Here is a 57,671-nt window from a genome sequence, read left to right as displayed (position 1 = left end):
AAGAATTAGAATATGATAAAGTAAAACGATATTTCGAAAAAAGAGAAGACAGAGAAGTTTTGGATAGCATTTAATTAAATATTTTTTAATTAGGTTCTTTAAAGGCTGTAGATTTCAATTTTTTACTGATTTGTATCTGATTTTTAAAAATAAGTAAGAGAGCTATAAATTGTGATAGCCTAATACTAGTAATTTAGAAAAAGTAGAATTTTTTGGAAGATTCATTGTCTAAAATTCGTCCTAAAATTCACACAAAACTCTTCAATTTGGGTTTGTGAAAATCGGTTTTTTATGATAGAATATTAAGGAATGTATGTCATTCGATAAACAAATTTAATGAGGTAAAAACATGGAAATCATGACACTTGCGATTGCTGTTTTTGCCGTCATCATTGGTTTAGTCATTGGATATGTCAGCATCTCAGCTAAGATGAAATCATCTCAAGAGGCTGCAGAGTTGATGCTTCTAAATGCTGAACAAGAAGCAACTAATTTACGAGGACAAGCTGAGCGCGAAGCGGATTTATTGCTAAATGAAGCCAAGAGCGAAAGCAAGTCTCTTAAAAAAGAAGCACTATTGGAGGCCAAAGAGGAAGCCAGAAAATACCGTGAAGAAGTGGACGCTGAATTTAAGTCAGAACGTCAGGAGCTCAAGCAAATTGAAAGTCGTTTGACGGAGAGAGCTACGAGCCTTGACCGTAAGGACGACAATTTGACGAACAAAGAAAAAACACTTGAACAAAAAGAACAAAGTATTTCTGATAGAGCAAAAAACCTTGATGCACGTGAAGAGCAATTAGAGGAAGTCGAAAGACAAAAAGAAGCTGAACTTGAACGTATCGGTTCCCTTTCCCAAACTGAGGCTCGAGATATTATCTTGGCTCAGACAGAGGAAAACTTGACTAAGGAAATTGCTAGCCGCATTCGTGAGGCTGAGCAAGAAGTGAAGGAACGTTCAGACAAGATTGCGAAAGATATCTTGGTTCAGGCTATGCAGCGTATCGCTGGTGACTATGTAGCAGAGTCAACAAACTCGACAGTTCACCTACCAGATGATACTATGAAGGGTCGCATTATCGGTCGTGAAGGGCGAAATATTCGTACCTTTGAAAGTTTGACAGGGGTCGATGTGATTATCGACGATACACCGGAAGTGGTGACCTTGTCAGGATTTGATCCAATTCGTCGTGAAATTGCTCGTATGACCATGGAAATGTTGCTCAAGGATGGCCGTATCCACCCAGCTCGTATCGAGGAGTTGGTGGAGAAAAACCGTCAGGAGATTGACAATAAAATCCGTGAATACGGTGAGGCTGCTGCTTATGAGATTGGTGCGCCTAACCTCCATCCAGACTTGATGAAGATCATGGGACGTTTGCAGTTCCGTACTTCATATGGACAAAATGTCTTGCGTCATTCGATTGAGGTTGCTAAGTTATCTGGTATCATTGCCAGTGAACTTGGTGAAAATGCAGCTCTTGCCCGTCGTGCTGGATTCCTTCATGACATAGGGAAAGCTATTGACCGCGAGGTTGAAGGTAGTCACGTTGAGATTGGTACGGAGTTGGCTCGTAAGTACAAGGAACACCCAGTTGTGGTGAATACTATTGCTAGCCACCACGGAGATGTCGAAGCCGAAAGCGTCATTGCAGTGATCGTTGCTGCAGCAGATGCCTTGAGTGCAGCGCGTCCAGGTGCTCGTAGTGAATCTCTTGAAAACTATATCAAGCGTCTCCACGATTTGGAAGAAATCGCCAATGGCTTTGAAGGAGTGCAAAATAGCTTTGCCCTTCAAGCAGGACGTGAAATTCGTATCATGGTTAATCCAGGACAAATCAAAGACGACAAAGTCACAATCTTGGCTCACAAAGTTCGTGAGAAAATTGAAAACAATCTCGATTACCCAGGAAATATCAAGGTAACCGTGATCCGTGAACTTCGTGCAGTAGATTATGCTAAATAAATAAGAAAGAGCAGTTGAAAAATTACTGCTTTTTTGTTACACTAGATAGAAAGACTGTAGAAGGATAACTGACGCGATCATCAGTATCCGAGAGAAATTTTACTTTATTTCACAGACTAACTAAAGGAGACATAATGGCAGACCGAGGCTTGCTAATCGTTTTTTCTGGTCCTTCAGGAGTTGGGAAAGGAACGGTTAGAAGAGAGATTTTTGAGAGTTCTGAGAATCAATTTCAATACTCTGTATCGATGACGACACGCGCGCAACGTCTTGGTGAAGTGGACGGAGTGGACTATTTCTTCCGTACTCGTGAAGAGTTTGAAGAGCTGATCCGTCAAGGTCAGATGTTGGAATATGCAGAATATGTCGGTAATTACTATGGAACTCCTCTGACCTATGTCAATGAAACCCTGGACAAGGGAATCGATGTCTTTCTTGAGATTGAAGTCCAAGGAGCCCTTCAGGTTAAGAAAAAAGTTCCAGATGCTGTCTTTATCTTCCTAACACCACCAGATTTGGATGAATTACAAGATCGTTTGGTAGGTCGTGGAACAGATAGCGCTGAAGTGATTGCCCAACGAATCGAAAAAGCCAAGGAAGAAATTGCCCTCATGCGTGAGTATGATTATGCCATTGTCAACGATCAGGTGCCCCTCGCTGCTGAACGTGTCAAGCGTGTGATCGAAGCAGAACACTTCCGTGTGGACCGTGTCATTGGTCACTACCAGGAGATGTTGCCAAAATCTCCAACTACTCGATAAACTATAGGAAATAGGTACAAGCAAATGATGTTAAAACCCTCTATTGATACCTTGCTAGACAAGGTACCATCAAAATATTCACTCGTAATCTTGGAAGCAAAACGCGCCCACGAACTAGAAGCCGGTGCGCCAGCAACTCAAGAGTTTAAGTCTGAAAAATCAACTCTTCGCGCTTTGGAAGAAATCGAGTCTGGAAATGTAACCATTCACCCAGATCCAGAAGGAAAACGTGAAGCGGTTCGTCTCCGTATCGAAGAAGAAAAACGCCGCAAAGAAGAAGAAGAAAAGAAAATCAAAGAGCAAATCGCTAAAGAAAAAGAAGATGGTGAAAAAATTTAAGGTTGGGGGGACTCAATCTTATTTTTTCTATTGCAAGAATTTACTGACAAGAAGGAGGTGAGAAGATGGCGATCGCAAAGATTATCGTAGATGTTCCCCTGATGCAGACGGACCAGCCCTATAGTTATAAGGTCCCAGAGGAATTTGTAGAGATGCTGGAAGTCGGTATGCGGGTCCATGTTCCTTTTGGCAAAGGCAATCGCTTGATCCAAGGAATTGTGCTTGGCTTGGAGTCCCAGTCGGATGAAGAAGCTGCCAATCAGGACTTGAAGGAGATTGCAGAGGTGCTGGATTTTTCCCCTGTTCTCACTCAAGAGCAACTCTGGCTGGCTGAGGAGTTACGCAAGTCTGTCTTTTCTTACAAAATCTCCATTCTAAAAGCCATGTTGCCTGGATTTTTAAGCTCCAGTTATGATAAGATTCTCTATCCTCTGGAAGGTCTGAGTCAGGCAGACCGAGAGCGTCTGTTTGGTTCAGAAGATTCGCTAGCCTTTTCTTCTCTAGACCTTGCCAAACAGGCAGAAATGATGCGCTTGACCAGAAAAGGGCTGCTCCGCTTAGAATACCAGGCAGTCGATCAAAAGAAGGTCAAGACCCAGTCTTGGTATGAGATTGATGCTACTCGACTAGAGCAGATTGAGATTTCTGCGCGTGCTAAGAAAAAGGCAGAGCTGAGAGACTATCTGCTAGCTCATTCTGAAAGTGCTCCTCTGGCTAGCTTGTTAGAGTCTTATTCGCGGGAGCAAGTCAACTTCTTTGTGGAACAAGGAGCTCTAACCCTAGTCCAAAAGGAAGTGCAACGCTCAGCTGCTTATTTCGAAGGCATTGAGGCCAGTCAGCCTTTGTCTCTGAACCCAGAGCAAAGACAAGCTCGCGATGCCGTTGTCAGTGCTATTGGTAGTCAACAGCCTCCATTCCTCCTTCAAGGGATTACAGGAAGTGGGAAAACGGAGGTTTACTTACAGATCATCCAAGGAGCCTTGGACAAGGGGAAGACAGCTATTTTACTGGTTCCTGAGATTTCTCTGACGCCACAAATGACGGAGCGTTTTATTGCTCGATTTGGTGAGAAAGTGGCTATTCTTCACTCAGGCCTGTCCAATGGTGAAAAGTACGACGAATGGCGCAAGGTTGAGCGTGGCGATGCCCAAGTTGTTGTTGGCGCTCGATCAGCTATCTTTGCTCCTTTGAAAAATCTAGGTGTTATAATTATCGACGAAGAGCATGAAGCTAGCTACAAGCAAGACAGCAATCCCCGTTATCATGCTAGAGAGGTCTCCATTTTACGGGCTCAGTACAATCAAGCAGCCCTAGTCCTTGGTTCGGCAACACCGAGCTTAGAGAGCCGTGCGCGGGCTGGAAAAGGCGTCTATCAACACTTACGTCTGACCCAACGGGCCAATCCTTTAGCCACCATTCCTGAGGTTCAAGTGATTGACTTTCGGGACTATATCGGGCAGAATGAGACGTCAAACTTTACGCCTCCTTTGCTAGAGGCCATCCAAGACCGTTTGGATAAAAAAGAGCAGGTAGTCCTCATGCTCAACCGTCGGGGCTATTCTAGCTTTGTCATGTGTCGGGAGTGTGGGACGGTGGATACTTGTCCCAACTGTGACATTTCTCTCACCCTGCATATGGATACCAAGACTATGAACTGCCATTACTGTGGCTTTTCGAAGGGGATTCCTCAGGTCTGTCCCAACTGTCAGAGTCGCAGTATTCGTTACTACGGGACGGGGACTCAGAAAGCCTACGATGAGCTAGCAGAGCTCTTTCCTCAGGCTCGCATTCTGCGGATGGATGTGGATACGACTCGCAAGAAAGGCAGTCACCAAGCTCTTCTGGACCAGTTTGGCCGAGGGGAAGCAGATATCTTGCTGGGAACTCAGATGATTGCTAAGGGCTTGGATTTTCCAAATGTGACCCTAGTCGGAGTCCTCAATGCGGATACAGCCCTAAACTTGCCTGATTTTCGTTCTTCCGAGAGAACCTTCCAACTCTTAACTCAGGTGGCAGGCCGTGCAGGTCGAGCGGAAAAGGCTGGGCAGGTCTTGATCCAGTCATACAATCCGGAACACTATGCCATTCGTTTTGCAAAAGATCAGGATTACGAAGGCTTTTACACTTATGAAATGAGTATCAGGCGCCAACTTGGCTACCCACCTTATTATTTCACTATTGGGATTACCCTCTCTCACAAGAACGAAGAAGAGGTTGTCAAACGTGCCTATGAAGTTATGGGGATTTTGCGCTCAGGTTTATCGGAAACTAGTAAAATCCTTGGACCAACGCCAAAACCCATCGCCCGTACCCACAACCTTTATCATTACCAGATTTTGATTAAATACCGTTTAGAAGATGAGCTGGGACCAACTCTCAATCGAGTTTTGGCCTTGACTCAAGAACGGGAAAATAGCGAGCTCCGTCTCAGCATTGACCATGAGCCGCAGCAATTTTTATAAGAAGGAGAAAAAATGACAAGACTAATCTTTATGGGAACTCCCGATTTTTCAGCGACAGTTTTGAAGGGGTTGTTATCAGATGACCGTTACGAGATTCTAGCTGTTGTGACCCAGCCAGACCGCGCTGTCGGCCGTAAAAAAGTGATCCAAGAAACCCCAGTCAAGCAGGCTGCTAAAGAAGAAGGCCTTCCTATCTACCAGCCTGAAAAATTATCTGGAAGTCCAGAGATGGAAGACATTATGAAGCTAGGGGCGGATGGGATTGTGACCGCTGCTTTTGGGCAGTTCCTCCCAAGTAAACTCCTTGATAGCATGAACTTTGCGGTCAACGTTCACGCTTCCCTCCTTCCAAAACACCGTGGTGGCGCCCCCATTCATTATGCCTTGATTCAAGGGGATGAGGAAGCTGGTGTGACCATTATGGAGATGGTTAAGGAAATGGATGCAGGGGATATGATTTCTCGTCGCAGTATTCCTATCACTGATGAGGATAATGTTGGAACCTTGTTTGAGAAATTAGCGATTGTTGGTCGTGACTTGCTCTTGGACACCCTTCCTGGTTATATTGCTGGGGAGATCAAACCTGTGCCTCAAGATCCTAGTCAGGTCACTTTCTCGCCAAATATTAAGCCAGAAGAAGAGAAACTCGATTGGACTAAAACCAATCGTCAACTCTTCAACCAAATACGTGGCATGAATCCATGGCCTGTTGCCCACACTTTTCTCAAGGGTGATCGCTTTAAGATTTATGAAGCCCTGCCAGTAGAAGGTCAGGGAGCTCCAGGTGAGATTCTGTCTATTGGCAAGAAGGAATTGATTGTCGCAACGGCTGAAGGTGCTCTGTCTCTTAAGCAAGTGCAGCCAGCTGGGAAGCCTAAGATGGACATTGCTTCCTTCCTCAACGGAGTGGGACGGACATTGACTGTAGGAGAACGATTTGGTGACTAAAGTAGAAACGGCTAGAAGTCTAGCTCTAGCAGTATTAGAGGATGTTTTTATCAACCAAGCATATTCCAATATTGCCTTAAACAAACACCTTAAGGGGAGTCAACTCTCAGCAGCAGATAAGGGCTTGGTGACAGAGATTGTCTACGGAACGGTAGCCCGAAAACTCACCCTGGAATGGTACCTGTCCCACTTTATCGAAGACAGAGATAAGCTAGATAACTGGCTCTATATCCTGCTCCTTCTGAGCGCCTACCAACTTCGGTATCTAGATAAGATTCCTAATCACGCTGTTGTCAATGAAGCGGTAGAGCTAGCCAAAGCCCGTAAAAAAGGCAGTGAAAAATTAGTCAACGCCGTCCTTCGTCGTATCTTACGAGAAGGCTGGCCAGATATTGACAGCATTAAGCGAAAAAATAAGCGTGATTCCATTGTCTATTCTCTCCCAGTTTGGCTAGTATCTAAACTCAAGGAAGAATACGGTGAAGAGCGAGCACAAGCCATCTTTAAAAGTCTCTTGGTGCGCAACAAAGCCAGTATTCGTGTAGCCGATTTGAGCCGAAAAGAGGAAATCAAAGCTTTGTTAGAGGCGACTGATTCCCCTTTGGCTGCCACTGGTCTGGTCAAGGAGCAAGGCCACTTTGCAGGCCATGATTTGTTTGCGGATGGAGCCATTACCATCCAAGACGAATCCAGTCAATTGGTTGCTCCGACTCTTGATCTACAAGGTGATGAACAGGTCTTGGATGCCTGTGCCGCTCCGGGTGGAAAAACAGCCCATATGGCCTCTTACCTCACATCCGGTAAGGTGACGGCTTTGGATCTTTATGATCATAAGTTGGACTTGATCCAAGAAAATGCGGAGCGTTTAGGTGTGGCAGATCGAGTGCAAACACAAAAATTGGATGCCAGAAAAGTGCATGAGTTTTTTGGTCGAGACTCTTTTGATAAGATTTTGGTAGATGCTCCCTGTTCTGGGATTGGACTTTTACGCCGCAAACCAGACATCAAATACAATAAAGAAACAGCAGATTTCACATCCTTACAGGAAATTCAGCTGGAAATATTAGGTAGTGTTTGTCAAACACTACGTAAAGGTGGTATAATAACGTATAGTACCTGTACTATTGTCTCTGAGGAGAACTTTCAAGTTGTTGAAGCATTTTTAGAAAGTCATCCCGAGTTCGAGCAGGTTAAACTAGAACACGAATGTAAAGATATCCTGAAAGATGGTTGCATCCTGATCACTCCAGAATTGTATGGAAGTGATGGATTCTTTATCAGCCAATTTCGCAAGATATCAGAATAGGAAGGAACTGACACAATGGAAATAGCATTATTAACAGATGTTGGTCAGAAACGGACAAATAATCAGGACTATGTCAATCACTTTGTCAACCGAGCAGGACGCACTATGATTATCTTGGCTGACGGGATGGGAGGACACCGTGCAGGAAATATCGCTAGTGAGATGGCGGTCACAGACCTCGGTGTAGATTGGGTAGATACCCAAATCGACTCAGTCAATGAAGTTCGTGAGTGGTTTGCCCACTACCTGGAGATTGAAAATCAAAAAATTCATCAACTAGGTCAGGACGAAGCTTACAGAGGCATGGGAACAACGCTAGAAGCTGTTGCGTTTATTGACAACCAAGCCATCTATGCTCACATTGGAGATTCTCGTATCGGTTTGATTCGTGGAGAAGAATACCACCAGTTGACGAGTGACCATTCTTTGGTTAATGAATTGCTCAAGGCTGGTCAATTGACTCCAGAAGAAGCAGAAACTCACCCTCAAAAGAATATCATTACCCAGTCTATCGGACAAAAAGATGAAATCCAGCCAGATTTTGGGATGATTACACTGGAGTCAGGAGATTATCTCTTGCTCAATAGTGATGGTTTGACCAATATGATTTCGGCAAGCGAAATTTATGATATTGTAACCAGTGATATTTCCCTAGCAGACAAGGCGGCAACCCTCATTCGTTTTGCTAACAATGCAGGAGGTTTAGACAACATTACGGTTGCCCTTGTTTACATGAACGAGGAGGCGGCAGAATGATCCAAATCGGCAAGATTTTTGCCGGGCGGTATCGGATTGTCAAGCAGATTGGTCGAGGAGGCATGGCAGATGTTTACTTGGCCAAGGATTTGATCCTAGATGGGGAAGAGGTGGCAGTTAAGGTCCTGAGGACCAACTACCAGACGGACCCGATTGCTGTGGCACGTTTCCAGCGGGAAGCGAGGGCTATGGCGGATCTGGACCATCCTCATATCGTCCGGATAACAGATATCGGTGAGGAAGATGGCCAACAGTACCTAGCTATGGAATACGTAGCAGGACTTGACCTCAAGCGTTATATCAAAGAACACTATCCTCTTTCAAATGAAGAAGCGGTTCGGATTATGGGACAGATTCTTTTGGCTATGCGTTTAGCTCATGCTAGAGGAATTGTTCACCGAGATTTGAAACCTCAAAATATCCTCTTGACACCAGATGGAACTGCTAAAGTTACTGACTTTGGGATTGCAGTGGCCTTTGCAGAGACGAGTCTGACCCAGACCAACTCGATGCTGGGTTCGGTTCATTATTTGTCACCTGAGCAAGCGCGTGGTTCTAAAGCGACTTTCCAGAGTGATATCTATGCAATGGGGATTATCTTCTATGAGATGCTGACGGGACATATCCCTTATGATGGAGATAGCGCGGTTACGATTGCCCTCCAGCATTTCCAGAAGCCACTTCCGTCCGTCATTGCTGAAAACCCATCTGTCCCTCAGGCTTTGGAAAATGTTGTCATCAAGGCAACTGCTAAGAAATTGTCTGATCGCTATCAGTCTGTTTCAGAAATGTATATGGACTTGTCAACTAGCTTGTCTTATAATCGTCGAAATGAACCGAAACTGATCTTTGATGATGCGAGTAAGGCAGACACGAAGACTTTACCTAAAGTTCCACAAAGTACACTGACCTCGATTCCAAAAGCTCCGGCGCAGGAAGAACGTCCTCAGTCAAAGAAATTAACACCAGAGCAAGCACCTACGCAAAAGCCAACTAAAAAGCGGAAGTTTAAGGCTCGCTATATGATTCTTTTAGCTAGTCTTCTATTAGTTGCAGCCTCTTTGGTCTGGATTTTATCTAGAACACCAGCAACGATTGCTATTCCTGATGTGGCTGGACAAACTGTTGCAGAGGCAAAAGAAGCTCTTAAAAAATCCAAGTTTGAAGCCGGTGAAGAAAAGTCAGAAGCCAGCGACACAGTAGCGGAAGGACGCGTTATTCGAACCGATCCGGAAGCTGGTAGTGGCCGAAAAGAAGGGACCAAGGTCAATTTGATTGTTTCTTCTGGGAAGCAATCCTTCCAATTGAGCAATTACGTCGGACGCAAGTACACGGAAGTTGTAGCCGAACTCAAGGAGAAGAAGGTTCCTGAGAATCTAATCAAGATGGAAGAGGAAGAATCCAGCGAAAGCGAACCTGGAATTATTCTCAGACAAAGTCCTGCGGCAGGTACGACTTATGATCTTTCAAAAGCCAGCACAATTACTTTAACAGTTGCTAAGAGAGTAACAAGTGTTTCTATGCCAAGTTATATTGGTTCAAGTCTCGAATTTACAAAGAATAATTTGACTCAGATTGTCGGTGTAAAAGAGGCCAATATTGAGGTTGTCGAGGTTTCGACTGCTCCTGAAGGAACAGCAGAAGGTACAGTTGTAGATCAAACACCAAAAGCGGGTGAACAGGTTGACCTTGCTAGCACGCGTATCAAACTTTCCATCTACAAACCGAAAACACCACCATCAACTTCATCTTCTAGTTCTGCACAACGTGGGAACCAAGGTTCTTCTACAACTCCAAATCAGGGGAACCAACAAGGAAACACTCCTTCAACTAGTCAATCAAATAGTGAAGGAACCCGTGAAAGTTCTCGAGATTAAACGAATCTTTGTCATGATTTCATGACAAAGATTTTTTTTCATTGATTTTTGTGATAAAATATAGGAAACAGAAAAGGAGGAGAAAATGGACGAATCGAGAGAGTTGAATGCCGTCATTGATGTGATTATGCTAGCTGGAACCATTCTCTTAAAAAGCGGTTCGGAGATTTATCGGGTGGAGGACACCATGATCCGTATCGCTCATTCACAGGGAATAGTGGATTGCAACGTTCTTGCCATGCCAGCAGCTATTTTCTTTTCTATTGAGAATACCAATATTTCTCGTATGAAACGAGTAACTTCTTCCTCCTACAACATCGAAAAAGTCTGCGATGTGAACCAAGTATCACGGGAGCTTGTCGGAGGGCAGATCGATCTCTCTACGGCTTTTGAAAGGCTAAAGGAAATCAGGAATCAAGCTCTTCCTTATACCAAGTTCCAAGTGACTATTGCAGCAACTCTCAGTGCCCCTTTTTTCTCGATTATGTTCGGGGGGAATACCTATGATGCTTTTGGTGCAGCCATTGCGACCTTACTTGGTTTTGCTTTTTCTCTCTATGTAGAGAAGTTTGTCCGCATTCCTTTTGTAACCGCCTTTGCGGGTGCCTTTGTTTTTGGATTGATTGCCCAGTTCTGGGCCCGCTATACAGGATTTCCTTCGACGGCAGACTTGATCATAGCGGGAGCCGTCATGCCTTTTGTTCCAGGGATTGCTCTGACAAATGCAGTTCGGGATATCATGACCAACCATATCAACTCTGGTATGAGCAAGATGTTTGAATCCTTGCTCATTACCCTCGCTTTAGGGGCCGGCACCTCCGTCGCCCTGGTTTTGATGACATAAGATGACTCTAACAAGTATTTTACTCCAAGCAGTGGCGAGTTTACTCGCCATTATCACCTTTCTAATCGTACTAAATGTTCAGCGTTCCATGCTCCTACCTGGTGGTGTTCTGGGAATGGGTGTCTGGCTCCTCTACCTCGTGCTCAAAGAACCAACCAATGTTATTGTTGCGACCTTTATTGCAGCGGTGGTTGGTTCTTGTATCAGCCAAATTTTAAGTATTGTATATAAGACGCCAGCAGTGGTCTTTGTCTTGGCCATTCTTGCCCCCTTGGTGCCCGGTTATCTATCCTATCGAACGACAGCCTTCTTTGTGACAGGCGATTACAGTCATGCCCTTACCAGTGCAACACTAGTAGTTATGTTGGCTCTAGTCATTTCTATCGGGATGGCAAGTGGAACAGTGATTCTGAAACTTTATTACTATATCCGAAAACAGCGAGGCATATCCTCCTAATGCTGTCAAAGCAAAGACTTGATTTGTTGAATCAAGTCTTTTTTCTCTCATTTGTTCCTATTTGTGATAAAATAGAATAGAACGATTTTTTACAATGAATGAAAAAACAGAGGTAAATATGACAATCGGTATTGATAAGATTGGTTTTGCGACCAGTCAATATGTCTTGAAATTACAAGACCTAGCAGAAGCAAGAGGAGTTGATCCGGATAAATATAGTAAGGGTCTCTTATTAAACGAAATTAGCATTGCACCATTGACTGAGGATGTTGTCACCTTAGCTGCCAGTGCAAGCAACTCTATCCTCACAGATAAAGAAAAAGAAGAAATCGACATGGTCATCGTGGCGACCGAGTCAGGAATTGACCAGAGTAAGGCAGCAGCGGTCTTTGTTCACGGTCTATTAGGTATCCAGCCGTTCGCTCGCAGTTTTGAAATCAAAGAAGCTTGTTACGGAGCAACAGCTGCCCTCCATTATGCCAAGTTGCATGTGGAAAATTCTCCAAAGTCCAAGGTCTTGGTCATCGCTAGCGATATTGCCAAGTATGGTGTAACGGCTCCAGGTGAACCAACTCAGGGAGCTGGGAGTGTGGCGATGTTGATTACGCAAAATCCGCGTACCATGGCCTTTAACAATGATAATGTTGCCCAAACGCGTGATATTATGGATTTCTGGCGCCCAAACTATTCAACCACTCCTTATGTAAACGGTTTGTACTCAACTCAGCAATATCTTGACAGTCTTACGACGACTTGGGATGAATACAAGAAACGTTTTGATTGGACTATGAATGATTTTGCGGCCATCTGCTTCCACTTACCTTATCCTAAGTTGGCCCTAAAAGGCTTGCGCAAGATGATGGATAAGACTTTGTCTCAGGAGAAAAAGGATAGTCTGCAAGAAAACTTTGATAAGTCCATTCTCTACAGTCAGATGATTGGGAATATCTACACAGGTTCCCTCTTCCTTGGGCTTCTCTCCCTTTTGGAAAATGCAGAAAATTTGAAGGCTGGAGATAAAATTGTCCTCTACAGTTACGGAAGTGGAGCGGTTTCAGAGTTCTTTAGTGGAGAACTGGTAGAAGGTTATGAAACTTACCTTGATAAGGATCGCTTGAGCAAACTCAAGCAACGTACAGCATTGTCTGTTGAAGACTATGAAAAAGTCTTCTTCGAAGAGGTAGAGTTGGATGAATCTGGTTCAGCCCAGTTTGCAGGTTTTGAAAATCAAGACTATGCCTTGGTTGAAATTCTCGACCACCAACGTCGTTATAGCAAGGTTGAAAAATAATGAAGTTAAGTTGGAATGGATTTTCTAAAAAGTCATACCATGAGCGCCTTGAGTTACTGAAAGATCAGGCGCTCCTTAGTCCTGAAAAGCAAACCAGTCTGGAGCAGGATGAACAAATCAGCTTGGCGGTTGCAGATCAGCTGAGTGAGAATGTAGTGGGAACTTTTTCTCTGCCTTATTCTATCATTCCAGAGCTTTTGGTGAACGGTCAGGACTACACAGTTCCCTATGTGATAGAAGAACCCTCAGTGGTTGCTGCGGCCAGCTATGCAAGTAAAATCATCAAGCGAGCAGGTGGCTTTACTGCTCAAGTACATGAGCGCCAGATGATTGGTCAGGTAGCCCTTTATCAAGTTGCTAATCCAGATCTAGCGCAAGAGAAGATTGCCAGCAAGAAGGCGGAGCTCTTAGAACTTGCCAATCAAGCCTATCCCTCCATCGTCAAACGTGGTGGTGGGGCGCGTGATTTGCATGTAGAGCAGATCAAAGGTGAAACAGACTTTCTCGTCGTCTATCTCCATGTCGATACTCAGGAAGCCATGGGAGCCAATATGCTTAACACCATGCTGGAAGCCTTGAAACCAGTCTTAGAAGAACTCAGTCAGGGACAGAGTCTTATGGGAATTTTGTCCAACTACGCGACCGATTCTCTGGTGACTGCAAGCTGTCGTATCGCCTTTCGCTACTTGAGTCCCCAAAGGGACCAAGGACGAGAAATTGCGGAGAAAATAGCTTTGGCTAGCCAGTTTGCACAGGCTGATCCCTACCGAGCAGCTACTCACAATAAAGGGATTTTTAATGGTATTGATGCCATTTTGATTGCCACTGGTAATGACTGGCGTGCCATCGAAGCTGGGGCCCATGCCTTTGCCAGTCGAGATGGACGCTATCAAGGTCTTAGTCAATGGACACTGGACATGGAAAGAGAAGAATTGGTCGGTGAGATGACCCTACCCATGCCGGTAGCGACCAAGGGTGGCTCAATCGGTCTCAACCCGCGTGTAGCCCTCAGTCATGAACTACTGGGAAATCCTTCTGCCAAAGAATTAGCTCAGATTATCGTATCCATCGGTCTCGCCCAAAACTTTGCGGCCCTCAAAGCCTTGGTAAGTACGGGTATCCAGCAAGGCCACATGAAATTGCAGGCCAAATCCCTAGCTCTCCTAGCAGGTGCTAGTGAGTCCGAAGTTGCTCCTCTCGTTGAGCGCCTCATCGCAGATAAAACCTTTAACTTAGAGACAGCCCAGCGTTATCTCGAAAACTTAAGATCATAAAAAACTCAGACGAATTCGTCTGAGTTTTTTGTACTTAAATACTTTTTCCTGGTAATAGGGTGACTGGTAAGAAGTAACCAGTTGTCGCAACTTCCTTGCCTTCAATCTTCTGCAAGAGGAGATCGACAGTGAGGTGGGCAATCTCTTTCATAGGTTGCTTAATCGTTGTCAGGTGAGGGTAGTAGTTCTCGATAAAATAAGTCCCATCATAGCCGATGACCTTGAGCTCTTCAGGAACAGAAATTCCCAGCTCCTGAGCGATTTTGATCACCAGAATAGCTGTCAAATCATCCGAAGCAAAAATCGCATCTGGTTTCTGATGGGTCAAGATATTCTTGATTTCCATTTCTTTTCTGACGGGAGAAAAGTCACTCGAAACATTGATAATAGGCGCTTTCGGGAGAACAGAGGCAAAGCCAGCATGGCGCAGTCCAGTTGGTGAGTTAGAGTTATCATTTCCTGTAATCATGATGATAGACTGAGCGCCTGTCTTAACCAGAGTTTGGGCTGCGAGGACCCCGCCACCGTAGTTATCAGAGGAGACGACAGGGATGTCTGGCGATAGGTTTCGGTCAAAGGAAATGATCGGTGCCGTCACACGATTGTAGTCTTCAATTCCCAAGTTGTGACTTCCAGAAATGATACCGTCTACCTGATTGGCCTCCAGCATTTCAATGTACTCCCGTTCTTTTTCAGAGTCATGCTCGCTGTTACAGATGATGGTCTTGTACCCATTCTTGAAGAGCTGATGTTCCAACTTGTCAATCAACTCCGCATAAAAGATATGACTGATGTTTGGGAAAATAAGTCCAATCAACTTGGCAGATTTTCCTTGGAGGCTTCGAGCCAGATTGTTAGGCTTGTAGCCTAGCTCTCGCATGGCTTCATTAACCTTTTGAATGGTTTTCTCAGATAGATAACCCTTTTTATTGATGACCCGTGAGACGGTAGTGGGGCTGACGCCTGCAAGTTTTGCGACATCAGTTAGTTTTGCGACCATAATCTAATTCATAGTAAGTTCCAGTTGGGTTTCCAGACTTGATGAGGATCCCATTTTGGTCCGCATGTGGGAAGACACGACCAGAAAATACTTTTTCTCCTTTATTGATGAAAATTTCAAAGACTGACTTGTCGATGAAGATAGTAGCAGTAGTAGCCTGATTATCGATAGGGCAAGAACGAGTCGTCCCAAATTCTTGGGCATACTGTTCTCCAGACTGGCTACGATCCACTGTCACTTGACCATTTGCAAGGTCAAAGTTGATTGAAAGTCCCTTGCCTTCTTTATCAGCAAGTAAGACAATCTCGCTCTGACTATTGGCTTCTATGTTTAGTTCGATTTCGTAGGTGTTATTGGTTTGAGTACGATTCGAGAAGACTTCTTCAGAAGCACGGAGGTCCTTGATAGCTGCGACTGGATATTGGTAGAGTTTGCCGTCTTTGATGGTCAGTTCCTTAACCAGTGAGAGGGCACCTTGATAATCAAATCGATCAGATGGGTAGGCTATATCTGGTAAACCAAGCCAACTTACTGCTAGTGCACGTCCGTCAGGAGCATTGAAGGCTTGAGTTGCATAGGCCTCGAAACCATAGTCTAGATTATGAAGTTGAGACACATCTACCATTTTAGCATTTTCAGGATCAAAGGAAGCCCCAATTTTGTACATATTTGGAAAGATATTATCGTAGTCTAGAACTTTTTTATCCAATCCTTGTGGACAGTAGAGAAGGACAGGTTGCTCGCTTACAAAGACCAGATTTGGGCATTCCATCATGTAGGCAGTGCGATCGTTAGCGAAGTCAAGGTCGCCAACTGCTTGCCAGTTTGTGTAGTCGTTGTCCACAGCCTTGTAGAGACGGACGAAGCCTTTTTTCTCCAAATCCTGTCCACCGACGATAGCATAGTATTGACCTTTGAAGTCAAAAATTTGTGGGTCGCGGAAGTGGTCAGTAGAGTCAGATGGTTGGTCAATCAAGATCTTGTCAATCTTTGTAATCTTGCCATCTTTATCCATCAAAGCACCAATCTGGTATGGGTGACGAATCCAGTTTTCATCACGGACATTTCCTGTATAAAACAAGAACAAGTTATCGCCAAATTGCATGGCAGAACCAGAGTAGGCACCGTGGCTATCTAATGGAGTATCAGGCAAAACTTTGACTCCAGTTTCTGTGAAGTGTACTAGATCATCACTTTCAAGCTGCACCCAAGACTTCAATCCATGGGCTGCACCAAAGGGGAAGTTCTGGTAAAAGAGAATCCATTTGCCATCAAAATAAGAAAAGCCATTTGGATCATTGAGAAGCCCCATTTTAGGCTCGACATGGTAACGAGTATGCCAAGGAGATTGTGCCATCTTTTCCTTGATTTGCTTGACTTCATCATTTGTCCAGTCTTCGTAGCGTCTGTAACGACGCTCAGTTGTCCATTCCATTTTATCTTTCCTCCATAAGTTCTATTCTATTATTAATAGTAAACGTTTTCGACAAAAAAAGCAAGTCTTTTATGTTAAAAAAGAGAAAAATATGTCAAACGATTACCAGAAATTAAGCAAAGGAAATTTGACAAATTTTCACGAAAAAATGAAAGAAAATGTAAATAAAAAGCTTTGAACCCTCTAACATAAGGATATTTTTTTGAGGAAAAAGAAAATATCCCTCAAAAACGAGCAAGAATAATCAGGAGTAAAAGAAGTAAAATAAAAATTTCTGCAAAACGCTTGACATATTTTAGAAACGTGATAAAATAATAGTCGTAGGGCGAATAAAATCGCTTTCAAACAAGAACAAAATTTTTATAAGGAGATTTTTGCAAATGAACAATCAGGATATTGCAAAAAAGGTCATCGAAGCCCTTGGCGGACGTGAGAATGTCAACAGTGTAGCCCACTGTGCGACTCGTCTGCGTGTCATGGTCAAAGATGAAGGGAAAATCAAGAAGGAAGTGATTGAGAACTTGGATAAAGTTCAAGGAGCTTTCTTTAACTCAGGCCAATACCAAATCATATTTGGGACTGGTACAGTAAACAAGATGTATGACGAAGTGGTTGCACTTGGTTTGCCAACATCTTCTAAAGAAGATATGAAAGCAGAAGCTGCTAAACAAGGAAATTGGTTCCAACGTGCTATCCGTACTTTCGGTGACGTCTTTGTACCAATCATCCCAGTTATCGTAGCAACTGGTCTCTTCATGGGTGTGCGTGGTCTCTTGACTGCTCTTGGAATGACACTTCCAGCTGACGTGACAACATATACTCAAATCTTGACAGATACAGCCTTCATCATCTTGCCAGGTTTGGTTGTTTGGTCAACTTTCCGTGTATTCGGTGGTAACCCAGCTGTTGGTATCGTTCTTGGTATGATGCTCGTTTCTGATTCACTTCCAAATGCCTGGGCTGTTGCGTCTGGTGGTGAAGTAACTGCAATGCAGTTCTTCGGATTTATCCCAGTTGTAGGTTTGCAAGGTTCAGTTCTTCCAGCCTTCATCATCGGGGTTGTCGGAGCTAAGTTTGAAAAAGCAGTTCGTAAGGTTGTTCCAGATGTACTTGACCTCTTGGTAACACCGTTTGTAACACTCCTTGTAATGTCAATCCTTGGATTGTTTGTTATCGGACCAGTCTTTCACGTTGTTGAAAACTACATTCTCATTGGAACAAAAGCTATTCTTAACTTGCCATTCGGACTTGGTGGTTTCTTGATTGGTGGAGTTCACCAATTAATCGTCGTATCAGGTGTTCACCACATCTTCAACTTGCTTGAAGTTCAATTGCTTGCTGCTGACCACGCTAACCCATTCAACGCTATCATTACTGCAGCTATGACTGCTCAAGGTGCTGCAACTGTTGCCGTTGGTGTGAAAACTAAAAATCCTAAACTGAAAACTCTTGCTTTCCCAGCTGCTCTTTCTGCCTTCCTAGGTATTACTGAGCCTGCTATCTTCGGGGTTAACTTGCGTTTCCGTAAGCCTTTCTTCCTTTCATTGATTGCTGGTGCAGTCGGTGGTGGACTTGCTTCAATCCTTGGACTTGCTGGTACTGGTAATGGTATCACAGTCATCCCTGGTACAATGTTGTACATTGGTAACGGTCAATTATTCCAATACATCCTTATGGTAGCTGTATCATTCGTTCTTGGTTTTGCACTTACTTACATGTTTGGTTACGAGGACGAAAAAGAAGTTGCTTCTGAAGTAGCGACAGAACGTTTGGTTCAAGAAGAAACAACTGGTAACATTCCAGTAGCTCCTCAAAATGAAACAATCCAAACTCCAATCGTTGGGGACGTAGTTGCCCTTGAGAATGTTGATGACCCAGTCTTTTCAAGTGGTGCAATGGGACAAGGGATTGCAGTGAAACCAAGCCAAGGCGTGGTTTACGCACCAGCTGATGCAGAAGTATCAATCGCCTTTGCTACAGGACATGCTTACGGTTTGAAGACAGCTAATGGAGCTGAAATCTTGATCCACGTTGGGATCGACACGGTGACTATGAACGGTGAAGGCTTTGAACAAAAAGTTGCTCAAGGCGACAAGGTCAAAGCTGGTGATGTTCTCGGAACCTTTGATTCAAACAAAATCGCTGCTGCAGGTCTTGACGACACAACAATGGTTATCGTAACCAACACAGCAGACTACGCTTCTGTGACACCAGTCGCAAGCGGTTCAGTTGTCAAGGGTGACGCTATCATCGAAGTGAAAGCCTAGTCCTCTTCGAAAATCAGATTTAAAAATAAAACGAACAAATATTATGTTTGTTCGTTTTTACTTGGATGGTAAGATTTACAGAGGAAAATCTAAAATATTGAGAAATCTAGCCCTTTAAAATGTGCTATAATAGAGAAAACAAAGATAAGAGGTTTATCATGACAAAATTATATGGAAGCTTAGAAGCGGGCGGTACAAAGTTTGTCTGTGCTGTCGGTGATGAAAACTTTAATGTTGTGGAAAAAACACAATTTCCAACAACAACTCCTATCGAGACTATCGATAAAACCATCGAGTTCTTTTCAAAATTCGATAATCTTGCAGGTCTTGCCATCGGTTCCTTCGGTCCCATCGATATCGACAAAAATTCAAAAACCTATGGCTTTATCACAACGACTCCAAAACCTCACTGGGCAAATGTAGACTTACTTGGTGCCCTTCGTCGTGCCCTCAACGTACCTATGTATTTCACCACAGATGTAAACAGCTCTGCCTATGGTGAAGTAGTGGCTCGTAACAATGCTGGCGGTCGTATCGAAAACTTGGTTTACTACACGATCGGTACAGGTATCGGTGCAGGTGTTATCCAACGTGGTGAGTTTATCGGTGGTGTCGGTCACCCTGAGATGGGTCACTACTATGTAGCTAAACACCCAATGGATGTAGAAAAAGAATTTAATGGCGTTTGTCCTTTCCACAAAGGCTGTTTGGAAGGCTTTGCGGCTGGTCCAAGTCTCGAAGCCCGTACAGGTGTTCGTGGTGAAAATATTGAACTCAACAACTCTGTCTGGGATGTTCAAGCTTACTATATCGCTCAAGCTGCGGTCAATGCTACTGTGACTTTCCGTCCAGACGTCATCGTCTTTGGTGGTGGGGTTATGGCCCAACAACACATGCTGGACCGTGTGCGTGAGAAATTTACAGCTCTTCTCAACGGCTACCTACCAGTACCTGACGTGCGTGACTACATCGTGACTCCAGCAGTCGCAGGCAATGGTTCTGCCACACTTGGAAATTTTGTCCTTGCTAAGAGTGTCGCAAAATAAAACAAACAATCCGCTTGGGAAACCAAACGGATTTTTCTATTCTCAAAACATCTGCCAGAAGAAATCAATAATATAGGTCAAACCATAAGTATAAACCACTAGGGTAAAGGGCTTGGTCAGAATGATGATAATCATATAGCGTTTGAAGGTCATCTTGGTGAGGGCAGCCAGCATACAGAGAAAGTCAGCTGGACTGACAGGCCAGATCATCATAAAGATAAAGAAACGCTCGAAACGATTACCCTTATCTAGCCAACCAATGTACTTGTCATAGGTACGCTTGCTGACGACGGACTGGACAAAGGCAGCTCCGTAGAGGCGTACCAGGTAAAAGATAATGGCACAGCCAATCACGATGCCGATATAGTTGTAGATGGTTCCGATGATGTGGCCGTAAATAAAGACCCCAGCCACTGAGGTCAAAGCTCCCGGAATGATCGGAACGACGGTTTGTAGGATCTGTAAAAAGATAAAGAGTGGTGGCCCCCAAACCCCAGCTTGCTGGATAAAGGCCGATAGGGTTTCCTTTGATTGTAAAACACCCGCCTGATAGGCCCAAATACAGAAAATCAAGGTGCCGACTCCCCCGACGATAGATGAAATATTGATGACTTGCTGTAGAAGGGGAGAAACAGCTTTCATTTGCTTATCCTGTGACATGTAAACTCCTCATAGATAGTATGATTCTACTATACCATATTTTTCTTATAAAGACTAATTTGATTCCTTATCTTGCTTTTTATATAAGTGTGGTACAATTAAAGGAGTAAGTCAAGAGATATAATGGTGAAAGAAATGTTAGATTTAAAATTTAAAGGAAGATGGAGAAAGTACCAAAAGGAAGTCTTAGATCGTTTTCAGAACTATCAAACAGATGGCCATGTTCACCTAGTGGCGGCACCAGGGTCCGGCAAGACCACCATTGGTATCGAGCTGATCGCTCGTTTTGGCAACCCAGCCCTTGTCTTGGTTCCAACTGTCACCATTCGTGAACAATGGGTAGATAGGATCCAAACAGCCTTTTTAGAGAACGAACAGAAGATTTCAGATCTCGTTTCCCAAAACTTAAAGGAGATGAAGGCATTAACGATTGTGACATATCAGGCTTTTCATAGCGCCATGAACCAATTGCAATCACAAGAAGATGGAGAAGCAGAGGATTTTGTGGGGTTTGATTTGCTTGCAAGTCTAAGAGCACAGAAAGTTGCTACTCTTTGCTTGGACGAATGCCACCACCTGCGCAATGAATGGTGGAAAAGTCTGGAAGTCTTTCGCAAGCAGTATGGACAGTTGCAAGTCATCTCCCTGACAGCGACACCACCTTATGACAGCGAACCTGAACTTTGGGAACGCTATATCCGAATGTGTGGGGAAATTGACCAAGAAATCACGGTACCTGAACTAGTCAAGGAAGACACCCTCTGCCCTCATCAGGATTTTGTTTATATCTGTTCACCAACAGCTGAAGAGGCGAAACGTCTCAAACGGTTTGAGGAGACTAAGTGGGACTATATTCACCACCTTATAGTCGATCCTGATTTTCAAACATTTGTAGCAGGTTCAAAGGCCTCAAAGGAGACATTTCATCAGATTTGCTCTTAGAAGATCCCAAGTACTTGTCTGCTATGTTGATTTATATGCATTCTCAGAGGTTAACGATTCCTCCCTCTTTGCAAAATTTACTGGGAACCCAGAAGCTTCCAGCATTGACCTCCTACTGGCTGGAGACACTGTTGCAGAGCATACTCTATCAGACACCAGATTGGTATGAGGATCCAGATGGATATAAGAAAAAGTTAGAGGCTGACTTGAAGGCGCGTGGCTTGGTGGAAAAACGTCAGGTTTATCTAGTTAAGTCCAAGACTTCCGATCAACTTTTAACCCAATCTCTAGGGAAGTTGTCTGCCATCGCCGATATCTTCTGGACAGAGTATGAGAGTCTAGGTCAGGAACTGAGACAGTTAGTACTAGCTGACTATATTCGAAAGGATTTTGCCACCTATCTGGGAGATGATCAGGCGACCATTTCTCAGTTGGGGGTACTCCCTTATTTTGAAAGCATTCGTCGAAAAGCTCAGGAGCAAGAGATCCCTGTGTCTTTGGCTGTCTTGTCAGGTAGTGTCGTTATTTTGCCTACCGATGTGGCAGCAGAGTTGAAGGAACTCTTGCCTCAGGTTCCTCTTAGTTTCTCATCTATTGGTCACTTAGATCCAAAAGATTATGTGCAGGTTGGTTTTCCAAGCTCAGCTAAGGGAATCGTAGCGACAGTGACGGAGCTTTTTCAACGAGGGCGGATTCAAGTCCTAGTCGGAACCAAATCTCTCCTCGGAGAGGGTTGGGATGCTCCTTGTGTTAATTCCCTAATCCTCGGAAGCTTTGTGGGGAGCTTTATGCTAAGTAACCAGATGCGTGGCCGTGCCATTCGTATCTGGCCGGGACATCCAGAAAAGACCAGTAACATTTGGCATCTGGTAGCCGTTCAAGCGCAAGCACTTATCACTCTTCCTGGTGAGGAGCCTAGACCAGAGAGCAATCAGGATCTGGAGACCTTGTCGCGACGGATGGAGCATTTTCTTGGCTTGGCCTATAATCAGGAGAGTATTGAGACCGGTTTGGATCGTTTGGATTTTCCCAAGCCCCCCTTTAGGAAAAAGCAAATCAGCGAGTATAATGAGCGAGTTAAGAGTCTCTCAAAGGATCGAGCAGGCTTGCGCAAAAAATGGCAAGATGCTCTCGTAGTGGCAGATAGATTTGAGATTGTCACTGAAGTCGCTGCTCAACAACAGAAGATTCCAATCATGCTCCAGTTTGATGCCTTAAAATGGGTTCGCATGTCTTTGTTGCTCCTAGCAGTGGATTTATTGCTCTTGTTGTTTAGATTGAGACTGATTAGAGTTTGGTGGCTTACGGCAGCCTGTCTCCTCTTTCTAGCTTTTGCTACATCACGCTATCTCCTCTATAAAAGCCCCTATAGGCGTATGCAATTCCTTGGTGAGCAGATCCGAAAGGCTCTGCTAGATTCGGGGCATCTAACGGACGATCAATCCCGTGTTCAGGTAGAGGAGGACAAGGACAACTATATGGTTTTTGCCTATCTCAAGGGAGGAAGCATGAGGGACAAGGAGCTGTTTGCACAGACTGTGGGAGAGTTCTTTGCTCCAGTGGACAATCAGCGCTATCTCTTGAAGGCAGAGAAAGTCCGACAAGGTCAGTCACCTTACTATGTCGTTCCTAGTCTTTTTGACAAGCGCAAGGAAGATGCACAGAAATTCCTCGACTTTCTGACGCCAACTATTGGACGTTATCACCTGATCTACACACGAACAGAGGCCGGACGGAAAATCCTTCTTGAAGCTCGTATCCAAGCTCTCTCTAACAAAAATGACCGTATCTTGACTAAGAAGAAGGTTAAAAGCCAGTTGGAGTAGGGGAGGTAAAATATACCCCTCTAGAAAATAAAAAAGCAAAGGGAGAAAATATGGCAGATACAATTTTAATTTTAGGTAATGGTTTTGATATTGCAATGGGGCGAAAAACAAAGTATACCAATTTTATTTACTTTGAAAAACAATTATTCTCTAATCCAAATGAGGAGTTACTGGAGTTCCTAAAAGTTAAAAATATAAGGATTGAGAAATATAAGGATAATTTGTATTTGAAATTTATTAATGAGAATAAAGATACCCTTGGGGATAATTGGTCAAATCTTGAAACCATGATTTCTCAACTTGCAGATGCAATAATGTATTTTAAGGAGAAGAGTGATTTGCTATTTCAAATTGCTCCTGCAAATCAATTTTGGGTACTTGAAGATAAATTAGTAAGTGAAAATAATTATAGTTCAAAAGTATTTGTTGCAAGAAGCTTTATTTCCTTTTATAAAGAGGAAGGCTGGGATTCTTTGGAAAGAGAAGTTACACTTGAAAAATTAAATAGTAAATTTATCAGGCAACTTGATCTATTGATTGAATTGTTAGAAATCTATCTGTCATATATAGATTATTTAGATTTTGAAGTTCGAGGGATTGAAGCAAGACCAACAGCTTTAGATGCAGTACCTCATTTATTAAGTTCTTATGTTTTAAACTTTAATTATACCAACACGTCAAGTTATCTATTTAGAACTGTTGAAGAAAGAACTCATTTTATACATGGTCGAATTGATTTAGATAGAACGTTTAATAGGCTCAATACCATGGTCTTTGGAATTGAGGATAAAGAAAATGATGTCAACAGTGATTTGATTCCTTATCAGAAGTATTACCAAAGAGTTGTTAAAGAGACCGGAAATAAATTTGAAGAATTCTTCAGACAAACTATTCAATTTCCTGATAATGATTTTGAGAGTTATATTACTTCTAAAAATATCATTGTTTTTGGTCACTCTGTAGATCCTCTGGATAAAGAGATATTCCAAAAATGTTTTGAATTAGCAGAGAAAGGTGAGTATCTATATCGATTTATTTACACTTACTTTGATGAACCAGCTAAACGTTCAATTATTAAGAATCTCGCAATCATCCTTGGGAAGGAAAAACTGATAGAGTTAACAGGTAAACGGAATATTGTATTCGTAAAGAGTGATGATAAGGACCGTATGAACAAAGAGCTACTACCTTAATAAAGTTAAGAATAGTTTATAGCCCACTCGCTCTAGTCAGGTCGAGTGGTTTTTCTTGAAATATGATAAAATAGAAAAGATAATACATTAATTAAGGAAAGTAAAAATGGCAAGTAAAGAAAATGCAGAACGCAAGGAGCTGCATCGTAAAATTTGGGCGATTGCAGACGATGTTCGTGGAGCTGTAGACGGTTGGGATTTTAAGCAATATATCCTAGGAATTCTGTTCTATCGTTTTATTTCAGAGCACATGGCAGACTATTTTGACCGTGCGGAGCATGAGGCTGGTGATTTAGAATTCCGTTATGTTGACTTAAGTGACCAAGAAGCTGAGCAAGATTTCAAACCAGGGACAGTTGAGGATAAGGGGTTCTTTATCCTTCCAAGTCAATTATTTGAAAATGTCGTCAAGAACGCCTCGCAAAATGAAAATCTAAACGAAGACTTAGCTAATATTTTCCAAGACATTGAGAAGTCAGCGATTGGGTTCAAATCAGAGGACGATATCAAAGGTTTGTTTGATAACTTGGACACACGAAGCAATATCCTTGGTGGAACTGTTCCAGAAAAAAATAAACGCCTTTCTGACATTCTTAATGGTATCAATAGTATTAACTTTGGCAATTTTGAGGAAAATGACATTGATGCCTTTGGTGATGCCTATGAGTTCTTGATTTCAAACTATGCTAGTAATGCAGGAAAAAGTGGGGGTGAATTTTTCACACCACAGACAGTATCTAAACTGTTAGCTCGACTAGTCATGGTCGGAAAAAACAAGATTAACAAGGTCTATGACCCAACATGTGGTTCAGGCTCTCTCCTTCTTCAAATGAAAAAACAATACGAAGACCATATCTTGGAGGATGGTTTCTTTGGTCAGGAAATCAATATGACCAACTATAACTTGGCTCGTATGAATATGTTCCTACACAATATCAACTACAATAACTTTGATATTAAGCGAGGAGATACCCTTTTAAATCCTCAGCATCTGGAAGAAAAGCCTTTTGATGCTATCGTTTCTAACCCTCCGTATTCTGTTAAATGGGTGGGAGATGGAGATCCAACTCTGATAAACGATGACCGTTTTGCTCCAGCAGGGAAACTAGCTCCTAAGTCAAAAGCTGACTTTGCCTTTATCATGCATAGTCTCAACCACTTGTCTAATAAAGGTAGGGCAGCAATTGTTTGTTTCCCAGGCATTTTCTATCGTGGAGGTGCTGAAAAGACCATTCGTCAGTATCTGGTAGATAACAACTTTGTTGAAGCAGTCATTGCCCTTCCAGATAATCTCTTCTTTGGCACTTCTATCGCAACTACGATTTTAGTTCTGGCGAAGAATAAACTTGAAAATAAAACACTCTTTATTGATGCGAGTAAAGAGTTCAAAAAAGAGACCAATAACAATGTTTTAACAGATAGCAATATTGAGCATATTGTTGAATTGTTCGCTAATTATCAAAGTGTAGACTATAAAGCAGCTCTTGTTGATAATGATGTGATTGGTTCAGAGCAGGATTACAATCTATCTGTGTCAACTTATGTCGAACAAGAAGACACACGTGAGAAGATTGATATAGATGTGCTCAATAAAGAAATCGCTGAGACTGTTGCCAAGATTGACCACTTGCGTGTAGAGATAGATAAGATTGTAGAGGAATTGAGCCATGACTAATGATGTGATTCTCTATAGAACTGATGACGGGGAGTCCGCTATTGAACTCCACTTGGATAATGGAACGGTCTGGCTGACCCAACAAGAACTAGCTGAGCTTTTTCAGACTTCCAAGCAAAACATTAGTAAACATATCAAGGCTATCTTTGAAGATGGTGAATTGGATGAAACAGTGGTTGTCAACTATCAGTTGACAACCACTCGTCACGGTGCAATAGCAGGTAAAACTCAGTCAAAAAAAGTCGCCTACTATAATCTCGATATGATTTTGGCAATTGGCTATCGTGTGCGTTCTCTTCGTGGAATCCAGTTCAGACATTATGCTTCGACAGTCTTGAAAGAGTATCTGATCAAGGGCTTCGCTATGGATGATGAGCGCTTGAAAAACTTGGGTGGAGGCTCTTATTTTAAAGAACTCCTTGAAAGAATCCGAGACATTCGCTCGAGTGAAAAAGTCTTTTACCGTCAGGTTTTGGATCTCTTTGCTACATCAAGTGACTACAATGCAAACTCACCAGAGGCAAAGAAATTCTTTGCGACAGTACAAAACAAGATGCATTATGCTATTCACCACAATACTGCGAGCGAACTCATCTACAATCGTGTTGATAGTGAAAAGGAGTTTATGGGCTTGACCACTTTTAAGGGCGACCTCCCTACCCTATCTGAAGCAAAAGTTGCCAAGAACTATCTGACAGAAAAGGAACTCCGTGGACTCAATCAGCTTGTATCAGGATATCTAGACTTTGCTGAAAGACAGGCAGAGCGAGAAGAAGTCATGACTATGGCGGACTGGGCGACACATGTAGATCGTATCCTTCAGGCTACTGGAGAAGACTTACTGGATAACAGTGGTTCGATCTCTCGTGAACAGATGAAGCAGAAGGTAGATAAGGAATATAAGAGCTACCAAGCCAAAACCCTTAGTCAAGTTGAAAAAGATTACCTCAAAGAAATTAAAAGCATTGAAAATCTAGCCAAGGAAGGAGGTAAGTGATGAACATCCTAGAAGAAATCCAAAACTGTCCCGTTGAGTGGAAAGAGTTGGGGGAAGTGTGTGAAGTAAAGGCAGGAAAAAATATAAATAAGACTTTTATTCAAAATAATTTAGGGAATTTCCCGGTAATTAATAGTGGAAAAGAACCGTTAGGTTATATCAATATTTTTAACACACAAAATGATCCTATTGGAATAACTTCACGAGGAGCAGGTGTTGGTTATGTTTCTTGGAATGAAGGTAAGTATTTTAGAGGAAATTTGAATTATTCTGCGACAGCTAAAGATGAGGAAGTATTACTACCTAGATTTTTATATTTTTATTTAAAGAATAGTTCCAAAGAAATTGAAAACTTATGCACGTTTGATGGCATACCAGCCTTAAATAAATCATCTTTAGAGGGATTATTAATCCCTATCCCTCCTAGAAAAATCCAAGAAAAAATAGTGCAAACACTTGACAAAATGACTGATTATGTTACAGAATTGACCTCAGAATTGACCTCAGAATTGACCTCACGTAAAAAGCAATATTCTTATTATCGAGATAAGCTTTTATCATTTGAGGATGAGTTCTATCAGGTTGAGTGGAAGACTCTAGAAGAAGTAGCAAAAGATTTTGGTCGAGGGAAATCGAAACATAGGCCTAGAAATGATGCAAGATTATATGGTGGCGATATACCGTTCATACAGACGGGAGATATAAGAGAGGCTGGTAAATGGATTGAAAACTATTCTCAAACTTATAGTGCTTTTGGATTGCAACAAAGTAAGCAGTGGGAAAAGGGAACATTGTGTATCACAATTGCTGCTAATATAGCGGAAACTGGATTATTAGGATTTGATGCTTGTTTCCCTGATAGTATTATAGGGTTTGTTGCAAATCCAAAATTTGCCATTACAGAATATGTTTACTATTACTTAAATTCAATAAAAGATTATCTTGCAAATAAGAGTTATGGTAGTGCACAGGATAATCTTAATTTATCTACATTTTCATCATTGAAAATTCCAGTCCCTTCTCTCGAAATCCAATCTCGTATTGTTCAAGTTCTAGACAACTTTGACAAGGTTTGTAATGACCTAAACATCGGATTGCCTAAGGAGATTGAACTGCGTCAAAAACAATATGAATATTGGAGAAAAATGATGTTCAATTTTAATAAAAAAGGTGACAGTATACTATGACAGAATTCGAAACATTGGAAAGCCTTGCGGATAATCTTATTTCAAAAAAATCAAAGAGTTCCCTTCTATATGCTTTTAATGGAAGTGGAAAAACTAGACTATCTATGGCTGTTAAGGAAAAATTGGATGGCGATGAACTTGGTCAACTTCAGAATAAGGGGATAGACGAAAAGAAAATTTTTTATTTTAATGCATTTACAGAAGATTTATTTTCTTGGGATAATGATTTGCAAGACGATTGGGATAGAAAATTAAATATAAATCTGGAATCAACATTTTTGAAGTATATTCTTGAAGATCAGGGAAAGGAAAATGAGATAATTGATTTATTTCAAGATTACCTTGGAATTTTCCCTGAAGGTAATGATTTAAGAAGTAAACAGCAAATTATTTCACCAAATTTCCAAGACAACTTTAGGACAGTTAAATTTTCAAAAACCTATACTGCCAAAAATGAACATGGTGAAGATGAAAGAATTACAGAGAATAATATAAAAATTTCTAAAGGAGAAGAAAATAGTTTTATCTGGAGTATTTTCTATACTTTTCTGAATGAAGTTATTCAAAGTAAGAATGCTCAGGACTCTTTCCCAAATTTAAAGTATATTTTTATAGATGATCCTGTTTCCTCTTTAGATGACAGAAAAATAATTGAAATGGCTGTTGATTTAGCTAGTTTAATAAAGGAAAGTAAGTTTGAAAAAACGACTGAAACCGTTCATGAATCTAGTGGTTTAAAATTTATTATCACAACTCATCATCCACTATTTTTTAACGTGTTATTTAATGAATTAAAAGGTGATTCATGTAGTAGATTTGTACTTGAACACAAGTTGGATTTGACTACTGGTGATGAAACCTATCATTTGAAAGAGACCTCTGATTCTCCGTTTGCTTACCACTTGAAGGTTATAGATATAATAGATGAAGCTATTAAAGTGAATCAATTAGAAAAATATCACTATAATTTATTAAGATCACTTTTTGAAAAAACTTCTACTTTTTTAGGATATAAATCGTGGGAAGAAATTATACCTGAAAGTGAAAGAGATAAGGTTCATAGAAGATACTTAAATTTATTTAGTCATGATAAACAATCGGTTGAAGAGTTTCCCGATATTACAGAAGATGATAAAGAACAATTTAAAGTGATCTACAAGAAGTTTATTGAGAAATACTATTTCAATAAAGATATTAGTCATTTGCACTAGAATATACAAAGAATACCGAGGAAGCATGATATGGTTGATTATTCAAAAATACATGAAGTAATTGCGGAAACAAATGAAGGGATTCTCTTGGCTGAGTATCAACCAGAGTATCGCACAGATAGAGAATATCAGTCTGAGGCAGACTTGGAAAATCAGCTGATATCTGATCTGGTTAATAGCCTAAACTATGAGCGACTAGATATTCATACGCCTGCCGAACTCTTAGCCAATGCCAAGGTGCAAATAGAAAAACTTAATAAGGTGACTTTTTCGGATGTTGAGTGGAATCGCTTTGTAATGGAGTATTTAGACTGTCCCAATGAAGGGTTAGTTGAAAAAACACGAAAAATCCAAGAAAATCATATCTATGATTTTGTCTTTGATGATGGGCAAATTAAAAATATTTTCATCCTTGATAAGAAAAACATTCATAACAACAGCATGCAGGTCATCAACCAGGTGACCCAAGTGGGCAGTCATACCAACCGTTATGATGTGACTATTTTAGTGAATGGTCTGCCGTTAGTTCAGATTGAATTGAAGAGACGAGGGGTTAGTCTTAAAGAAGCTTTTGAACAAATTCATAGATATAGTAAGGAAAGTTTCAATAGTGAAAATTCTTTATACAAATATATTCAGATTTTTGTGATTTCCAATGGCACTTATACACGCTACTTTGCAAATACGACAGCTCAAAATAAAAATCATTATGAGTTCACCTGTGAGTGGGCGGACCGCAAAAATAAAACAATTCATGACCTCGAGGACTTTACTGTCACTTTCTTAAGTAAGCGAGTCCTCTTAGAAGTTTTGACCAAGTATTGTGTTTTTGATGCTGATAATACCTTGCTCATCATGCGCCCATATCAGATAGCAGCAACTGAGAGTATCTTGCGCAAGATTCATTCTTCCAATGAAATGAAGAACTTTGGCTCTATCAATGCTTGTGGCTATATCTGGCATACGACAGGGTCGGGGAAAACCTTGACCAGCTTTAAGACTGCACGCTTGGCAACAGAGTTGGACTACATTGACAAAGTGATATTCGTCGTTGATAGAAAAGACCTTGACTATCAGACCATGAAGGAGTATCAAAAATTCCAGCCAAATTCAGTCAATGGTAGCAACAATACCAAAGAACTCCAACGAAGTATCGAAGAAAATGATGATCGAATCGTTGTCACAACCATTCAAAAGTTAAACAAGTTTATAACAGCAAATCCAAATCATGAAGTCTATGCTAAAAAATGTGTCTTGATTTTTGATGAGTGTCATCGTTCGCAGTTTGGGAAGGCGCAGAAGCGGATTAAGAAGGCCTTTAAACAGTATGCTTTGTATGGATTTACAGGAACACCGATTTTCCCAGAAAATAGCTTAACGGGTGAAACGACCCAGGAAGTTTTTGGAGAACAACTTCATAATTACGTTATCACAGATGCTATTCGAGATAAAAAAGTATTGAAGTTCAAGGTTGACTATAACTATATCAAGCCTGAAATCAATAAATATAGAGAAGCAGAAAAAGCAGTTGGTCAAGAGCTTGATGAGAAGAAACTCAAAAAGATGGAGAAGGAACTCCTTTTGCATCCAGAACGGATAGCAACCATCACAGAGTACCTGTTGAGAGTTTATAATGACAAAACGCATCGAAATCAACATTATACTCATAAGCAAAAACAACTGTTTGGATTTAATGCCATGCTGGCTGTACAAAGTATTGAAGCAGCAAAATTATACTATGAAGAAATCCAGCGACAACAAGCAGCTTTACCAGAAGCTAAACGCTTAAAAGTTGCAACCATTTTTAGCTTTGCACCTAACGAAGAACAGTCAGCTTATGGGGAAATTCAAGACGAAGAGCTAGACCCTCAAGATACAGCTATGTCTCTATCTTCTAAAGAGTTTCTGGCTAAGGCAATCTACGACTATAATCAAATGTTCAAGACGAACTTTTCGACAGATGGTAAAGAGTTTCAAAATTACTATCGTGACCTTTCTAAACGAGTTAAGTCCAAGGAAGTGGATTTACTGATTGTAGTGGGTATGTTCTTGACAGGATTTGATGCTCCGACCATGAATACTCTCTTTGTCGATAAAAACCTTCGTTATCATGGATTGATTCAGGCATTCTCGAGAACCAATCGAATTTTTAATAGGGTTAAACCTTTTGGAAATATTGTTTGTTTTCGTGATTTAGAAAAGGCTACGCAAGAAGCTATTAAGACTTTTGGAGACACAAATAAGCTTGAAATCATCTTAGAAAAAAGCTTTAGTGAATACATGGATGGTTTTGTCGATCAGGTAACGGGTATCGAGGTCAAAGGATATACTGCGGTTTGTCAGGAAATTCTGGAAAAATTCCCAAATCCGCAAGAGATTGAAACAGAGCACGATAAAAAAGAGTTTGTTAAGTTATTTGGTGAGTTATTGAAACTTGATAATGTTCTTCGAAATTATGACGAATTCCAAGAAATCGACAAACCTATTTCTGAAGGTTATCTTCAAGATTTAAGAAGTGCCTATGTGGAAATTCGAGATGAATTTTTGAATCTTAAAAACTATGAAAAGACTAAGGATTTGGATGTTGACCTTTCAGATGTCGAATTTGAAATTGAGTTACTAAAAACTGATGAGATTAACCTAGACTATATCTTGGCATTGATTGTTGAAAAATCGAAGAATTCTGAGTCTAAAGAAGTAATGAAAGCAGAAGTTAGTCGCGTGATTCGTTCTAGTATTGATATCCGTGCCAAAGAAGAGTTGGTTATTGGATTTATCAATGACACCGATTTGCAAAAATTGAAAGACCATGATGGGATTATCCATGCTTTCTACGAATATGGCAAGGAGCGCAAGAAAATCGCGATTCAAGACCTAGCTGAGGCTGAGAAACTTGTAGATGACTATCAATTGTTTATCGACAAATCAATTCAACGAGGTTATGCTGAAAATAGTGGGACTGATTTGGATTCGATTATTCCACCAACTTCTCGTAGACAGGGAGCGCGTGAACGGAAAAAGCAAGAAGTTTTACGTAAGATTCAGTTGTTAGTAGAGACTTATTCAGGTATTTAAGGGGTTGTCGAACACGATTTATTAGAAAAATCAGGAGCTACAAAAAATATTGATTCGCTTATAATTCACTCATTTTTTAAATACAACTTTGTTTCCATATTTCCTGGAAACGGATAGAAAACAAGGAGAAAGATGGAACAAACTAATCAAAAATCCCAGTGCCAACAACTCTGGGCTAGAAATAAATACCTCGTTTTGAGCCATTCTAGCAATATTTACAATGAGATTCGTCAATATTTGAAGAATGAACAGGTGGAGCTGAGTCTGGTTCAAGAGATGATTGACCGTGCCTGTCAAATCCCAGAACACAAGGGTCAGGTTTGCAATGCCTTCCAGCATGTTTGGGGCTATTTCAAAAAGAAAGCGACAGATGCCGAGCGTAAGGACTATATGCTCTTACTGGATCGCTACCGCTTTGGTCAGGCTTCTAAGGAAGACTTGATTGCTAAGACTCGATACTTGCTTGAACGCTATCCCAATACCTACTTGCAACATTCGACTTTACTGAAAGGAGACTCCCATGAGACTTTGGCATGAGGCTTTGATTTCACAACTTCCCCGTCCTCAACTTTTGGGTCAACATCGAGAGTGCTGCGCCCTGCGTGGCAATGGCTGGGGGAGAAAGCATGCGACGGTTAACTATGTCTTTACCCACTCGCCCTATCATCTCTATGCCTATCATCGCTTGATCATGAAGGAGATGGCTGACCGTGGCTACAATGTCAGTCCAGAGTGGCTGGATAAGGACTACCGTGGCAAAATTTGCCCTCCCTATGAAGACTTGCCTGAGGAGAAGTTGGACAATCCCGTCTACAGTGAGCATGATGCAGGATACTATGAGGAGTGCCTGGCTAATCTCCGAGAGAAGGGGATCAACCTATAGTCTTTTCTAATATCAAGCCATAGTCACTTATGAGAATTATCAATAGCTTGTTTGAGCATTTTAACTAAAAGACAACACAAAACAAGCCATACAAAGGATTTGAGGCACTGGTCTCAAGTCTTTTTCTTTTGTTCAAAATAATGATATAGTTTCAAACTATATCAAATCCTAATTATTTACAATTATACAGGCGCTTTCTTTTCTGTTAAGATAGTTTCAACAACAAATTTTGGAGGACACATCATGTCAACTACGATCATCGGTTTCCCTCGTTTGGGCGAATTCCGCGAATTAAAATTTACAACTGAAAAATATTTTAGAAAAGAAATCTCAGAAGAAGAACTCCTTGCAGCAGCAAAAGAATTGCGCGCGAAACACTGGAACATCGTCAAAGAAAAAGGCATCACTGAAATCCCATCAAACGACTTTTCTCACTATGACAACTTCCTAGATGCAGCTTTCCTCTTCAACGTGGTGCCAGCTTCTGTTCAAAACTTGGACTTATCTGACCTTGAGCGCTACTTTGCTTTGGCGCGTGGTTACCAAGGTGAAAAAGGGGATGTTCGTGCCCTTCCAATGAAGAAATGGTTCAACACCAACTACCACTACATCGTTCCTAAGTTTGAAAAAGACACTCAAGTCAAACTTGCAGGTCACAAGATTTTTGATGAGTTCCAAGAAGCTAAAGAACTTGGATTGAACACTCGTCCTGTCCTTGTAGGTCCATTCACTTTCCTTCAATTATCAGACTTTGAAGAAGGCGTGAAAGCTGAAGACTTCGTAGACGGCTTAGTGGCTGCTTACCAAGAAGTTTTTGCTAAATTGGCGGAGCTTGGTGCGACTCGCATCCAACTCGATGAAGCGGCTCTTGTCAAAGATTTGACAGCTGAAGAAAAAGCTCTCTTCTTGAACCTCTACAACAAACTCTTGGCTGACAAGAAAGGTCTTGAAGTCTTGCTTCAAACTTACTTCGGTGACGTTCGTGACGTCTACACTGACCTTGTGAACTTGCCAGTAGATGCCATTGGTCTTGACTTCGTTGAAGGTAAGAAAACGCTTGAACTCGTTAAAGGTGGTTTCCCAGCTGACAAGACTCTCTATGCAGGTATTGTCAATGGTAAAAACATTTGGCGCAACAACTACGAAAAGAGCTTGGCTGTTCTTGAGCAAATCCCAGCTGAAAACATTGTCTTGACAAGTTCATGCTCACTTCTTCATGTGCCATTTACAACTGCCAATGAAGAATTTGAACCAGCAATCTTGAACCACTTTGCCTTTGCGGTTGAAAAATTGGAAGAACTTCGTGACTTGGATGCTATCCGCAATGGTCAAGGTGCAGAAGCTCTTGCAGCTAACAAAGAACTCTTTGCGACTGAGCGTGTGGGTGAAAATGCAGAACTTCGTGCGCGCATCGCTGGATTGACTGACGCAGACTACACTCGTTTGCCAGCCTTTGCAGAACGTGAAGCTATCCAAGAAGAAGCCTTTAAACTTCCAGCTCTTCCAACAACAACCATCGGTTCATTCCCTCAAACTAAGGAAGTCCGTGCCAAACGTTTGGCTTACCGTAAGGGTGAATTGTCACAAGAAGAATACGATGCCTTTCTTGCTGAAACTATCGATGAATGGATCAAATGGCAAGAAGAAGTTGGATTTGACGTGCTGGTACACGGTGAGTTCGAGCGTAACGACATGGTTGAATACTTCGGACAAAACTTGTCCGGTTACCTCTTCTCTAAGAATGGTTGGGTACAATCTTACGGTATGCGTGGGGTGAAACCACCAATCATCTGGGGTGACGTCACTCGTCTTAACCCAATCACTGTGAAATGGTCTAGCTACGCACAAAGCCGTACTGACAAACCTGTTAAGGGTATGTTGACAGGACCTGTTACCATCCTTAACTGGTCATTCCCACGTGAAGACATCTCTATCAAGGACTCAACTCTTCAAATCGCCCTTGCTATCAAGGATGAAGTTCTTGACCTTGAAGCTGCTGGCGTGAAGATTATCCAAATTGACGAGGCTGCTCTTCGTGAGAAATTGCCACTCCGTCGTAGCGACTGGTACGAAGACTACCTTGACTGGGCTATTCCAGCCTTCCGCTTGGTACACTCTACAGTAGCGCCAGACACTCAAATCCACACTCACATGTGTTACTCAGAATTTACAGATATCATCCCAGCCATCGACAACATGGATGCGGATGTTATTTCCTTTGAAGCAAGCCGTTCAAACCTTGAAATCTTGGACGAACTCAAAGCGAAAAACTTCCAAACAGAAGTGGGACCTGGGGTTTACGATATCCACTCACCTCGTGTGCCAAATGAAGGCGAAATTGACCACACAATCGATGCTATCCTTGCCAAAGTACCAAGCAAGAAAGTTTGGATCAACCCTGACTGTGGTTTGAAAACACGCGGTATTCCAGAAACAAAAGAAAGCTTGATCCGCCTTGTCGAAGCAGCAAAAGCTGCGCGTGAGAAATTGTAAGATAAGATTTCTCTCTTGACACTGACTGTTCAAGGAACTGTTGGCCTAGCTGCTCAGCAATCATGAAATCAAAAAGAAAAGGATAATGACTATGTCACGCCAAACGCCGTCACTTTCATTTGAAGTGTTCCCTCCAAACCCAGCTGTGGGTAATGATAAAATTATTTCAGCCTTGCAGGATATGCGGGAGCTGACACCGCACTTTATCAGTGTGACTGCCAGCAATAATAAATTTAATATCAAGGAAACAACGGTTCGTTTGGCTGACTTTATCCAGAATGATTTGGCGATTCCAACCATTGCCCACTTGCCAGCTATCTATCTGACCAAGGACAAAGTTGCTGAAACCATTGCAGACTTGGATAAGGTTGGGGTACAGAAAATCTTGGCCTTACGTGGGGATATTATCTCTGATGTGGAGCCACAAAAGGATTTTCGCTACGCAACGGACTTGATCGAGTTCATCAAGGAACAGGCTCCTCACTTTGAGATTGTTGGAGCTTGCTACCCAGAGGGACACCCTGACTCGCCAAACCAGATCTCGGATATCCAAAACCTCAAGAAGAAAGTAGACGCAGGCTGTTCAAGTCTCGTAACGCAGCTTTTCTTTGACAATGAGCGTTTCTATGATTTCCAAGACAAGTGTACCTTGGCAGGGATTGATGTTCCTATTCATGCGGGGATCATGCCCATTCTGAACCGTAACCAAGCGCTTCGTCTCTTGAAGACTTGTGAGAATATCCACCTTCCACGTAAATTTAAAGCTATCTTAGACAAGTATGAGCATGACCCTGAGTCGCTCAGAGCAGCAGGACTTGCCTATGCAGTGGACCAAATCGTGGACTTGGTCACTCAGGATGTTGCAGGTGTGCATCTCTACACCATGAACAATGCTGAAACAGCAAAATACATCCACCAAGCAACCCATGCCTTGTTTAATCATCAGTCTTTAGGATAATAAAAAGCAAACCATTCTTCTCAGGTGAGGGGAATGGTTCCTTTTTAATAGAAAAGCCCGCACTTTTTAAGAAAAATATGATAAAATAGACTCTGTACGTACTTGATACAAAGATGAGGGTATTTAAGTTATAGAAGTTTTTTATTAAAACCTGATAATAGGTGTCTATAAAAAATACGAACGAAGTGAGTATTAAAAGATATTTTACGCTATAGTGGTATCTTAGATGATAACAATGTTATTATCTAAGACGAGATTTTTGAAACATTTGGCTCAAAAATTAGGGATGAAATTCCCTGGATTTCTAAAATCATCCACTGGATAATTTTACCTCCAGTTCACACTATTTCAGGGAACTATCAAAAAGATACTTAATTGAATTTTGGTCTCATTTCTTAGGAAAAAAGATAAGCTTCCTAGCACTCATCGAGTGCGGCGTCACCTTCCTATTTTTCTACAGAAATGTTCGGCAAGCCTAACCGTCCAAAATATCTTGATTAATTGAACACGCCTACAACTCTGTGGAAAAAGATAAATCTACCTAGGAGCAGTCGCTCCGTCGTTCGATTTCCTATTTTCCTTTGAGTTGCTTAACGGCTTAGTATCTTGATCTTTGTAGGCAAGGCGTATAATTTCATCAATCCAAAGGGGATTAAAATGACAAAACAAGTGTTTCAAACGACTTTTGCGGGTCGTGAGTTGATTGTAGAGACTGGTCAGGTTGCTAAGCAAGCAAATGGTGCAGTTGTCGTGCGTTACGGTGAGTCAACTGTCTTGACTGCTGCCGTTATGTCTAAGAAGATGGCAACTGGGGATTTCTTCCCACTTCAAGTCAACTACGAAGAAAAAATGTATGCGGCTGGGAAGTTTCCTGGTGGCTTTATGAAACGTGAAGGACGTCCTTCAACAGATGCGACTTTGACAGCGCGTTTGATTGACCGTCCAATCCGTCCAATGTTTGCGGAAGGTTTCCGTAACGAAGTGCAAGTGATCAACACCGTCCTTTCTTATGATGAAAATGCCTCTGCTCCAATGGCGGCAATGTTTGGATCATCCTTGGCACTTTCTATCTCAGATATTCCGTTTGACGGACCAATCGCTGGGGTACAAGTAGGTTATGTTGATGGCCAAATCATTATCAACCCTACTCAAGAACAGGCAGAGCAATCGCTTCTTGAATTGACAGTAGCTGGTACCAAACACGCTATTAACATGGTTGAGTCTGGTGCCAAAGAATTGTCAGAAGAAATCATGTTGGAAGCTCTTCTCAAAGGGCATGAAGCAGTCAAAGAATTGATTGCCTTCCAAGAAGAAATCGTTGCGGCAGTCGGTAAGGAAAAAGCAGAAGTGGAATTGCTTCATGTAGATGCTGACTTGCAAGCTGAAATCATCGCAGCCTACAACAGCGACCTCCAAAAAGCGGTTCAAGTAGAAGAAAAATTGGCTCGTGAAGCTGCAACTCAAGCAGTTAAAGACCAAGTTACTGCTGTTTACGAAGAAAAATATGTAGACCACGAAGAATTTGACCGTATCATGCGTGATGTGGCTGAAATCTTGGAACAAATGGAACACGCTGAAGTGCGCCGTTTGATTACAGAAGATAAGGTACGTCCTGACGGTCGTAAGGTTGATGAAATCCGTCCTTTGGATGCGGTTGTTGACTTTCTTCCTCGTGTGCACGGTTCCGGTCTCTTCACTCGTGGGCAAACTCAAGCCCTTTCAGTCTTGACCTTGGCTCCAATGGGGGAAACTCAAATCATCGATGGTTTGGATCCAGAGTACAAGAAACGCTTTATGCACCACTATAACTTCCCTCAATACTCTGTAGGGGAAACAGGTCGTTACGGTGCGCCTGGTCGTCGTGAAATTGGTCACGGTGCTCTCGGTGAGCGTGCTCTTGCTCAAGTCTTGCCAAGCTTGGAAGAATTCCCATACGCTATCCGTCTGGTAGCAGAAGTCTTGGAGTCAAATGGTTCTTCTTCTCAAGCCTCTATCTGTGCGGGAACTCTTGCCCTTATGGCTGGTGGTGTGCCAATCAAGGCGCCAGTAGCAGGGATTGCCATGGGTCTCATCTCAGATGGAAATAACTACACAGTCTTGACCGATATCCAAGGTTTGGAAGATCACTTTGGAGACATGGACTTTAAGGTAGCAGGTACTCGTGAGGGGATTACAGCCCTTCAAATGGATATCAAGATTCAAGGAATCACTGCAGAAATCTTGACAGAGGCTCTTGCCCAAGCCAAGAAAGCGCGTTTTGAAATCCTTGATGTGATTGAAACAACCATTCCAGAAGTTCGTCCAGAATTGGCTCCAACCGCACCGAAAATTGATACTATCAAGATTGATGTGGACAAGATCAAGATTGTCATCGGTAAGGGTGGAGAAACCATCGATAAGATCATCGCTGAAACAGGCGTTAAGATTGACATCGACGAAGAAGGAAACGTATCGATCTACTCTAGTGACCAAGCTGCTATTAACCGTGCCAAGGAAATCATTGCTGGCTTGGTTCGTGAGGCTAAAGTAGATGAAGTTTACCATGCCAAGGTTGTTCGTATCGAGAAATTCGGTGCCTTTGTTAACCTCTTTGACAAGACAGACGCCCTCGTTCACATTTCGGAAATGGCTTGGACGCGTACCAATAATGTCGAAGACTTGGTGGCTATTGGAGACGAAGTCGATGTCAAAGTTATCAAGATTGATGAAAAAGGACGTGTTGATGCTTCTATGAAGGCTCTTCTTCCACGTCCACCAAAACCTGAGCATGATGAAAAAGGCGAAAAGTCCGAGCGACCTCACCGTCCACGTCATCACAAGGACCACAAACCTAAGAAAGAATTTACAGAAACACCAAAAGATTCAGAATAAGAAAAGGAGAAATGTATGGGATGGTGGCGCGAAACCATTGATATTGTAAAAGAAAATGATCCAGCGGCACGCAACAGTTTGGAAGTTTTGCTGACTTATCCAGGTGTCAAGGCCTTAGCTGCCCACCGTCTCTCGCATTTTCTATGGAAGCATGGCTTCAAACTCCTAGCTCGGATGCACAGTCAGTTTTGGCGCTTTTGGACCCAGATTGAGATTCATCCGGGTGCCCAGATTGACTCAGGTGTTTTTATCGACCACGGTTCAGGTCTGGTGATTGGAGAGACAGCGATTGTTGAAAAAGGCGTTCTTCTTTATCACGGAGTAACACTTGGTGGGACAGGGAAGGATGTTGGCAAACGCCATCCGACTGTGCGTAAAGGAGCTCTCATATCAGCCCATGCCCAAGTCATCGGACCGGTAGAAATCGGTGAAAATGCCAAAGTCGGTGCTGCTGCAGTAGTCGTGGCAGACGTACCTAGTGATGTGACGGTTGTCGGTATTCCGGCTAAGATCGTCCGAGTTCATGGACAGAAGGATGAGCCGGTCATTCACGAAGTCGAAGAAAAACGAGAGTACTACGTCAATAAACTCGAGCAGGCTAAAGAAGCCAGTCACAGATCGTCGGGGTTGTAGAGAACAGTTATATATAAGTAAGGGAAGTGGTCGGAATGGATATTTTTTTTATTATTTTAGTTTTCTTTTCATTTATCTGTTTTTACTTTTACTCTAAACAAAAAGAAATGAAAATGGACATGGAGGCAGATTATAGCGATATTATAGGTCAAAAAGAAGAAATTGATGGGAAATTGTGCTTATTGTTTGAGTACACAAAGTATCAACCACGAAAGTACGATTATATTCTTGATAATTTTTTTCCTGGTCAAAGTGTTTTTGCAATTGATCCGAGAACAAATGAAGCAGATCCAAAACTGGAGTATGTTATATTAGATAGAATAGACCTAGAATATAAGAAAGATAGCAAAGAATTATTCGCCCCTTTTTATATCGTTTTTACGATTAAACCTAGAGAGGAATATAATAACTACTCAACCAGTATAGTCCATAATGCTCCCGTTCAAAATAACTATGCTGGTAATAACTATCAAGATAACAGATATAGCAATTACTATAATGAAATTATTTCAGTGTTGAATGAATACAAAACAGAATTGATTCGACATGGTATTAATGATAGCGAAATTGATAGTATCATTACTTCTCCGCAAGATAAACAAAAATTGGAATATTTCGTAGAAAAGTATGAACCAATTTTAAGAACTATTGAAGTTGCAAGTGCGGCTGCTACTCTTTTTGATTTATTGCTGAAATTTTTATAGATAGTAGGATATAGGAGTATTTTATGATTAAAATCTATGACACCATGTCTCGTGATTTGCGAGAATTTGTCCCAATCGAGGACGGTAAGGTTAAGATGTATGTCTGTGGGCCAACCGTCTACAACTATATCCACGTTGGGAATGCCCGTTCGACGGTGGCTTTTGATACCATTCGTCGTTATTTCGAATACCGTGGCTACGAAGTTGCCTATATTTCCAACTTTACAGATGTAGACGATAAGATTATCAACCGTGCCAAGGAAGAAGGTATCACGCCTCTGGAGGTTGCGGACAAGTACATCGCTGCCTTTCGTGAGGATGTGACGGCCTTGGGTGTGAAACCTGCGACTCGCCATCCGCGTGTAGTGGAGTTTATGGCGGACATCATTCGTTTTGTGGAAGACTTGATTGAAAAAGGTTATGCTTACGAGAGCCAAGGGGATGTCTATTTCCGTGTGGAAAAATCCCACAATTACGCCAAATTGGCTAACAAAACCTTGGAAGATTTGGAGCTGGGTGCTTCAGGTCGTACCGATGAAGAAACAGCTCGCAAGGAAAATCCTGTAGACTTTGCCCTTTGGAAAGCTGCAAAACCAGGCGAGATTTCTTGGGACAGTCCTTGGGGACCTGGTCGTCCGGGTTGGCATATCGAATGTTCAGTCATGTCGACAGAGATTTTGGGAGATACCATTGATATCCACGGTGGTGGAGCTGATTTGGAGTTTCCTCACCATACCAATGAAATTGCCCAGTCAGAAGCAAAAACAGGCAAGACTTTTGCTAACTACTGGATGCATAATGGCTTTGTTAACATTGATAATGTCAAGATGTCTAAGTCCTTGGGCAACTTTATCACCGTCCATGATGCCCTCAAAACCATTGATGGTCAAGTGCTTCGATTCTTCTTTGCGACTCAGCATTACCGTAAACCAATCAACTTTACTGAAAAGGCAGTGCGGGATGCAGAGACCAATCTCAAATATCTGAAGAACACTTACGAGCAACCATTTTCTGGGACTGTAGATACTCAAGAGTTGCAGGCTTTTAAAGATAAGTTTGTTGCCACTATGGATGAGGATTTCAACTCTGCCAACGGTATCACAGTTGTCTTTGAGATGGCCAAATGGATCAATTCTGGCAACTATGATGCAAGTGTTAAGGAAGCTCTTGCGGCTATGTTGGAAGTCTTTGGAATTGTCTTTATCGAGGAAGTTTTGGATGCAGATATCGAGGCCTTGATCCAAAAACGCCAAGAAGCGCGTGCCAATCGTGACTTTGCGACAGCGGACCAAATCCGTGACCAATTGGCGGCTCAAGGAATTAAGCTCCTTGACACCAAGGATGGAGTGAGGTGGACACGTGATTGATGTCAATCTCATTAATGGGATTGCGCTGGCTTTTGAGGGGGATGCGGTTTATTCCATGTATATTCGTCGCCATCTTATCCTCAAAGGGATGACCAAACCCAACAAGCTCCACCAAGAGGCGACTAAGTATGTGTCAGCCAAGGCTCAGGCTCGCTTGATTTCCCTCATGTTGGAGGAGCAAATCCTGACGGAAAAAGAAGAAGAAATCTACAAACGTGGTCGCAATACCAATAGTCACACAAAGGCTAAAAATGCAGATGTGGTGACTTACCGCATGTCTACAGGTTTTGAAGCAGTGATGGGCTATCTCCATCTGACTGAAAATGTGGAGCGTCTAGAGACCTTAATTTCTTGGTGCATCCAAAAAGTGGAGGGCTAGAATATGATTGCAAAGGAATTACAGGACTGGTTTCCTGAAGCTCAGATTTCAGATCAGCCGATTGAGAGACCAGGCTATCTTACTCTTCCTTTAGCCTCTCAGCAGTGGATTTTACTGGAGGAAGCTGGGCTCAGCGAGCGTGAAAAGCAGTTGGTTGCCCTTTTGACCCAGCAGGAGCAGGCTCGTTCGCTCAATCCTTGGTATCCCTATCTGATTGAGGGGAAGGGGCAGGCACCGCAAGCTTTCAAAAAGATTCAATTGGTTTATTGCCATCTATCTTATTACCAACAGGAAAATCTAGCCTCTTGGTTGGATATGATGCGGACTCTTTTTCCCAACTGCCAGACAGTGCTACAGGTCGGTGCTCAGGATTATGTATTCGTGCTTCAACAAGATAAGTACAGCTCTGTCCGCTCAATCTTATCTGATACGATTGAAGCGGTTGAGTATGACTTTGGCCTTCGTCTGTCTATCATGTTGGGGCAGGTTTGGTCTCAGACTGGGTATCAGGCTCTGTCAGATTTAATCCAAGCAGAGCGGGACTTGTTTAAGACATGGTGGCGTCAGGGTCACCAAGGTGTACACACCTTTTCACAACTCTATCTTTGGAGTATGGGAGAAAGATTAGTGGACCTGAAGGTAATCAAAGAATGCCTGCACCAGATGATCTTGGATCAGGACCAGATTCAGGAAATCATTCTCTCTCTTTGGGAAAACAGTGCTGTCCTAACTAAAACAGCCCAGCAACTCTATCTGCATCGCAATTCTCTCCAATACAAGATTGATAAATGGGAAGAATTGACAGGGCTACAGTTGAAGGAGTTGACGGATCTCACCCTGTGTTATCAGTTGATTTTAGCAGATATTCTCTAAAGTTTTGTGCAAGTTGCACAGAACTTTTTTATTTTTTTGGTCACCTTGCCATAGAAAAATAAAGCGTTTTCATCTATAATAAAACTATCAAAAGACAAAAGGAGTTTACCTCGATGGTAGAATTAAATCTTAAAAACATTTACAAAAAATATCCAAACAGCGAACACTACTCAGTTGAAGACTTCAACTTGGACATCAAAGACAAAGAATTTATCGTTTTCGTAGGTCCTTCAGGATGTGGTAAATCTACAACTCTTCGTATGATTGCGGGTCTTGAAGACATTACAGAAGGTACTGCATCTATCGATGGCGTGGTTGTCAATGACGTGGCTCCAAAAGACCGTGACATCGCCATGGTATTCCAAAACTACGCTCTTTACCCACACATGACTGTTTATGACAACATGGCTTTCGGTTTGAAATTGCGTAAATACAGCAAAGAAGACATCGACAAACGTGTGCAAGAAGCTGCAGCAATTCTTGGTTTGAAAGAATTTTTGGATCGTAAACCAGCTGACCTTTCAGGTGGTCAACGTCAACGTGTTGCCATGGGTCGTGCGATTGTCCGTGATGCAAAAGTGTTCTTGATGGACGAACCTTTGTCAAACTTGGATGCCAAACTTCGTGTATCTATGCGTGCTGAAATTGCGAAAATCCACCGCCGTATCGGGGCTACAACTATCTACGTAACCCACGACCAAACAGAAGCGATGACTCTTGCAGACCGTATCGTTATCATGTCAGCAACTAAGAACCCTGCTGGTACAGGTACTATCGGACGTGTAGAACAAATCGGTACTCCTCAAGAAGTTTACAAAAACCCAGTTAATAAATTCGTAGCAGGATTTATCGGAAGCCCAGCTATGAACTTCATCAATGTGAAATTAGAAGGCAATGAAATTGTTTCTGACGGTTTCCGCTTGAAAGTTCCAGAAGGTGCTTTGAAAGTTCTTCGTGAAAAAGGCTACGAAGGAAAAGAATTGATCTTCGGTATTCGTCCAGAAGACGTGAATGCAGAACCTGCTTTCCTTGAAACATTCCCAGAATCAGTTGTCAAAGCTACTATCTCAGTATCAGAATTGCTTGGTTCAGAATCTCACCTTTACTGCCAAGTTGGTAAAGACGAATTTGTTGCAAAAGTGGATGCTCGTGACTACTTGCAAACAGGTGCAACAGTTGAACTTGGATTTGACTTGAACAAAGCACACTTCTTCGACGTAGAAACTGAAAAAACAGTCTACTAAGCAAATGAAATGTCAAAATACTGCTAGAGAAATCTGGCAGTGTTTTTTTAATGATTGGTATTGGCATAAAAACAGGCTTTTCTAGTTTTCATATCCTTAAAAAAGTGATAAAATGGTAGGAAGAATTGGAGAGTATAGATGCCGAAAGAAGTGAATTTGACGGGCGATCAGGTAGTCGCTTTAACGAGAGAATATTTATCAAAGGAAGACGTTGCTTTTGTACAAAAAGCATTGATTTACGCAGTTGATTGTCATAGTGGGCAGTTTCGGAAATCAGGTGAGCCCTATATTATCCATCCCATTCAGGTAGCAGGAATTTTGGCTAAGCTCAAGCTGGATGCCGTAACCGTTGCCTGTGGTTTTTTGCATGACGTGGTTGAAGACACAGATGCGACACTGGATGATTTGGAGAGAGAGTTCGGTCACGATGTTCGGATTATCGTTGATGGAGTGACCAAGCTTGGTAAGGTTGAGTACAAATCACTCGAGGAACAATTGGCTGAAAATCACCGCAAGATGCTTATGGCCATGTCTGAGGATATCCGTGTTATCTTGGTTAAATTATCGGACCGTTTGCACAATATGCGGACTCTCAAACACCTGCGAAAGGACAAGCAAGAACGTATCTCCAGAGAAACTATGGAAATTTACGCACCACTTGCTCATCGTCTGGGGATTTCCAGTGTCAAGTGGGAGTTGGAAGATCTATCTTTCCGTTACCTCAATCCAACTGAGTTTTACAAGATTACCCACATGATGAAGGAAAAACGCAGAGAACGTGAGGCTTTGGTTGATGAAGTCGTAACCAAGTTGGAAGAGTACGCTACCGAACGCAATCTCAAAGGGAAAATCTATGGTCGTCCTAAGCATATCTATTCGATCTACCGCAAGATGCAGGATAAGAAGAAACGCTTTGAGGAAATTTATGACCTGATTGCCATTCGCTGTATCTTAGATACCCAGAGTGATGTCTATGCTATGCTGGGTTATGTGCATGAACTTTGGAAACCTATGCCAGGCCGCTTCAAAGACTATATCGCCAATCGTAAGGCCAATGGTTACCAGTCTATCCATACAACCGTTTATGGGCCAAAAGGGCCGATTGAATTCCAGATTCGGACCAAGGAAATGCACGAAGTGGCTGAGTACGGGGTTGCAGCTCACTGGGCTTATAAGAAAGGCATTAAAGGGCAGGTCAACAGCAAGGAATCTGCTATTGGGATGAACTGGATCAAGGAGATGATGGAGCTCCAAGACCAGGCTGATGATGCCAAGGAATTTGTGGACTCTGTTAAGGAAAACTATCTGGCGGAGGAGATTTACGTCTTTACTCCTGATGGTGCGGTTCGCTCCCTACCAAAAGATTCAGGACCGATTGACTTTGCCTATGAAATCCATACCAAAGTCGGTGAAAAAGCAACTGGTGCCAAGGTCAATGGCCGTATGGTTCCGCTGACAACTAAGCTCAAGACAGGGGATCAGGTTGAAATTGTTACCAACCCGAATTCCTTTGGTCCGAGTCGTGACTGGCTCAATATGGTCAAGACCAGCAAGGCGCGCAACAAGATTCGTCAGTTCTTTAAAAATCAAGACAAGGAATTATCTGTTAACAAGGGCCGTGAGATGCTGATGGCCCAGTTCCAAGAAAACGGCTATGTAGCCAATAAATTCATGGACAAGCGTCATATGGACGAGGTTCTTCAAAAGACCAGCTACAAGACAGAAGAGGCTCTCTATGCAGCTATTGGTTTTGGAGAAATTGGTGCTATTACGATCTTTAACCGTTTGACCGAAAAGGAACGTCGTGAGGAAGAACGCGCCAAGGCAAAGGCGGAAGCAGAAGAGCTTGTCAAAGGTGGCGAAGTTAAGGTCGAAAACAAAGAAACCCTCAAGGTCAAGCATGAGGGTGGTGTGGTCATTGAAGGTGCTTCAGGTCTCTTAGTGCGGATTGCTAAGTGTTGCAATCCAGTTCCGGGTGACGACATTGTCGGCTACATTACCAAGGGACGAGGTGTAGCTATTCACCGTGTGGATTGTATGAATCTACGTGCCCAAGAAAACTACGAGCAACGTCTCCTTGATGTGGAATGGGAAGATCAATTCTCAAGCAAGGAATACACTGCCCACATCGATATCTATGGTCTCAACCGTACAGGGCTTTTGAACGATGTTTTACAAGTTCTCTCCAACACAACTAAGAATATCTCGACCGTTAATGCTCAACCAACCAAGGATATGAAATTTGCCAATATCCATGTCTCCTTTGGTATTTCCAACCTCTCTACACTGACTACAGTCGTGGATAAGATTAAGAGTGTGCCTGAGGTCTACTCTGTCAAACGGACCAACGGCTAATTCTCCCCTCAGTTACTAGAAAGGCTATTATGAAAATCATTATCCAACGGGTTAAAAAAGCCCAAGTGAGTATCGAAGGTCAGGTTCAGGGGAAAATCAATCAGGGGCTCTTACTGTTGGTCGGTGTAGGTCCAGAGGACCAAGAGGAAGATCTGGATTATGCTGTCCGAAAGCTTGTCAATATGCGGATCTTTTCAGACGCAGAAGGCAAGATGAATCTATCTGTCAAGGATATTGAAGGGGAAATCCTTTCGATTTCTCAGTTTACCCTCTTTGCAGATACTAAGAAGGGCAATCGTCCAGCCTTTACAGGTGCAGCCAAGCCTGATATGGCATCAGACTTTTATGACGCTTTCAATCAAAAACTAGCACAAGAAGTGCCCGTTCAGACAGGTATCTTTGGAGCGGATATGCAGGTGGAGCTGGTCAATGACGGACCAGTCACCATTATCCTTGATACTAAAAATAGATAAGAAAACCAAGCCCAGCTGGCTTGGTTTTTGTTTAGAAACAATCACATAAAGAAATGTGTTTGTCGTAAAAGTCTGGATAGTTTTCTCTTAGGTAGTTAGCCGTCAGATAATAAAAAGTAGAATGGCAAGAAGTGACGATTGGCATAAGAGAGGAAAATCGCTGAGAACTAGTGAAGGCTAAAAGGACAAATAATAGAAAGTCAATGGTGAAAACTCCTAAATAGTAGAAGCGAATCTTTTTATTGATTTGAGGATAAATCTCAGGGAAATGATGTTTGAGTCGGAAGACCAAGCGAAATAGCAGTAGTCCTTGAGCAAGGATGAAAATAAAACCAGACAGCAGGAGCCAGCCTACAGAGAGATCGGTTTTGGAGATAAAAATTGCTAATAGTAGCAAATCGTAGAGTGCAATGGCTGCAAAATGGATTCTAAAGAGCTTTTTCATAGGAAAACCTCCCTCTTTTATCTAGCTTCATTCTACACTAAACGAATGAGAGTTACAACTAATACTCAATGAAAATCAAAAAGCAAACTAGGAAGCTAGCCACAGGTTGCTCAAAGCACTGCTTTGAGGTTGTAGATAAGACTGACGAAGTCAGTTACATATATCTTCGGCAAGGCGAAGCTGACGTGGTTTGAAGAGATTTTCGAAGAGTATAAAATGATAATAAATAGTAGAAGGAAGATTCTATTAAGTCGTCTTTCTTTCTTTATTTGAGTCTCCTTCTGTTATCTATCTTCTTTGTCATTCCAGACAAATAAAGCTCCGATTGCATTGAGGATATAAAAGATGTATTTACCGATATTAGCGAAGTTGCCTTGAATGCCAGCCTTTGTCAGCTGCACAAAATTGTAAATCAACCAAAATCCCCACTGAGTTGTCAGTTTCAATGCGTTTAAAGCATTGGCAATGAGGGACAGTGCAAAGGCAATAGTTGTCACGTAGGCAAGGAGATTCATCTTTCCTCCATAGCCGATATAGTTGGTCACAAAGGCAAAGAGGAAGGCGATGATTGAAATGATGATGGCTGCCAATTTTACCTGTTTTTGGCTCATTTGGTTGGGTCTACCTTCTTGCGAAGCTTCCCATTTCTTAATAGCAAAGGTATAGATGAGAAAGGTAACAGGATAGGTGATAATGGCCGCCTTATTTCCAAGGATATAATCAATGGTACCAGACAAAATCGTATTGATAATGCCAAAGTAATTTCCCCATTTGCTTAATTTTCCCGTGAAACGAGTGGACAACATGGAAATCCCAACGTTGGTTACGGAAATCAATCCAAAGGGAACAAGTGCAGTCCATGGTCCCCAGTCTACAAATTTGTCGAGACGTGAGTTGAGGTAACCAGATGCAATCGCAATCCCAACGACCAAAGCAACCCCGAAAAGGTCAAACCATTTAGATGTCGCAAAAATTTTTAGTGATTTTTTCATATGTTAAACTATCTTTCTTTTTTTAACAAATATTCTACAACTAAATGAAAGCAAAATCAAATGATAGAAATAAAACCCTGAAAATAAAATTTTCAGGGGTGGTTGGGGTACTTGAGAAATTAGTTGATTTTTTCGACATAGAGTTGTTTGGCGATATCCATACTAACTTGGAGGTCTTCGTCTTTGTTGACCAGTGTAAAGGTATTGGAAAAATTATCAAACTGCTTGACTTGGACTTGGTCACCGATATGAATTTCATGCTTTTCTAAGTATTTGAGCAGATCAAAGCTATCGTGAACCCGAGTCAGGAGATAGGTACCGGCTTCTTTGGTATCTGCTAGAGGTAGGTTGTTGATTTCGACCAGGAGCTCTCCCTTAGCTGGGATGGTTCCTCCGTGGGGGCAGGTTTTAGGGAAGCCCAGTAGTTTATCCAGTCTCTCTACGAAGAGGTCAGATACAGTGTGCTCTAGGACCTCAGCTTCCTCATGGATCTGGTCACTGGTATAGTCGAGATGGTGAACTAGAAAGACCTCAATCAACCGGTGTTTGCGATAGAGTTCGGAGACTAGTTTGAGCCCAATATCTGTCAATAGATAGCCATTCTCCCTATCCTTGAGGATGAGATTTTCACTTTTCATGCGTTTGATCATCTCTGTTACGGCAGGTGGAGAGACTTGCATACGGGTAGCAATTTCCTTATTGGTGATTTTCTGCATCTCCGTACCGATTTCATAAATACATTTTAGATAGTCTTCTTTATTTGGCGTCATTCGTTTCCTCTTGTCTTTTCTCTCCATCTAGTATATCAAAAAAAGCTAGATTTCTCTAGCCTTCTGCCCTAATGGCTTTGATTTTAGTCCAGTTCTTTCACTGCAGCAATAGCAGCTTCAAAATCTGGTTCCGTGTTGATGTTGTCAACGTATTCTACGTAACGGATGACATTGTCAGTATCGAGAACAAAGACGGCACGTGCAAGGAGATGCCACTCGTTAATCAAAAGGGCATAATCGCGCCCGAAAGAATGGTCAAAGTAGTCTGATAGCATGATGGCATTGTCAAGACCTTCAGCCCCACACCAGCGTCCTTGGGCAAATGGTAGGTCCATAGAAACGGTAAGAACGACGGTGTTGTCAAGGTTGGCAAGTTCTTGGTTGAATCGACGTGTTTGCGTTGAGCAGACACCAGTATCGATAGAAGGGACAACACTCAAGACTTTTTTCTTTCCATCAAAGTCAGCTAGCGTTTTTTTAGAGAGATCGGTTGTTGTAAGAGAAAAGTCAAGTGCCTTGTCTCCGACTTGCAGTTGTTTACCTGTAAAAGTTACAGGATTTCCGAGAAAAGTGGTCATGAAACTACTCCATTCTTTTTTCTTTTATTTTACCGAGAATTGTCAGATTTTTCCAATGATTTGACCGGAAATTAAGTGATAAAAAAACGCCCATTCACGTGAGAACGACGTTTTTTAGTGGATTACTTAGACAAACCTTCAGCAATCTTGTCAAGGTTGTATTTCATCATGCTGTAGTAGCTGTCGCCTTCTTTGCCTTCTTCAGCGATTGAGTCAGTAAAGATTTGTGCGTAGATTGGGATGTTTGTGTCTTGTGAAACAGTCTTCATTGGACGGTCATCGACACTTGATTCAACAAAGAGTGATGGAACTTTTGTTTGGCGAAGTTTTTCAACCAAGGTTTTGATTTGTTCAGGAGTACCTTCTTCTTCCGTGTTGATTTCCCAGATGTAGGCACTTGGAACACCGTAGGCTTTAGAGAAGTATTTGAAGCATCCTTCGCTGGTTACGATGAGTTTCTTTTCAGCAGGGATATTGTTAAATTTCTCTTTGGCTTCCTTGTCCAGTTTGTCTAGTTTTTCAGTATAGTCTTTGAGATTTTTTTCGTAGAATTCCTTGTTGCTAGGGTCCTTGGCAATGAGCTGTTTAGCAATATTTTTAGCATAAATCATCCCATTTTCAAGGTTGAGCCAAGCGTGTGGGTCTTCTTTGCCTTTCTCGTTTTGGCCTTCAAGGTAGATGATGTCTACACCGTCGCTAACTGCAAAGTAGTCTTTGTTTTCAGTTTTCTTGGCATTTTCGACCAATTTGGTAAACCAAGCATTGCCACCTGTTTCAAGGTTGATACCGTTATAGAAAATCAAGTCAGCTTGAGAAGTTTTCTTAACGTCTTCAGGAAGTGGTTCGTATTCGTGTGGGTCTTGACCAACAGGAACGATACTGTGAAGATCAATCTTGTCACCAGCGATATTTTTGGTAATATCAGCGATAATTGAGTTTGTAGCAACAACTTTTAGTTTTTGACCAGAAGTAGCATCTTTTTTTCCGCTAGCACATGCTACAAGTGCAATAACGGAAAGAAAGAGTACAAGCAATGTACCTAATTTTTTCATTAGATTCCTCCAGAAAGGGTCTCCCCTTATTTATTGATTTTTTTATGTTTCAGTTTCAAATATCGTTGTTTTGGAGCGATAAAGAAGCTAATGAGAAAGAAACTGGCAGATGTGAGCACGATGCTCGATCCTGCTGCGAGATTGAAGCTATAGCCGATAAAGAGTCCCACAACAGAAGCTAGAGCTCCTAGACTTGATGAAAGGAAAATCATGCTCTTTAGGCTATTAGCGTAAAGATAAGCCGTCGCAGCTGGGGTGATTAGCATAGCCACGATAAGAATGGTTCCAACACTTTGCATGGCGGTGACGGACACAAGGGTCAAGAGCACCATGAGCAGATAGTGGTAGAAATTGACAGGCATTCCCATGGCTTTAGCCAGGAGCTCGTCAAAGGATGTAATCAATAGTTGTTTAAAGAAAATCCCGATAATCAAGAGAATGATTGCCCCCACACCAATGGTAATCCACATATCCATGTCTTGGACAGCGAGGATATTCCCGAAAAGGATATGGAAGAGGTCTGTCGAACTCTTGGCAACACTAATCAAGATGACACCTAGGGCTAAGAAAGATGAAAAGGTAATACCAATGGCAGTGTCACTCTTGATGATAGAGTTTCCCTTGATATAGGTAATGATGATGGAGGCCATCAAGCCAAAGATAATGGCTCCAATAAAGAAATCAATTCCCAGGATAAAGGAAAGGGCTACGCCGGGCAAAACTGCGTGAGAGATAGCATCTCCCATGAGAGACATCCCACGTAGGATGATAAAACATCCCACAGCTCCAGCAACCACTCCGATGACTATAGCTGTTATCAAGGCGTTTTGTAGGAAATGGAAATGTTGCAATCCATCGATAAATTCTGCTATCATAGGTCACCTCCATTGAAAAAGAGTTTGCTACCGTAGGCCTTCTTAAGATTGGCTTCGGTAAAGGTTTCTTTAGTTGGGCCAAGGTCTATTAATTCTCGATTGAGAAGCAAAACTTGGTCGAAATAATGGGGGACTTTGCTGAGGTCATGATGGACGATGAGAACTGTTTTACCAGCTTTTTTAAGGTCTCTCAGCGTATTCATGATAATCTCTTCACTAACCGAGTCAATCCCGACAAATGGCTCATCTAGAAAGATGTAGTCAGCTTCCTGCACTAAGCAACGGGCAATCAACACACGTTGAAATTGTCCTCCTGAGAGCTGGCTGATTTGGCGATTAGCATAGTCTGAGAGTCCAACGATTTCAAGTGCATCTGCCACTTTTTTCCAGTGACTAGCCTTTAAGGTGTGAAAGAGTGGGATGGATGGATAGAGTCCCAGAGAGACGCATTCCTTGACCTTGATAGGGAAATTGTAGTCGATATGGATCTTTTGCTCGACATAGGCAACTCGATGTAAAGATTTCTTGAATTCTTTGTCATCGAGAAAGGCCTGACCTTCATGTGGGATAATTCCCAACATACTTTTTAATAAAGTTGATTTTCCAGCACCGTTTGGACCAATAATTCCGGTAATAGTTGGTCCTTGGAGCACTAGTGAAATATCCTTTAGTGCCAACGTTTCTTTGTAGGAGACACTGAGGTTTTCGATACGTATCATACAGTTGTATTCCTCCTGTCTTTTAATATACCTTAAAAAAAAAATTAAGTCAAGTTAATTTTTGAAAAATTTAAAATAATAACTGAAAAATGAAGTGAAAAGAGAAACCATTTTTAATTGCATTTCCAAGTGTTTTTTGCTAAGCTAAGAATAAGTGAAAAAATGAAAGCGAGAACAAGATGACACGTTATCAAGACGATTTTTATGATGCAATCAATGGCGAATGGGAAAAAACAGCTGTTATTCCAGCTGACAAATCTCGAACAGGTGGTTTTATTGACCTTGATGAGGAAATTGAAGAGTTGATGCTGGCGAATACGGACAAGTGGTTGGCAGGTGAAAAAGTCCCAGAGGATGCCATCCTCGCAAACTTTGTTAAGTACCATCGTATGGTACGTGATTTTGACAAGAGAGAAGCAGATGGGATTAATCCTGTTTTGCCAATGCTCAAGGAATACCAAGATTTGGAGAGCTTTGCAGATTTCACCAGCAAACTGACAGAGTTTGAACTAGCAGGGAAGCCAAACTTCCTTCCATTTGGAGTATCACCAGACTTTATGGATGCCAGAACCAATGTTCTCTGGGCCAGTGCTCCAGGAACTATCTTGCCAGATACAACCTACTACGCTGAAGACCATCCTCAGCGTGAGGAGTTGTTAGGTTTGTGGAAGGAAAGTACTACGAATCTTCTCAAAGCCTATGATTTTTCAGATGAGGAAATCGCAGATTTACTAGAGAAACGATTGGAATTGGACCGTCGCACTGCGGCTGTAGTGCTTTCTAACGAAGAAAGTTCAGAATATGCCAAACTCTACCATCCATACGCTTATGAAGATTTCAAGAAATTTGCCCCTGCACTTCCATTGGATGATTTCTTCCAAACAGTTCTTGGACAAACTCCAGATAAGGTTATCGTAGACGAGGAACGTTTCTGGCAAGCAGCAGATCAATTTTATAGTGAAGAAGCGTGGCCTTTACTCAAAGCAACCTTGATTTTGGGTGTGGTCAATCTCTCAACCAGCTACCTCACAGACGAGATTCGTGTCTTATCAGGTGCTTACGGACGTGCCCTTTCAGGTGTGCCAGAAGCACAGGACAAGGTCAAGGCAGCTTATCACTTAGCCCAAGGTCCTTTCAAGCAGGCTCTTGGTCTCTGGTATGCGCATGAAAAATTCTCCCCAGAAGCTAAGGCTGACGTAGAGAAAAAAGTAGCGACTATGATTGACGTTTATAAGGAACGCTTGGCTAAGAACGACTGGCTCACGCCTGAAACGCGAGACAAGGCCATTGTCAAACTCAATGTCATCAAGCCTTATATCGGTTATCCAGAGGAATTGCCAGAACGCTACAAGGACAAAGTAGTGGATGAAACTGCTAGTCTCTTTGAGAATGCCCTAGCCTTTGCGCGTGTGGAAATCAAGCACAGCTGGAGCAAGTGGAACCAACCGGTTGACTACAAGGAGTGGGGGATGCCAGCTCATATGGTCAATGCCTACTACAATCCTCAGAAGAACTTGATTGTCTTCCCAGCGGCTATTTTACAGGCTCCATTCTATGACTTGCATCAATCGTCTTCTGCCAACTACGGTGGGATTGGTGCTGTTATTGCTCACGAGATTTCTCATGCCTTTGACACAAATGGTGCGTCCTTTGATGAAAATGGTAGCCTCAAGGATTGGTGGACAGAGAGTGACTATACTGCTTTCAAAGAAAAAACACAAAAAGTTATCGACCAGTTTGATGGGCAAGAATCTTACGGTGCAAGAATCAACGGAAAACTAACTGTATCAGAAAATGTTGCCGACCTAGGAGGAATTGCTGCAGCCCTTGAAGCTGCTAAGAGAGAACCAGACTTCTCTGCTGAAGAATTCTTCCACAACTTTGCTCGTATCTGGCGCATGAAAGGTCGTCCTGAGTTGATGAAACTCATGGCCAGTGTCGACGTGCACGCGCCTGCCAAACTCCGTGTCAATGTGCAAGTGCCAAACTTCGATGACTTCTTTACAACTTACGATGTCAAAGAAGGCGATGGTATGTGGCGTTCACCAGAGGATCGTGTGATTATTTGGTAAGATAAAAACCAAGGAAATTATCCTTGGTTTTTTGCTTGCTAGAAAAAGGGATTAAAAGTCTTTTCGTGAGCGATAGTCGTAGCTGGACCATGCCCAGGGTAGACATCGTAGTTAGGAAGGGTGAAGAGTTGAGTTTGGATACTATGGAGGAGTTGTTCCGTGCTACCTGTAGGAAGATCGGTCCGTCCGATGGTTTCTCGGAAAAGAGCATCACCCGTCAAGACTAGATGGGCCTCAGGAAAAACGAGGGAAACACCTCCGATAGAGTGCCCTGGGGTTGGTAGAACTGTAAAACGAAATTCCTCAAGCTGGTATTCCTCGTGAAAGACAAAGGTGTGTTCTGCTGGTTTTGCGACCACATCTGCCATATCATCGTGACGAGGGAGACCAGAGAGATTATCTACAGGTGTATAAAGCCAAGAAGCTTCACTCTCTGCTACATAAACAGGGGGATTTCCAAAAGTATCTCTGACCAAGTCCAGACTCATAATGTGGTCGTAGTGGGTGTGGGTCAGGAGAATCGCACAAACTGGTTTGTTGATTTTCTCAATAGTCTTGCGAATAGCTTCCCAATGGCTACCTGGGTCAACCACAATTAAGTGTTGATCCCCTTCTAGATAATAAGTATTTTCATAGGCAACGGGATTCACGGTTTTATGGATTTTCATACTGGCTCCAATCTCAAAGAATGTACTAAACTAAGTATAGCATAGAAGAGGATACTTAGGGTATCAGAAAGTCTTTTTCGTGTCTTGACGATTTTTCCAAGCCTGGTATCGGGTGTCAATCAAGAGTTGGGTTAAGCGCCCCATGGTTTCTCTTTCTTCGGGAGTGAGGGATTGAGCTTGGACAAAGAGTTGATGAATGTGTTCAATGACCTTGAAGGAAGAAAGATCGTTGATAGAGGAGATGCCTGCATCGAGAATGATTCCGAAAAAGAGGTCGAAATAGAGTTGTAGTTCCTCGTCAGGGACTGTTTCAACCCATTCCTTGAAGGTTGTATCGACTTGCTGACTATCACTATTGGTCTCGTCCAGTTGGACAAAGTGTTTGTCTTCAACCTGCCAACTAAAGGTATCGTGCTGGGCGATGCCACCCAAGGCAGTACTTCGAACAACGATTTTTTTATCCGGAATTTCCAGCATCATCCCGATGATAGAACCTTGTGGGATAAATACTTTTGTTCTGTCTATCATGTTTTGATAGCCTAGTGTTTCGGTTAGTTCCTTGTGAAGCCCAGGTGCATCAAAAGTATAGACAGCGATAATGTTTTTCTGCAAGTTTGGATCAAGTTGACTGGCAGCATAGACAGCTAGATTGCCCCCTTTTGAGTGTCCTGCTAGGATAACCTTTTGGTTAGGATGTTGGGCAAAAAAGTCCTCTAAATACTGGAGGGCATGTTTTTGAGCTGGGATTTCCTTCATATAGGTCATATGGAAATCTTCTTTCCAACCAATGATGCTGTCATCCGTTCCACGAAAAACAAGCAAATAGGTATCGAGACTGATACGATAAGTCATGGCTGCAAACTGTTTCTGCAATTCAGGATCAATATCGTTGATAAATTCTGAGAGCTTGCAATTTTTAAATCGTTTGTGTTGAGCGAGTTGATCCAATAACTGGAGACGGTTTTTATTGGTCAGCATCGTCGTGTCTCTAGGAATTTGAGGTGCAAGATCTATGAGGCGCTTTGGTTCTTGGGTGACTGCATCATCAAAAGCAAGGTAGGTTAATTCAGTCAAGGCAAGAACATCTAACTCGTTCACGGAGAGGTCATAAAAGGAATCGTATGCTACATCATTGAGGTAGTCAAAAATATTGGCCATAAAAGCTCCTTTCTCTATATTTATCCTATCACATTTATCTAGAATTAGCTAGTAGGCTTACTAGATTTTGCTATACTGCTAGCGAGATGGTTTAAATACAGGTTTGCGTTTTATCCATAGGGAAAATCTGTTATAATAAGAACAAAGGAGGAGCGCATGCACAAGATTTTACTAGTAGAAGACGACCAAGTTATTCGGCAACAAGTTGGTAAACTACTCTCTGAGTGGGGGTTTGAGGTCGTTTTGGTAGAAGATTTTATGGAAGTATTGAGCCTTTTTGTTCAGTCAGAACCTCATTTGGTCCTCATGGATATTGG

The 57,671-nt window shown here is 42.2% G+C and carries 48 protein-coding genes and 2 pseudogenes (2 of these 50 cut by a window edge); 37 read left to right on the top strand and 13 right to left on the bottom strand.

The window, feature by feature from the left end; translation table 11 throughout:
* The 13 genes from DB729_RS01485 to DB729_RS01425 all read left to right on the top strand — a co-directional run.
* On the top strand, nt 1-74 hold the 3' end of the coding sequence (locus tag DB729_RS01485) for a P-loop NTPase fold protein (protein WP_244201069.1). 1,264 nt of this gene lie to the left of the window's left edge; 74 of the gene's 1,338 nt are visible here — the last part of the coding sequence; its start codon lies off the left edge, out of view; it ends in the stop codon at nt 72-74.
* A gap of 275 nt (nt 75-349) precedes the next feature.
* Entirely contained in the window at nt 350-1,963 is a 1,614-nt protein-coding gene (locus DB729_RS01480) for a ribonuclease Y (protein ID WP_000404958.1), read from the top strand.
* Between the two features lie 134 nt (nt 1,964-2,097).
* Nucleotides 2,098-2,724 (top strand): guanylate kinase, encoded by a 627-nt coding sequence (gene gmk, locus DB729_RS01475; protein ID WP_061588406.1) that lies wholly within the window; start codon nt 2,098-2,100, stop codon nt 2,722-2,724.
* 24 nt (nt 2,725-2,748) lie between these two features.
* Nucleotides 2,749-3,063, top strand: a complete 315-nt coding sequence (gene rpoZ, locus DB729_RS01470; protein WP_002874282.1) for a DNA-directed RNA polymerase subunit omega — start codon at nt 2,749-2,751, stop codon at nt 3,061-3,063.
* Between the two features lie 65 nt (nt 3,064-3,128).
* A complete protein-coding gene (locus tag DB729_RS01465; protein ID WP_109289688.1) occupies nt 3,129-5,525 on the top strand; it encodes a primosomal protein N' in 2,397 nt (798 codons plus the stop codon).
* Nucleotides 5,526-5,537: 12 nt separating this feature from the next.
* Entirely contained in the window at nt 5,538-6,473 is a 936-nt protein-coding gene (gene fmt, locus DB729_RS01460) for a methionyl-tRNA formyltransferase (RefSeq protein WP_109289689.1), read from the top strand.
* The gene (gene rsmB / locus DB729_RS01455; RefSeq protein ID WP_165442213.1) at nt 6,466-7,779 is read left to right on the top strand and encodes a 16S rRNA (cytosine(967)-C(5))-methyltransferase RsmB; all 1,314 of its coding nucleotides are present in this window, start codon (nt 6,466-6,468) and stop codon (nt 7,777-7,779) included. Before fmt ends, rsmB begins: the two co-directional genes overlap by 8 nt.
* A 15-nt stretch (nt 7,780-7,794) precedes the next feature.
* A complete protein-coding gene (locus tag DB729_RS01450; RefSeq protein WP_000401532.1) occupies nt 7,795-8,535 on the top strand; it encodes a Stp1/IreP family PP2C-type Ser/Thr phosphatase in 741 nt (246 codons plus the stop codon).
* Nucleotides 8,532-10,412, top strand: coding sequence for a Stk1 family PASTA domain-containing Ser/Thr kinase (gene pknB, locus DB729_RS01445; RefSeq protein WP_033606005.1), 1,881 nt, complete (start codon nt 8,532-8,534; stop codon nt 10,410-10,412). Before DB729_RS01450 ends, pknB begins: the two co-directional genes overlap by 4 nt.
* Nucleotides 10,413-10,497: 85 nt before the next feature.
* A complete protein-coding gene (locus DB729_RS01440) occupies nt 10,498-11,256 on the top strand; it encodes a threonine/serine exporter family protein (RefSeq protein ID WP_000344546.1) in 759 nt (252 codons plus the stop codon).
* Between the two features lies 1 nt (nt 11,257).
* Nucleotides 11,258-11,713 carry a threonine/serine exporter family protein gene (locus DB729_RS01435; protein ID WP_000176910.1) on the top strand — a complete coding sequence of 152 codons (456 nt, stop codon included), beginning with the start codon at nt 11,258-11,260 and terminating at the stop codon, nt 11,711-11,713.
* A gap of 118 nt (nt 11,714-11,831) precedes the next feature.
* Nucleotides 11,832-13,004, top strand: coding sequence for a hydroxymethylglutaryl-CoA synthase (locus DB729_RS01430; RefSeq protein WP_165442236.1), 1,173 nt, complete (start codon nt 11,832-11,834; stop codon nt 13,002-13,004).
* Nucleotides 13,004-14,278: a hydroxymethylglutaryl-CoA reductase, degradative gene (locus tag DB729_RS01425; RefSeq protein ID WP_109289692.1), complete on the top strand. Its 1,275-nt coding sequence runs from the start codon at nt 13,004-13,006 to the stop codon at nt 14,276-14,278. The genes DB729_RS01430 and DB729_RS01425 overlap by 1 nt, the downstream gene beginning before the upstream one ends.
* A 34-nt stretch (nt 14,279-14,312) precedes the next feature.
* Here the strand turns inward: DB729_RS01425 and DB729_RS01420 are convergent, their stop codons facing one another.
* Nucleotides 14,313-15,278, bottom strand: a complete 966-nt coding sequence (locus DB729_RS01420) for a LacI family DNA-binding transcriptional regulator (protein ID WP_109289693.1) — start codon at nt 15,276-15,278, stop codon at nt 14,313-14,315.
* Nucleotides 15,259-16,713, bottom strand: a complete 1,455-nt coding sequence (locus DB729_RS01415; RefSeq protein ID WP_109289694.1) for a sucrose-6-phosphate hydrolase — start codon at nt 16,711-16,713, stop codon at nt 15,259-15,261. The genes DB729_RS01420 and DB729_RS01415 overlap by 20 nt, the downstream gene beginning before the upstream one ends.
* 380 nt (nt 16,714-17,093) lie before the next feature.
* Between DB729_RS01415 and DB729_RS01410 the strand changes: the two genes are divergently transcribed.
* Nucleotides 17,094-18,980, top strand: a complete 1,887-nt coding sequence (locus DB729_RS01410; RefSeq protein WP_109289695.1) for a sucrose-specific PTS transporter subunit IIBC — start codon at nt 17,094-17,096, stop codon at nt 18,978-18,980.
* Nucleotides 18,981-19,138: 158 nt separating this feature from the next.
* Complete coding sequence (scrK, locus tag DB729_RS01405; RefSeq protein WP_109289696.1) at nt 19,139-20,026, top strand: fructokinase ScrK; 888 nt, start codon at nt 19,139-19,141, stop codon at nt 20,024-20,026.
* A 42-nt stretch (nt 20,027-20,068) separates the two neighbouring features.
* On the opposite strand, the gene DB729_RS01400 is transcribed toward scrK, so the two are convergent.
* Nucleotides 20,069-20,686, bottom strand: coding sequence for a TVP38/TMEM64 family protein (locus tag DB729_RS01400; protein WP_000076176.1), 618 nt, complete (start codon nt 20,684-20,686; stop codon nt 20,069-20,071).
* A gap of 135 nt (nt 20,687-20,821) precedes the next feature.
* Between DB729_RS01400 and DB729_RS01395 the strand changes: the two are divergent.
* The 11 genes and pseudogenes from DB729_RS01395 to metF all read left to right on the top strand — a co-directional run bounded on the left by DB729_RS01395 (nt 20,822) and on the right by metF (nt 37,126).
* Nucleotides 20,822-23,454: pseudogene (locus DB729_RS01395) on the top strand (DEAD/DEAH box helicase family protein).
* A gap of 50 nt (nt 23,455-23,504) precedes the next feature.
* On the top strand, nt 23,505-24,647 hold the full coding sequence (locus tag DB729_RS01390) for an AbiH family protein (RefSeq protein WP_109289697.1): 1,143 nt from the start codon (nt 23,505-23,507) through the stop codon (nt 24,645-24,647).
* Nucleotides 24,648-24,753: 106 nt separating this feature from the next.
* On the top strand, nt 24,754-26,322 hold the full coding sequence (locus DB729_RS01385; protein ID WP_033583435.1) for a type I restriction-modification system subunit M: 1,569 nt from the start codon (nt 24,754-24,756) through the stop codon (nt 26,320-26,322).
* Nucleotides 26,315-27,319 (top strand): virulence RhuM family protein, encoded by a 1,005-nt coding sequence (locus DB729_RS01380; RefSeq protein ID WP_109289698.1) that lies wholly within the window; start codon nt 26,315-26,317, stop codon nt 27,317-27,319. Before DB729_RS01385 ends, DB729_RS01380 begins: the two co-directional genes overlap by 8 nt.
* Nucleotides 27,319-28,506 (top strand): restriction endonuclease subunit S, encoded by a 1,188-nt coding sequence (locus tag DB729_RS01375; protein ID WP_109289699.1) that lies wholly within the window; start codon nt 27,319-27,321, stop codon nt 28,504-28,506. Before DB729_RS01380 ends, DB729_RS01375 begins: the two co-directional genes overlap by 1 nt.
* A complete protein-coding gene (locus DB729_RS01370; RefSeq protein ID WP_109289700.1) occupies nt 28,503-29,717 on the top strand; it encodes an anticodon nuclease in 1,215 nt (404 codons plus the stop codon). Before DB729_RS01375 ends, DB729_RS01370 begins: the two co-directional genes overlap by 4 nt.
* 30 nt (nt 29,718-29,747) lie before the next feature.
* On the top strand, nt 29,748-32,792 hold the full coding sequence (locus DB729_RS01365; RefSeq protein WP_109289701.1) for a type I restriction endonuclease subunit R: 3,045 nt from the start codon (nt 29,748-29,750) through the stop codon (nt 32,790-32,792).
* 132 nt (nt 32,793-32,924) lie between these two features.
* Nucleotides 32,925-33,329, top strand: coding sequence for a YbgA family protein (locus DB729_RS01360; RefSeq protein WP_109289702.1), 405 nt, complete (start codon nt 32,925-32,927; stop codon nt 33,327-33,329).
* Nucleotides 33,313-33,675 (top strand): TIGR02328 family protein, encoded by a 363-nt coding sequence (locus DB729_RS01355; protein ID WP_109289703.1) that lies wholly within the window; start codon nt 33,313-33,315, stop codon nt 33,673-33,675. The genes DB729_RS01360 and DB729_RS01355 overlap by 17 nt, the downstream gene beginning before the upstream one ends.
* Nucleotides 33,676-33,918: 243 nt before the next feature.
* Complete coding sequence (gene metE, locus DB729_RS01350; protein WP_007520511.1) at nt 33,919-36,168, top strand: 5-methyltetrahydropteroyltriglutamate--homocysteine S-methyltransferase; 2,250 nt, start codon at nt 33,919-33,921, stop codon at nt 36,166-36,168.
* Between the two features lie 91 nt (nt 36,169-36,259).
* Complete coding sequence (gene metF, locus DB729_RS01345) at nt 36,260-37,126, top strand: methylenetetrahydrofolate reductase [NAD(P)H] (protein ID WP_109289831.1); 867 nt, start codon at nt 36,260-36,262, stop codon at nt 37,124-37,126.
* Nucleotides 37,127-37,626: 500 nt separating this feature from the next.
* Here the strand turns inward: metF and DB729_RS09555 are convergent.
* Nucleotides 37,627-37,716: pseudogene (locus DB729_RS09555) on the bottom strand (5-methyltetrahydropteroyltriglutamate--homocysteine methyltransferase); the annotation flags it as partial.
* Between the two features lie 67 nt (nt 37,717-37,783).
* Between DB729_RS09555 and pnp the strand changes: the two are divergent.
* The 9 genes from pnp to dtd all read left to right on the top strand — a co-directional run bounded on the left by pnp (nt 37,784) and on the right by dtd (nt 48,025).
* Entirely contained in the window at nt 37,784-39,997 is a 2,214-nt protein-coding gene (gene pnp, locus DB729_RS01335) for a polyribonucleotide nucleotidyltransferase (protein ID WP_109289704.1), read from the top strand.
* A gap of 15 nt (nt 39,998-40,012) precedes the next feature.
* Nucleotides 40,013-40,630 carry a serine O-acetyltransferase gene (cysE, locus tag DB729_RS01330; RefSeq protein ID WP_061597939.1) on the top strand — a complete coding sequence of 206 codons (618 nt, stop codon included), beginning with the start codon at nt 40,013-40,015 and terminating at the stop codon, nt 40,628-40,630.
* 35 nt (nt 40,631-40,665) lie between these two features.
* Nucleotides 40,666-41,334 carry a hypothetical protein gene (locus DB729_RS01325; protein ID WP_009729870.1) on the top strand — a complete coding sequence of 223 codons (669 nt, stop codon included), beginning with the start codon at nt 40,666-40,668 and terminating at the stop codon, nt 41,332-41,334.
* A 23-nt stretch (nt 41,335-41,357) separates the two neighbouring features.
* Nucleotides 41,358-42,701, top strand: coding sequence for a cysteine--tRNA ligase (gene cysS / locus DB729_RS01320; protein WP_109289705.1), 1,344 nt, complete (start codon nt 41,358-41,360; stop codon nt 42,699-42,701).
* Complete coding sequence (locus tag DB729_RS01315) at nt 42,694-43,080, top strand: Mini-ribonuclease 3 (RefSeq protein WP_109289706.1); 387 nt, start codon at nt 42,694-42,696, stop codon at nt 43,078-43,080. The genes cysS and DB729_RS01315 overlap by 8 nt, the downstream gene beginning before the upstream one ends.
* Before the next feature lie 3 nt (nt 43,081-43,083).
* Nucleotides 43,084-43,953 carry a helix-turn-helix domain-containing protein gene (locus DB729_RS01310; RefSeq protein ID WP_109289707.1) on the top strand — a complete coding sequence of 290 codons (870 nt, stop codon included), beginning with the start codon at nt 43,084-43,086 and terminating at the stop codon, nt 43,951-43,953.
* A gap of 113 nt (nt 43,954-44,066) precedes the next feature.
* Nucleotides 44,067-45,197: an ABC transporter ATP-binding protein gene (locus DB729_RS01305; protein WP_000229937.1), complete on the top strand. Its 1,131-nt coding sequence runs from the start codon at nt 44,067-44,069 to the stop codon at nt 45,195-45,197.
* Between the two features lie 138 nt (nt 45,198-45,335).
* Complete coding sequence (locus tag DB729_RS01300; RefSeq protein WP_109289708.1) at nt 45,336-47,552, top strand: RelA/SpoT family protein; 2,217 nt, start codon at nt 45,336-45,338, stop codon at nt 47,550-47,552.
* A gap of 29 nt (nt 47,553-47,581) precedes the next feature.
* Nucleotides 47,582-48,025: a D-aminoacyl-tRNA deacylase gene (dtd, locus tag DB729_RS01295; protein WP_000691419.1), complete on the top strand. Its 444-nt coding sequence runs from the start codon at nt 47,582-47,584 to the stop codon at nt 48,023-48,025.
* A gap of 31 nt (nt 48,026-48,056) precedes the next feature.
* Here the strand turns inward: dtd and DB729_RS01290 are convergent, their stop codons facing one another.
* The 7 genes from DB729_RS01290 to DB729_RS01255 all read right to left on the bottom strand — a co-directional run bounded on the left by DB729_RS01290 (nt 48,057) and on the right by DB729_RS01255 (nt 53,456).
* Nucleotides 48,057-48,470 (bottom strand): hypothetical protein, encoded by a 414-nt coding sequence (locus DB729_RS01290; RefSeq protein WP_109289709.1) that lies wholly within the window; start codon nt 48,468-48,470, stop codon nt 48,057-48,059.
* A gap of 284 nt (nt 48,471-48,754) precedes the next feature.
* The gene (locus DB729_RS01285; protein ID WP_208637867.1) at nt 48,755-49,462 is read right to left on the bottom strand and encodes a nicotinamide mononucleotide transporter; all 708 of its coding nucleotides are present in this window, start codon (nt 49,460-49,462) and stop codon (nt 48,755-48,757) included.
* Nucleotides 49,463-49,581: 119 nt separating this feature from the next.
* Complete coding sequence (locus tag DB729_RS01275; RefSeq protein WP_109289710.1) at nt 49,582-50,232, bottom strand: metal-dependent transcriptional regulator; 651 nt, start codon at nt 50,230-50,232, stop codon at nt 49,582-49,584.
* 83 nt (nt 50,233-50,315) lie between these two features.
* A complete protein-coding gene (tpx, locus tag DB729_RS01270; protein ID WP_000206541.1) occupies nt 50,316-50,810 on the bottom strand; it encodes a thiol peroxidase in 495 nt (164 codons plus the stop codon).
* A gap of 122 nt (nt 50,811-50,932) precedes the next feature.
* The gene (locus tag DB729_RS01265; RefSeq protein WP_000733081.1) at nt 50,933-51,862 is read right to left on the bottom strand and encodes a metal ABC transporter substrate-binding protein; all 930 of its coding nucleotides are present in this window, start codon (nt 51,860-51,862) and stop codon (nt 50,933-50,935) included.
* A 26-nt stretch (nt 51,863-51,888) separates the two neighbouring features.
* The gene (locus tag DB729_RS01260; protein WP_084937391.1) at nt 51,889-52,737 is read right to left on the bottom strand and encodes a metal ABC transporter permease; all 849 of its coding nucleotides are present in this window, start codon (nt 52,735-52,737) and stop codon (nt 51,889-51,891) included.
* The gene (locus tag DB729_RS01255) at nt 52,734-53,456 is read right to left on the bottom strand and encodes a metal ABC transporter ATP-binding protein (protein ID WP_109289711.1); all 723 of its coding nucleotides are present in this window, start codon (nt 53,454-53,456) and stop codon (nt 52,734-52,736) included. Before DB729_RS01255 ends, DB729_RS01260 begins: the two co-directional genes overlap by 4 nt.
* 179 nt (nt 53,457-53,635) lie before the next feature.
* Here DB729_RS01255 and DB729_RS01250 point away from each other — a divergent pair, with 179 nt between their 5' ends.
* Entirely contained in the window at nt 53,636-55,528 is a 1,893-nt protein-coding gene (locus tag DB729_RS01250) for a M13 family metallopeptidase (RefSeq protein WP_109289712.1), read from the top strand.
* 38 nt (nt 55,529-55,566) lie between these two features.
* Here the strand turns inward: DB729_RS01250 and DB729_RS01245 are convergent, their stop codons facing one another.
* Nucleotides 55,567-56,196 (bottom strand): MBL fold metallo-hydrolase, encoded by a 630-nt coding sequence (locus DB729_RS01245; protein ID WP_109289713.1) that lies wholly within the window; start codon nt 56,194-56,196, stop codon nt 55,567-55,569.
* 63 nt (nt 56,197-56,259) lie between these two features.
* Nucleotides 56,260-57,354 (bottom strand): DUF2974 domain-containing protein, encoded by a 1,095-nt coding sequence (locus DB729_RS01240; protein ID WP_109289714.1) that lies wholly within the window; start codon nt 57,352-57,354, stop codon nt 56,260-56,262.
* A gap of 156 nt (nt 57,355-57,510) precedes the next feature.
* Here DB729_RS01240 and DB729_RS01235 point away from each other — a divergent pair, with 156 nt between their 5' ends.
* A protein-coding gene (locus DB729_RS01235; protein WP_000548985.1) for a response regulator transcription factor crosses the window boundary here: on the top strand, nt 57,511-57,671 show its 5' portion. The gene runs 517 nt beyond the window's last position; only the first 161 of its 678 coding nucleotides appear in the window; the start codon lies at nt 57,511-57,513; the stop codon falls past the right edge of the window.

Origin of the sequence: Streptococcus halitosis (genome assembly GCF_003143695.2) — a bacterium.
Taxonomy (GTDB): Bacteria; Bacillota; Bacilli; order Lactobacillales; family Streptococcaceae; genus Streptococcus; species Streptococcus halitosis.
This window is presented reverse-complemented; position numbering and strand designations above follow the sequence as displayed.

Coding starts and splice junctions, on each gene's coding strand:
- DB729_RS01480 (WP_000404958.1), top strand. CDS start 350: ATGGAAATCATGACACTTGCGATTGCTGTTTTTGCCGTCATCATTGGT.
- gmk (WP_061588406.1), top strand. CDS start 2,098: ATGGCAGACCGAGGCTTGCTAATCGTTTTTTCTGGTCCTTCAGGAGTT.
- rpoZ (WP_002874282.1), top strand. CDS start 2,749: ATGATGTTAAAACCCTCTATTGATACCTTGCTAGACAAGGTACCATCA.
- DB729_RS01465 (WP_109289688.1), top strand. CDS start 3,129: ATGGCGATCGCAAAGATTATCGTAGATGTTCCCCTGATGCAGACGGAC.
- fmt (WP_109289689.1), top strand. CDS start 5,538: ATGACAAGACTAATCTTTATGGGAACTCCCGATTTTTCAGCGACAGTT.
- DB729_RS01450 (WP_000401532.1), top strand. CDS start 7,795: ATGGAAATAGCATTATTAACAGATGTTGGTCAGAAACGGACAAATAAT.
- pknB (WP_033606005.1), top strand. CDS start 8,532: ATGATCCAAATCGGCAAGATTTTTGCCGGGCGGTATCGGATTGTCAAG.
- DB729_RS01440 (WP_000344546.1), top strand. CDS start 10,498: ATGGACGAATCGAGAGAGTTGAATGCCGTCATTGATGTGATTATGCTA.
- DB729_RS01435 (WP_000176910.1), top strand. CDS start 11,258: ATGACTCTAACAAGTATTTTACTCCAAGCAGTGGCGAGTTTACTCGCC.
- DB729_RS01430 (WP_165442236.1), top strand. CDS start 11,832: ATGACAATCGGTATTGATAAGATTGGTTTTGCGACCAGTCAATATGTC.
- DB729_RS01425 (WP_109289692.1), top strand. CDS start 13,004: ATGAAGTTAAGTTGGAATGGATTTTCTAAAAAGTCATACCATGAGCGC.
- DB729_RS01420 (WP_109289693.1), bottom strand. CDS start 15,278: ATGGTCGCAAAACTAACTGATGTCGCAAAACTTGCAGGCGTCAGCCCC.
- DB729_RS01415 (WP_109289694.1), bottom strand. CDS start 16,713: ATGGAATGGACAACTGAGCGTCGTTACAGACGCTACGAAGACTGGACA.
- DB729_RS01410 (WP_109289695.1), top strand. CDS start 17,094: ATGAACAATCAGGATATTGCAAAAAAGGTCATCGAAGCCCTTGGCGGA.
- scrK (WP_109289696.1), top strand. CDS start 19,139: ATGACAAAATTATATGGAAGCTTAGAAGCGGGCGGTACAAAGTTTGTC.
- DB729_RS01400 (WP_000076176.1), bottom strand. CDS start 20,686: ATGTCACAGGATAAGCAAATGAAAGCTGTTTCTCCCCTTCTACAGCAA.
- DB729_RS01390 (WP_109289697.1), top strand. CDS start 23,505: ATGGCAGATACAATTTTAATTTTAGGTAATGGTTTTGATATTGCAATG.
- DB729_RS01385 (WP_033583435.1), top strand. CDS start 24,754: ATGGCAAGTAAAGAAAATGCAGAACGCAAGGAGCTGCATCGTAAAATT.
- DB729_RS01380 (WP_109289698.1), top strand. CDS start 26,315: ATGACTAATGATGTGATTCTCTATAGAACTGATGACGGGGAGTCCGCT.
- DB729_RS01375 (WP_109289699.1), top strand. CDS start 27,319: ATGAACATCCTAGAAGAAATCCAAAACTGTCCCGTTGAGTGGAAAGAG.
- DB729_RS01370 (WP_109289700.1), top strand. CDS start 28,503: ATGACAGAATTCGAAACATTGGAAAGCCTTGCGGATAATCTTATTTCA.
- DB729_RS01365 (WP_109289701.1), top strand. CDS start 29,748: ATGGTTGATTATTCAAAAATACATGAAGTAATTGCGGAAACAAATGAA.
- DB729_RS01360 (WP_109289702.1), top strand. CDS start 32,925: ATGGAACAAACTAATCAAAAATCCCAGTGCCAACAACTCTGGGCTAGA.
- DB729_RS01355 (WP_109289703.1), top strand. CDS start 33,313: ATGAGACTTTGGCATGAGGCTTTGATTTCACAACTTCCCCGTCCTCAA.
- metE (WP_007520511.1), top strand. CDS start 33,919: ATGTCAACTACGATCATCGGTTTCCCTCGTTTGGGCGAATTCCGCGAA.
- metF (WP_109289831.1), top strand. CDS start 36,260: ATGTCACGCCAAACGCCGTCACTTTCATTTGAAGTGTTCCCTCCAAAC.
- pnp (WP_109289704.1), top strand. CDS start 37,784: ATGACAAAACAAGTGTTTCAAACGACTTTTGCGGGTCGTGAGTTGATT.
- cysE (WP_061597939.1), top strand. CDS start 40,013: ATGGGATGGTGGCGCGAAACCATTGATATTGTAAAAGAAAATGATCCA.
- DB729_RS01325 (WP_009729870.1), top strand. CDS start 40,666: ATGGATATTTTTTTTATTATTTTAGTTTTCTTTTCATTTATCTGTTTT.
- cysS (WP_109289705.1), top strand. CDS start 41,358: ATGATTAAAATCTATGACACCATGTCTCGTGATTTGCGAGAATTTGTC.
- DB729_RS01310 (WP_109289707.1), top strand. CDS start 43,084: ATGATTGCAAAGGAATTACAGGACTGGTTTCCTGAAGCTCAGATTTCA.
- DB729_RS01305 (WP_000229937.1), top strand. CDS start 44,067: ATGGTAGAATTAAATCTTAAAAACATTTACAAAAAATATCCAAACAGC.
- DB729_RS01300 (WP_109289708.1), top strand. CDS start 45,336: ATGCCGAAAGAAGTGAATTTGACGGGCGATCAGGTAGTCGCTTTAACG.
- dtd (WP_000691419.1), top strand. CDS start 47,582: ATGAAAATCATTATCCAACGGGTTAAAAAAGCCCAAGTGAGTATCGAA.
- DB729_RS01290 (WP_109289709.1), bottom strand. CDS start 48,470: ATGAAAAAGCTCTTTAGAATCCATTTTGCAGCCATTGCACTCTACGAT.
- DB729_RS01285 (WP_208637867.1), bottom strand. CDS start 49,462: ATGAAAAAATCACTAAAAATTTTTGCGACATCTAAATGGTTTGACCTT.
- DB729_RS01275 (WP_109289710.1), bottom strand. CDS start 50,232: ATGACGCCAAATAAAGAAGACTATCTAAAATGTATTTATGAAATCGGT.
- tpx (WP_000206541.1), bottom strand. CDS start 50,810: ATGACCACTTTTCTCGGAAATCCTGTAACTTTTACAGGTAAACAACTG.
- DB729_RS01265 (WP_000733081.1), bottom strand. CDS start 51,862: ATGAAAAAATTAGGTACATTGCTTGTACTCTTTCTTTCCGTTATTGCA.
- DB729_RS01260 (WP_084937391.1), bottom strand. CDS start 52,737: ATGATAGCAGAATTTATCGATGGATTGCAACATTTCCATTTCCTACAA.
- DB729_RS01255 (WP_109289711.1), bottom strand. CDS start 53,456: ATGATACGTATCGAAAACCTCAGTGTCTCCTACAAAGAAACGTTGGCA.
- DB729_RS01250 (WP_109289712.1), top strand. CDS start 53,636: ATGACACGTTATCAAGACGATTTTTATGATGCAATCAATGGCGAATGG.
- DB729_RS01245 (WP_109289713.1), bottom strand. CDS start 56,196: ATGAAAATCCATAAAACCGTGAATCCCGTTGCCTATGAAAATACTTAT.
- DB729_RS01240 (WP_109289714.1), bottom strand. CDS start 57,354: ATGGCCAATATTTTTGACTACCTCAATGATGTAGCATACGATTCCTTT.